Origin of the sequence: Pseudomonas kermanshahensis, from assembly GCF_014269205.2 — a bacterium.
GTDB classification, from domain to species: Bacteria; Pseudomonadota; Gammaproteobacteria; order Pseudomonadales; family Pseudomonadaceae; genus Aquipseudomonas; species Aquipseudomonas kermanshahensis.
In genome coordinates this window covers 1-57671 of record NZ_JABWRY020000004.1, presented here as the reverse complement: position 1 = coordinate 57671, position 57671 = coordinate 1, and the positions used below count along the sequence as shown (strand labels likewise).

At 63.0% G+C, this 57671-nt stretch carries 42 protein-coding genes and 1 pseudogene (1 of these 43 running past the window's edge); 20 read left to right on the top strand and 23 right to left on the bottom strand.

The features are described 5' to 3' along the window. Positions 1-2169 carry the 5' portion of a DUF1588 domain-containing protein gene (locus tag HU764_RS27330; RefSeq protein ID WP_186703177.1) on the bottom strand. 1935 nt of this gene lie to the left of the window's left edge, so 2169 of the gene's 4104 nt are visible here — the first part of the coding sequence; its start codon is at positions 2167-2169; the stop codon falls past the left edge of the window. Positions 2170-2478: 309 nt separating this feature from the next. On the opposite strand from HU764_RS27330, the gene HU764_RS27325 reads away from it, so the two are divergent. Together HU764_RS27325 and rarD are read left to right on the top strand one after the other, a co-directional pair. Continuing rightward, entirely contained in the window at positions 2479-3453 is a 975-nt protein-coding gene (locus HU764_RS27325; protein WP_186703176.1) for a serine/threonine protein kinase, read from the top strand. 64 nt (positions 3454-3517) lie between these two features. After that, complete coding sequence (gene rarD / locus HU764_RS27320) at positions 3518-4405, top strand: EamA family transporter RarD (protein WP_186681305.1); 888 nt, start codon at positions 3518-3520, stop codon at positions 4403-4405. Between the two features lie 333 nt (positions 4406-4738). On the opposite strand, the gene HU764_RS27315 is transcribed toward rarD, so the two are convergent. Continuing rightward, on the bottom strand, positions 4739-5257 hold the full coding sequence (locus HU764_RS27315; protein WP_027594342.1) for a glycine cleavage system transcriptional repressor: 519 nt from the start codon (positions 5255-5257) through the stop codon (positions 4739-4741). Positions 5258-5710: 453 nt separating this feature from the next. Between HU764_RS27315 and HU764_RS27310 the strand changes: the two genes are divergently transcribed. After that, positions 5711-7888 (top strand): malate synthase G, encoded by a 2178-nt coding sequence (locus HU764_RS27310; RefSeq protein WP_186703175.1) that lies wholly within the window; start codon positions 5711-5713, stop codon positions 7886-7888. A 130-nt stretch (positions 7889-8018) separates the two neighbouring features. Here HU764_RS27310 and HU764_RS27305 read toward each other — a convergent pair whose 3' ends face one another. Beyond that, a complete protein-coding gene (locus HU764_RS27305) occupies positions 8019-8468 on the bottom strand; it encodes a response regulator (protein WP_225874407.1) in 450 nt (149 codons plus the stop codon). Positions 8469-8647: 179 nt separating this feature from the next. Between HU764_RS27305 and HU764_RS27300 the strand changes: the two genes are divergently transcribed. The 8 genes from HU764_RS27300 (at position 8648) to HU764_RS27265 (ending at position 20138) form a co-directional block, all read left to right on the top strand. Further along, on the top strand, positions 8648-10585 hold the full coding sequence (locus HU764_RS27300) for a DUF294 nucleotidyltransferase-like domain-containing protein (RefSeq protein WP_186703174.1): 1938 nt from the start codon (positions 8648-8650) through the stop codon (positions 10583-10585). Then, on the top strand, positions 10582-11292 hold the full coding sequence (locus HU764_RS27295; RefSeq protein WP_027594338.1) for a 3'-5' exonuclease: 711 nt from the start codon (positions 10582-10584) through the stop codon (positions 11290-11292). The genes HU764_RS27300 and HU764_RS27295 overlap by 4 nt, the downstream gene beginning before the upstream one ends. A gap of 236 nt (positions 11293-11528) precedes the next feature. After that, positions 11529-12047 carry an RNA polymerase sigma factor gene (locus tag HU764_RS27290; protein WP_099428143.1) on the top strand — a complete coding sequence of 173 codons (519 nt, stop codon included), beginning with the start codon at positions 11529-11531 and terminating at the stop codon, positions 12045-12047. Next, on the top strand, positions 12044-13000 hold the full coding sequence (locus HU764_RS27285) for a FecR domain-containing protein (RefSeq protein ID WP_085274052.1): 957 nt from the start codon (positions 12044-12046) through the stop codon (positions 12998-13000). Before HU764_RS27290 ends, HU764_RS27285 begins: the two co-directional genes overlap by 4 nt. Positions 13001-13252: 252 nt before the next feature. Further along, positions 13253-15685 (top strand): TonB-dependent siderophore receptor, encoded by a 2433-nt coding sequence (locus HU764_RS27280; protein ID WP_186681298.1) that lies wholly within the window; start codon positions 13253-13255, stop codon positions 15683-15685. Positions 15686-15768: 83 nt separating this feature from the next. Then, on the top strand, positions 15769-16881 hold the full coding sequence (locus HU764_RS27275; RefSeq protein WP_186703173.1) for a PepSY-associated TM helix domain-containing protein: 1113 nt from the start codon (positions 15769-15771) through the stop codon (positions 16879-16881). Then, entirely contained in the window at positions 16878-17054 is a 177-nt protein-coding gene (locus HU764_RS27270) for a hypothetical protein (protein ID WP_172960334.1), read from the top strand. The genes HU764_RS27275 and HU764_RS27270 overlap by 4 nt, the downstream gene beginning before the upstream one ends. A 69-nt stretch (positions 17055-17123) precedes the next feature. Next, complete coding sequence (locus tag HU764_RS27265) at positions 17124-20138, top strand: dermonecrotic toxin domain-containing protein (protein WP_186703172.1); 3015 nt, start codon at positions 17124-17126, stop codon at positions 20136-20138. Here HU764_RS27265 and HU764_RS27260 read toward each other — a convergent pair. The 8 genes from HU764_RS27260 to glnE all read right to left on the bottom strand — a co-directional run bounded on the left by HU764_RS27260 (position 20099) and on the right by glnE (position 30165). Then, on the bottom strand, positions 20099-21541 hold the full coding sequence (locus tag HU764_RS27260; RefSeq protein ID WP_186703171.1) for a lipopolysaccharide kinase InaA family protein: 1443 nt from the start codon (positions 21539-21541) through the stop codon (positions 20099-20101). The genes HU764_RS27265 and HU764_RS27260 overlap by 40 nt on opposite strands. Continuing rightward, positions 21541-22293, bottom strand: a complete 753-nt coding sequence (locus HU764_RS27255; RefSeq protein WP_085274048.1) for a lipopolysaccharide kinase InaA family protein — start codon at positions 22291-22293, stop codon at positions 21541-21543. The genes HU764_RS27260 and HU764_RS27255 overlap by 1 nt, the downstream gene beginning before the upstream one ends. Then, the gene (locus tag HU764_RS27250) at positions 22290-23024 is read right to left on the bottom strand and encodes a lipopolysaccharide kinase InaA family protein (protein WP_186703170.1); all 735 of its coding nucleotides are present in this window, start codon (positions 23022-23024) and stop codon (positions 22290-22292) included. The genes HU764_RS27255 and HU764_RS27250 overlap by 4 nt, the downstream gene beginning before the upstream one ends. Then, positions 23024-23830 (bottom strand): lipopolysaccharide core heptose(I) kinase RfaP, encoded by an 807-nt coding sequence (rfaP, locus tag HU764_RS27245; RefSeq protein WP_085274046.1) that lies wholly within the window; start codon positions 23828-23830, stop codon positions 23024-23026. Before rfaP ends, HU764_RS27250 begins: the two co-directional genes overlap by 1 nt. Next, positions 23827-24951, bottom strand: a complete 1125-nt coding sequence (locus HU764_RS27240; RefSeq protein WP_186681284.1) for a glycosyltransferase family 4 protein — start codon at positions 24949-24951, stop codon at positions 23827-23829. Before HU764_RS27240 ends, rfaP begins: the two co-directional genes overlap by 4 nt. Further along, positions 24951-26009, bottom strand: coding sequence for a lipopolysaccharide heptosyltransferase I (gene waaC / locus HU764_RS27235; protein WP_186703169.1), 1059 nt, complete (start codon positions 26007-26009; stop codon positions 24951-24953). Before waaC ends, HU764_RS27240 begins: the two co-directional genes overlap by 1 nt. Then, positions 26010-27059: a lipopolysaccharide heptosyltransferase II gene (gene waaF / locus HU764_RS27230; protein ID WP_027594326.1), complete on the bottom strand. Its 1050-nt coding sequence runs from the start codon at positions 27057-27059 to the stop codon at positions 26010-26012. Positions 27060-27231: 172 nt separating this feature from the next. Further along, the gene (gene glnE, locus HU764_RS27225; protein WP_186681280.1) at positions 27232-30165 is read right to left on the bottom strand and encodes a bifunctional [glutamate--ammonia ligase]-adenylyl-L-tyrosine phosphorylase/[glutamate--ammonia-ligase] adenylyltransferase; all 2934 of its coding nucleotides are present in this window, start codon (positions 30163-30165) and stop codon (positions 27232-27234) included. A 383-nt stretch (positions 30166-30548) separates the two neighbouring features. Between glnE and aceE the strand changes: the two genes are divergently transcribed. From aceE to HU764_RS27200, 5 genes are all read left to right on the top strand, one after another. Beyond that, the gene (gene aceE / locus HU764_RS27220) at positions 30549-33194 is read left to right on the top strand and encodes a pyruvate dehydrogenase (acetyl-transferring), homodimeric type (protein ID WP_027594324.1); all 2646 of its coding nucleotides are present in this window, start codon (positions 30549-30551) and stop codon (positions 33192-33194) included. Positions 33195-33207: 13 nt separating this feature from the next. Continuing rightward, the gene (aceF, locus tag HU764_RS27215; protein WP_027594323.1) at positions 33208-34854 is read left to right on the top strand and encodes a dihydrolipoyllysine-residue acetyltransferase; all 1647 of its coding nucleotides are present in this window, start codon (positions 33208-33210) and stop codon (positions 34852-34854) included. 361 nt (positions 34855-35215) lie between these two features. Next, complete coding sequence (locus HU764_RS27210) at positions 35216-37906, top strand: putative bifunctional diguanylate cyclase/phosphodiesterase (RefSeq protein ID WP_186703168.1); 2691 nt, start codon at positions 35216-35218, stop codon at positions 37904-37906. A 165-nt stretch (positions 37907-38071) separates the two neighbouring features. After that, a complete protein-coding gene (msrA, locus tag HU764_RS27205; RefSeq protein WP_085274042.1) occupies positions 38072-38740 on the top strand; it encodes a peptide-methionine (S)-S-oxide reductase MsrA in 669 nt (222 codons plus the stop codon). Between the two features lie 3 nt (positions 38741-38743). After that, on the top strand, positions 38744-39367 hold the full coding sequence (locus HU764_RS27200; protein WP_186703167.1) for a glutathione S-transferase: 624 nt from the start codon (positions 38744-38746) through the stop codon (positions 39365-39367). 219 nt (positions 39368-39586) lie between these two features. Here the strand turns inward: HU764_RS27200 and creD are convergent, their stop codons facing one another. From creD to rloA2, 4 genes are all read right to left on the bottom strand, one after another. Continuing rightward, positions 39587-40915 (bottom strand): cell envelope integrity protein CreD, encoded by a 1329-nt coding sequence (creD, locus tag HU764_RS27195; RefSeq protein ID WP_186703166.1) that lies wholly within the window; start codon positions 40913-40915, stop codon positions 39587-39589. A gap of 198 nt (positions 40916-41113) precedes the next feature. Continuing rightward, positions 41114-42547, bottom strand: a complete 1434-nt coding sequence (gene creC / locus HU764_RS27190) for a two-component system sensor histidine kinase CreC (protein ID WP_186703165.1) — start codon at positions 42545-42547, stop codon at positions 41114-41116. After that, entirely contained in the window at positions 42547-43227 is a 681-nt protein-coding gene (creB, locus tag HU764_RS27185; RefSeq protein ID WP_186681264.1) for a two-component system response regulator CreB, read from the bottom strand. The genes creC and creB overlap by 1 nt, the downstream gene beginning before the upstream one ends. A gap of 151 nt (positions 43228-43378) precedes the next feature. Beyond that, positions 43379-43879, bottom strand: a complete 501-nt coding sequence (rloA2, locus tag HU764_RS27180; RefSeq protein WP_099428126.1) for a retropepsin-like aspartic peptidase RloA2 — start codon at positions 43877-43879, stop codon at positions 43379-43381. Positions 43880-44061: 182 nt separating this feature from the next. On the opposite strand from rloA2, the gene HU764_RS27175 reads away from it, so the two are divergent. Together HU764_RS27175 and HU764_RS27170 are read left to right on the top strand one after the other, a co-directional pair. Then, a complete protein-coding gene (locus HU764_RS27175; RefSeq protein ID WP_186703164.1) occupies positions 44062-44949 on the top strand; it encodes an acyltransferase in 888 nt (295 codons plus the stop codon). A gap of 245 nt (positions 44950-45194) precedes the next feature. Further along, the gene (locus HU764_RS27170; protein ID WP_186703163.1) at positions 45195-46544 is read left to right on the top strand and encodes an APC family permease; all 1350 of its coding nucleotides are present in this window, start codon (positions 45195-45197) and stop codon (positions 46542-46544) included. Between the two features lie 151 nt (positions 46545-46695). On the opposite strand, the gene HU764_RS27165 is transcribed toward HU764_RS27170, so the two are convergent. Beyond that, positions 46696-47271 carry a DUF2780 domain-containing protein gene (locus HU764_RS27165; protein ID WP_186703162.1) on the bottom strand — a complete coding sequence of 192 codons (576 nt, stop codon included), beginning with the start codon at positions 47269-47271 and terminating at the stop codon, positions 46696-46698. Between the two features lie 328 nt (positions 47272-47599). Here HU764_RS27165 and HU764_RS27160 point away from each other — a divergent pair, with 328 nt between their 5' ends. Together HU764_RS27160 and HU764_RS27155 are read left to right on the top strand one after the other, a co-directional pair. Then, positions 47600-48526, top strand: a complete 927-nt coding sequence (locus tag HU764_RS27160) for an RHS repeat-associated core domain-containing protein (RefSeq protein ID WP_186703161.1) — start codon at positions 47600-47602, stop codon at positions 48524-48526. Between the two features lie 302 nt (positions 48527-48828). Further along, on the top strand, positions 48829-49020 hold the full coding sequence (locus HU764_RS27155; protein WP_186703160.1) for a hypothetical protein: 192 nt from the start codon (positions 48829-48831) through the stop codon (positions 49018-49020). 485 nt (positions 49021-49505) lie between these two features. Here HU764_RS27155 and fdhA read toward each other — a convergent pair whose 3' ends face one another. The 7 genes and pseudogenes from fdhA to glyA form a co-directional block, all read right to left on the bottom strand. Next, positions 49506-50705, bottom strand: coding sequence for a formaldehyde dehydrogenase, glutathione-independent (fdhA, locus tag HU764_RS27150; protein ID WP_186681250.1), 1200 nt, complete (start codon positions 50703-50705; stop codon positions 49506-49508). Positions 50706-50975: 270 nt separating this feature from the next. Continuing rightward, positions 50976-51833 (bottom strand): formyltetrahydrofolate deformylase, encoded by an 858-nt coding sequence (purU, locus tag HU764_RS27145; protein WP_027594310.1) that lies wholly within the window; start codon positions 51831-51833, stop codon positions 50976-50978. Positions 51834-51845: 12 nt separating this feature from the next. After that, positions 51846-52478: a sarcosine oxidase subunit gamma gene (locus HU764_RS27140; RefSeq protein ID WP_186703159.1), complete on the bottom strand. Its 633-nt coding sequence runs from the start codon at positions 52476-52478 to the stop codon at positions 51846-51848. A gap of 181 nt (positions 52479-52659) precedes the next feature. Beyond that, positions 52660-55677 carry a sarcosine oxidase subunit alpha gene (locus HU764_RS27135; protein ID WP_186703158.1) on the bottom strand — a complete coding sequence of 1006 codons (3018 nt, stop codon included), beginning with the start codon at positions 55675-55677 and terminating at the stop codon, positions 52660-52662. Continuing rightward, on the bottom strand, positions 55674-56009 hold the full coding sequence (locus HU764_RS27130) for a sarcosine oxidase subunit delta (protein WP_027594307.1): 336 nt from the start codon (positions 56007-56009) through the stop codon (positions 55674-55676). Before HU764_RS27130 ends, HU764_RS27135 begins: the two co-directional genes overlap by 4 nt. Before the next feature lie 14 nt (positions 56010-56023). Further along, positions 56024-57274, bottom strand: a complete 1251-nt coding sequence (locus HU764_RS27125) for a sarcosine oxidase subunit beta family protein (RefSeq protein ID WP_008089646.1) — start codon at positions 57272-57274, stop codon at positions 56024-56026. 15 nt (positions 57275-57289) lie between these two features. Then, positions 57290-57671, bottom strand: a pseudogene (gene glyA, locus HU764_RS27120) (serine hydroxymethyltransferase); the annotation flags it as partial.

Sequence of the window (57671 nt, the reverse complement as noted above, 5' to 3'; positions counted from 1 at the left end):
CGGTGCAACCACGGTGGCCTTGACGGGTTGGAACGGTGGCCGTTCGATGTAGGCGAGTTGCACGACCTGCGCGTTCGGCGAGTCACTCAGCGTCACCTGCTGCTGGCGCTGGCTGGGTATCAGCTCACCGACGTTGTCCAGCGTGACCGTATACGTGCCGGCAGCCAGGCCCTTGATGCTCAGTGGCGACTCACCCCAGGCGACATCGAAACGCCGGCTGCGTCCATCGCTGCCCTTGAGCGTGCCACTGATCATCAGTGGCCGTACCTCGGGGCTTGGCGCCGCAGTGGGTTGCAGTTTGAGCAGGCTCTTGCCTATCACTTGCGTGGAGTCGAAGGTGATCCGGTAGATCACCCCGGCCAAGTCGTCGGACACCAGCAGCGAGTTGTCGCTCAATGGCAACATGTCGACTGGGCGGCCCAGGCACGAATCGTCCAGGCAATACACATTGAAGTGTTCTGTCGAGCCTCCCCAACCCGTTACCAGCGGGATCTGGTTGATAACCTCACGTCCGTCCTTGACTGTGAGCATGCGCAGCTCCATGCCTGGGCTGGCCTTGATCCCTGTGCCATGCACGGCCACCAGCAGGCGCTGGAGATTGGCGGCGTCGTTGTAGAACCCGTTCCAGAATTCGATGCCCAGCGGTGCGGTGTTGCTGCCCAGTTCATAGGCGGGCGCCTGATAATCTTCAGGCTTGAGCAGGTGCAATGGCTTGTCCGAAACGATCGCCCCATCGGCCAATGGCGGCACGATAGAGCCTGGCTCCTGGTATTCCTCCTGGGTAAACCCAGGCACATCGCGGCCGTAGAAATATGGCACGCCGAAATGCTGCCCTTCCTGGCTGATCAAGTTGACTTCGTCGGAGTTCAGGTAGCCCTGCCGGTTGTTATCGGTGAACCAGATCTTGCCGTCCGGGTGCCAGGTGAAGCCGACCGCGTTGCGCACGCCTCTGGCCAGCACCCGCGAGGTGGCGTTTTCGATGTCATAGCGCAAGACGGTGCCGTAACGCCCATCTGGCGGAATGATGCAGGTATTGCAGGGAATACCGACGGCGGTATAAAGACCCTTGTCCAATGGATCAATCGGGTTGAAGTGCAACGGATGCTTCTGGTGCCAGATACGCTGACCAGGCCGGGCAAGCGGGAAGGCGGTGTCGTCGGCGGGGAAGTTCATCACCACTTCAGGCTTAGCATCACGATAGTGCTCATCGACATTGCGCACCCGATACAACTTGCCGGAGGTCGAGAAATACAGGTCGCCATCGCGGTACACCACGCCATGCGGCTCTTCCAGCCCTGAGGCCAGCAAATACACCCCTGTTGGCTTACCGGCCTCGTCCAGCGGGATCGCATAGATGAACCCGGCCGTGCGCGCTTCATAGGTGTAGACGGGGATGGCACTGGAGCCGACGTAAAGCACCCGGTTGCCCATCGCCATTTGCCGCGGTTGATACAAGCCGCTGGCGAACAGTTCCACCTTCACACCTGGCAGCGTTACTAGCCTGCTCAGGTCCAGTGGCTGGCGAAACTTGACCTCGAAGCTGATCTTTTCTGGCGTGTCAGGTTTGAATTCGACCTGGGTAGGCGTGGTCAGCGGCAGGTAACCCTGCGCTTCGTTCATGATCAGGTCGTACTTGCAGGCAGGAAGGTCAGGCAAAGTCAGCACTTCATCAGAACGCCCCGAGAACGGAATCGTCTCTTTTTTGCAGCGCAGCACGCCACTGACCTCAAGGTTGCGCCGCCCTGCCGGCCCGACCCCTTGCGCCGATGCCGTGAACGGTACCTTGCCCGCCACTGTGGTGAATGACAGTTCCAGGGTGTTGGTCTGGGGCTGAGCATTACAAGCACCAAGGTCGTTCCACGCATCGCGCCAGAGGTCGCTACCGTTGAATGCCTCACCGGGGGAGTAAGGTGGCTGATTACACCACTGCCAGGCACCGACAGTACCCTCTCTGTCGTTTTTGCATTGGAAGGCCCTGCCAACATTGGTCACCAAACTGTCCTGGCTGTAGGGGGTTTCTCCAGCAGCGGGCTTTTCATAGGCAGGCGCTTGGCACTGTTCAGGCGTTGCCTGTCGTGTTTTCGAGCGCTCCTGCGAAGGTGCGAGGCTCATGTATCCCACCAGGCTTATCAGCAGTGCAGCAAGACCGAACGCAGCAAGACGGCGCATGAATCTTCTCCTTGTCGAAGCCACTCCGCGCACATGCGCAGGTGACAACCGCCCCGGTGCTCCAGTGGCCGATATGACCAAGCGAACCCGGGATCTATGAACCGTTCGTGCGCAACTGCCGATATGCGAGAGCGATGAGCAGGACAGTAAGCCAGCATCCTTTTTGTGGGTACTGGCAGAAATGCTAGGTACCCGGCGGGTCAGCGTGCCTATTCGATCGCTTGCGCCTGCGAACCGATTGGGGGACGCTGGGCGCTCAGAGCGTCATTACAATGCGGGCGCTATGCCCCATGCCCCTGCGGAGCCTTCATGTCTCACCCTTTCGTTACCCTCACCCCCGACCTGGTCCTGGACGCCGTGGAAAGCATTGGCTTTCTCAGCGACGCCCGGATCCTGTCGCTGAACAGCTACGAGAACCGCGTCTATCAGGTGGGCATCGAAGACTCGCAGCCGCTGATCGCCAAGTTCTACCGCCCAGGCCGCTGGAGCGATGAGGCCATCCTCGAAGAGCACCGCTTCACCGCTGAGCTTGCCGATTGTGAAGTGCCGGTGGTCGCGCCTCTCCAGCACGACGGCCGCACGCTGTTCGAGCACCAGGGTTTTCGCTTCACCCTGTTCCCCCGCCGCGGCGGCCATGCCCCGGAGCCCGGCAACCTCGACCAGCTGTATCGCCTCGGCCAGTTGCTCGGCCGCCTGCACGCCGTGGCCGCGACACGCCCGTTCGAGCACCGCGAAGCATTGGCTGTGGACAACTTTGGCCACGCGTCACTGCAAACCCTGCTTGAGGGCAACTTCGTACCGCGGGAATTGCTACCTGCCTTTGAGTCCGTCGCCCGCGACCTGCTGAAGCGGGTCGAGGACATCTACGCGCGCACCCCGCACAAGGTGATGCGCCTGCACGGCGACCTGCACCCCGGCAACCTGATGCATCGCGACGAGGTGTATCACGTCGTCGACCTCGACGACTGCCGCATGGGCCCAGCGGTGCAAGACCTGTGGATGATGCTCGCTGGTAGCCGCGAGGAACGCCTCGGCCAACTGGCAGAGCTGATCGACGGCTACAACGAGTTCCACGACTTCGACCCACGCGAGCTGCCCCTGATCGAGCCCTTGCGAGCCTTGCGCCAATTGCACCACAGCGCCTGGCTGGCCCGTCGCTGGGACGACCCGGCCTTCCCGCGCAGCTTCCCCTGGTTTGGCCAACCGCGCTACTGGGGCGACCAAATTCTGGCACTGCGCGAGCAGATGGCGGCCCTCGATGAACAACCGCTGAAATTGTTCTAGATGTGTGCTGACCTCTGTCTACAATAGGCGTCGCTTTATTTAGCTACCTAAGCAAGGATTCTGCATGCACGCCGCAAACCCGCAACGCGGGTACATCCTGGGCCTCAGCGCCTACATCATTTGGGGCCTGTTCCCCCTGTACTTCAAGGCCATCCAGAGCGTCCCCGCCGTGGAGATCATCGTCCACCGGGTGCTCTGGTCGGCGTTGTTCGGTTCGTTGCTGCTATTGGTATGGAAGCACCCTGGCTGGTGGCGCGAATTACGCAACAACCCGCGCAGGCTGGCCATCCTCGCCCTGAGCGGCGCGCTGATCGCGGGTAACTGGCTGACGTATGTGTGGTCCGTGAACAACGGCCGCATGCTCGAAGCCAGCCTGGGCTACTACATCAACCCGCTGATCAACGTGTTGCTGGGCATGCTCATCCTCGGCGAGCGCCTGCGCCGCCTGCAATGGCTGGCGGTGGCCATGGCGACCGTGGGGGTGGCCCAGCAGGTGTGGCAAGTGGGCAGCCTGCCCTGGGTGTCGCTGGTGCTGGCGCTGAGCTTCGGCTTTTATGGGTTGATCCGCAAACAGGCGCCGGTGGCAGCGCTGCCGGGCCTGGTGGTGGAAACCTGGATGTTGGTGCCGCTGGCCCTTGGCTGGATGTTGCTGCACCCCGCTGCCCTGAGCGCACAGGGCGCGTTCTACACCAGCAGTGAAGCGTTGTGGTTGATGGCGGCAGGGCCAGTGACCCTAGTACCGCTGGTGTGCTTCAACGCCGCCGCACGCCACCTGCCGTATACCACCTTGGGCTTCCTGCAGTACCTGGCGCCGACGCTGGTGTTGCTGCAGGCAGTGTTGCTGTTTGACGAGCATTTGTCGTCGAGCACCCTGGTGGCGTTCATGTTCATCTGGGCGGGTTTGGCGATTTATAGCGTCGATGCCTGGTTGAATTTGCGCAAACGCGCTTGATCAAAAAATAATCAAAACTCTGCAGCCCATGTAGTTCGTGGCCTGCAGAGACATCTCCAGAGGTTATCCACACCCTCGTCCCCGTGCTTTGTGCACAAGCTGCTGATATTTGGGTGTTTTTTGATCAAAACCTTGCAAGGCGCATGTTACCTGGGCTGGAGAGGTGCGCCCCCAGGTTATCCACAGGGCCGTACCTGTGAAATGGGGGATAACCCTGGGGTCCGCTTCGCGGCCCATTCGCAGCACAAGGCTGCTCCTACAGAGGTTGCGCGGTACCTGTAGGAGCAGCCTTGTGCTGCGAATGGGCCGCAAAGCGGACCCGGCAATCTCAAATCAATCCTCCGCCCGCAACTCCAACTCCACCATCAAATCATCCGCCAAACTCTCCAACCGTTGCCGCAGCTCATCCAGCGACAACGTCAACGGCAAGGCCAACAGCGCATTGGCATGAAACAGCGGCTCGCTGCTCATCGGTGCAGGCCGCACTTCGGTGGTAAAGCGCTCCAGGTTCACCCCAAGCTCGGCCAGCAGCCGGGTGATATCACGCACGATCCCCGGCCGGTCATTGCCCACCAGCTCCATGGCGATCGGCTTCCAGGTGCACGAGGGCTCGATGCCGCTCTCGGCAATCAGCACGCGAATGTCATACCGCGCCAAGCCCTGCAGCGACGCCACCAGCTCTGTGTAATTTTCTGCCGGCACCGCCACCCGCAAGATGCCAGCAAACTGCCCGGCCATGCGTGACATGCGGCTTTCCAGCCAGTTGCCGCTGTGGTCCGCGATGCATTGGGCAATGCGTTCGACCTGCCCGGCCTTGTCAGGGGCAATCACAGTGAGTACAAGATGATCCACAAGCCCTTCCTCTGCGTCGAACCGCGCTGGGCGGCGATAAACCGGGGGATCGATTGAGTATAGGCAAGGCGCGGCAACCTGCCGCAGGGCAATCGACATAACGAATCGTGTACTGTTTCAAGATTTATCTGGAACAATCCACCTGTTTTTTGCGAACATACCCACTCCCAGCGTGACCATACGCGACCAACGGGTCGCACAACGACGCTTTTAGTCTGATTTTGCCCCGCCTACTGCTTCATGTAGTATCCCGTGGCGCGGACTACAAAACGTCGTTTGGATGTCTGCCAAGGCGCCTGTGAAAATACGCACACTGCCCGCCAGCCCGTCTGGCAGGCCGCACCCAGCCGCCCTAGGGTTCATTCACCCAGGGCACGCACTGGTGCCGTGTTTAGAGAAGCGCTACAGGCTTAATACAGAAGAGCGAAATAGCTGAGCAGAGTGAGGCAAGCAATGACTGGATACGTTCAAGTCGGTGGCCTTCAGGTCGCCAAGGTCCTGTACGACTTCGTGAACAACGAAGCCATCCCAGGGACCGGCATCGTCGCCGAGCAGTTCTGGGCAGGTGCAGAGAAGATCATCAATGACCTCGCTCCAAAGAACAAAGCCCTGCTCGCCAAGCGCGACGAGCTGCAAGCCAAGATCGACGCCTGGCACCAGGCACGCAAAGGCCAGGCCCATGACGCCGTAGCCTACAAAAGCTTCCTCCAGGAAATCGGCTATCTGCTGCCACAAGCCGACGATTTCCAGGCCACCACACAAAACGTGGACGAAGAAATCGCCCGCATGGCCGGCCCGCAGTTGGTCGTGCCGGTGATGAACGCCCGTTTCGCCCTGAACGCCGCCAACGCCCGCTGGGGCTCGCTCTACGACGCCCTGTATGGCACCGATGCCATCAGCGATGAAGGCGGCGCCGAGAAAGGCCAGGGTTACAACAAAGCGCGTGGCGACAAGGTCATCGCCTTCGCTCGCGCCTTCCTCGACGAAGCCGCGCCACTGGCTGCGGGCTCGCATGTCGACTCCACCGCCTACAGCATCCAGGGCGGCAAGCTGGTGGTCGCCCTCAAGGGGGGCAGCAACAGCGGCCTGCGTGACGACGCACAACTGATCGGCTTCGTCGGTGACGCCGCCGCGCCGACCGCCGTGCTGCTCAAGCACAACGGCCTGCACTTCGAAATCCAGGTCGATGCCAGCACCCCGGTCGGCAGCACCGATGCCGCCGGCGTCAAAGACATCCTGATGGAATCGGCACTGACCACCATCATGGACTGCGAAGACTCGGTTGCGGCTGTAGACGCCGATGACAAGGTCATCGTCTACCGCAACTGGCTGGGCCTGATGAAAGGCGACCTGGCTGAAAGCGTGAGCAAGGGTGGCAAGACCTTCACCCGTACCATGAACCCAGACCGCGAGTACGCCGCGCCTAACGGTGGCAGCGTCACCCTGCACGGTCGTTCGCTGTTGTTCGTGCGCAACGTGGGTCACCTGATGACCAACCCGGCGATCCTCGATGCCCAGGGCAACGAAATCCCGGAAGGCATCCAGGACGGGCTGTTCACCAACCTGATCGCCCTGCACAACCTCAACGGCAACACCACCCGCAAGAACACCCGCACCGGCAGCGTGTACATCGTCAAGCCGAAGATGCACGGCCCTGAAGAAGTGGCCTTTGCCGCCGAAATCTTCAGCCAGGTCGAAGAACTGCTGGGCATGCCGCGCAACACCGTCAAGGTCGGCATCATGGACGAGGAGCGCCGCACCACGGTCAACCTCAAGTCCTGCATCAAGGCCGCCGCCGAGCGCGTAGCGTTCATCAACACCGGCTTCCTCGACCGCACCGGTGACGAAATCCACACCTCCATGGAAGCCGGCGCTGTCGTGCGCAAAGGCGCCATGAAGAACGAGAAGTGGATCGGCGCTTACGAGAACAACAACGTCGACGTGGGCCTGGCCACCGGCCTGCAAGGCCGTGCGCAGATCGGCAAAGGCATGTGGGCCATGCCCGACCTGATGGCCGCCATGCTTGAGCAGAAGATCGCTCACCCGCTGGCCGGCGCCAACACCGCCTGGGTACCTTCGCCGACTGCCGCGACCCTGCATGCCCTGCACTACCACAAGGTCGATGTGCAGGCACGTCAGCGCGAGCTGGCTACGCGCACCCCGGCGTCGGTCGACGACATCCTGGCCATCCCGCTGGCCGCCGACACCAACTGGTCGGACGAAGAGATCCGCAACGAGCTGGACAACAACGCCCAAGGCATCCTCGGTTACGTGGTGCGCTGGATCGATCAGGGCGTGGGTTGCTCGAAAGTGCCGGACATCAACAACGTCGGCCTGATGGAAGACCGCGCCACCCTGCGCATCTCGGCCCAGTTGCTGGCCAACTGGCTGCGCCATGGCGTGGTCAGCGAGGCGCAGGTGCTGGAAAGCCTCAAGCGCATGGCGGTGGTGGTTGACCAGCAGAACGCCAGCGATGCCCTGTACCGCCCGATGGCGCCGAACTTCGACGATAACGTCGCGTTCCAGGCGGCTGTGGAGCTGGTGATCGAAGGTGGCAAGCAGCCGAACGGTTATACCGAGCCGGTACTGCACCGCCGTCGTCGCGAGTTCAAGGCGCGTAACGGGCTGTAAATCGCAAGGGGCCGCTGCGCGGCCCATTCGCGGGCAAGCCCGCTCCCACAGGTACCCCACTCAGCTCGAATGCAGTGGGGTACTTGTGGGAGCGGGCTTGCCCGCGAATGCTATGGCACAAGCAACCGACCTACTTGAGCCCTAACTCCTGCTTCACTAACCTCAGCAGTTTCTCCAGATCCACAGGTTTGAGCAGAAAATCCACCACCCCAAGGTGCATCACATCCACCGCCTCTTTCACATCGGTGTCACCCGACACCACGATGATCGACAACGCCGCCCACCTCGACTCACGAATCTGCCGGATCAACGCCATTCCATCCTTGGGTTCCATGCGCAGATCAGTAATCATCAGGGCAATTCTGGGTTCCCAGTGCAGCTTCCACAGCGCTTCCAGAGCACCGTCGGCCGTCATGCAATCGATGCCTCTGCTTTTCAGATAGTAGCTCAGCGCCTTCCTGTTCACGGCATTGTCATCGACCACCAGCACCACCGGTCGGGGCGCAACAGGCGCACTTACCACGGCCAGTGCCTCGCGTTCGGCGTCACTCAGGAGGTCGTCATGCTCAACCATGGTCATCTCGTCAAAAAGTCGTGCTCACGGTAAGACCGCATCTTGCGATATTGATCACACGCCGCTCATAGACTTACGTCCAATGGGCACCACAGCGCAGCCAGCCGACCATGGGGACCGAGAACAACAAGGCCGGCACCTATATATAGATATATATAGTTCGGCGTAGCGATACGGTCAGCTTCATGAGTAAAAAGGACGCCTACAGCCAGGCGGGCAGGACGGCTGTGCTACAGAACATACAAGGCACGTTGCAGTTTCTGCAGCGCTTCCCCCCGTTCAACCAGATGGAGCACGGCCACCTGGCGTATCTGGTCGAGCAGTGCCAGCTGCGCTTCTATGCCAGCGGCGAAAGCATCGTCAAACCCGCCGATGGCCCGGTCGAACACTTCTACATCGTCAAGCAGGGGCGCGTCGTGGGCGAGCGCCAGCACCTGGTCAAACCCGGGGTGGAAACCACCTTCGAGATCACCAGCGGCGAGTGCTTCCCCCTGGCCGCGCTGCTGGGCGAGCGTGCCACCCGCACCGAGCACCTGGCCGGTGAGGACACCTTCTGCCTGCAACTGAACAAGGCCGCGTTCATCCGCGTGTTCTCCTTGTCAGAAGCCTTTCGCGACTTCGCCCTGCGCGGGGTCAGCAGCCTGCTCGACCAGGTCAACCAGCAAGTGCGCCAACGTGCCGTGGAAACCCTCGGCACCCAGTACTCGTTGAATACCCCCTTGGGCGAACTGGCCATGCGTCACCCGGTGGTCTGCAGCCCCGACATGCCGCTGCGCGACGCCGTGCGGTTGATGCACGAGCAGCAGGTCGGCAGCATTGTCGTGGTCGACCCCGCACGCTACCCGATCGGCATCTTCACCCTGCGCGACCTGCGCCAGGTGGTAGCCGCCGCGGATGCCCACCTGGGTGCGCCGATCGAGCAGCACATGACCGCCAAACCGTTCTACCTCAGCCCGCAGGCCAGCGCCTTCGACGCCGCCATGGCCATGACCGAGCGGCACATCGCCCATGTTTGCCTGGTGGACAACCAGCGCCTGTGCGGGGTGGTCTCCGAACGTGACCTGTTCTCCCTGCAACGGGTCGACCTGGTGCACCTGGCGCGTACCATTCGTCATGCACCACGCCTGGAAACCCTGGTTTCCCTGCGCGGTGAAATCAGCCAACTGGTCGAGCGCATGCTCGCCCACGGCGCCTCGTCGACGCAGATCACCCAGATCATCACGCTGCTGAACGACCACACCGTCTGCCGGGTCATCGAACTGGCCCTGGCCGAGCGCGGCGACCCAGGCGTGCCCTTCAGCTGGCTGTGTTTCGGCAGCGAAGGGCGGCGCGAGCAGACCCTGCACACCGACCAGGACAACGGCATCCTGTTCGAAGCCCGCGACAGCGCCGAAGCCGACGCGGTCCGCGCCCGCCTACTGCCACTGGCGCAGTACATCAACCAATGCCTGGCCCAGTGCGGTTTTACCCTGTGCAAGGGCAATGTCATGGCCGGCAACCCCGAGCTGTGCCTGTCACGCAGCGAATGGGCACAGCGCTTTGCCGGCTTCGTCCGCGAGGCCAGCCCGGAAAACCTGCTGGCTTCGAGCATCTATTTCGACCTGCGTGTGGTCTGGGGCGACGAGCAAGGCTGCGAACAACTGCGCCAAAGCCTGCTGGCGCAGGTGGCCGACAACCGCCTCTTCCAGCGCATGATGGCCGACAACGCCCTGCGCCAGCGCCCACCCGTGGGCCGCCTGCGTGAATTCGTGCTGACCCGCCAAGGCAATGACAAGGCCGCCACCCTCGACCTCAAGGTGCAGGGCCTGACGCCCTTCGTCGATGGCGCGCGGTTGCTGGCCCTGGCCAATGGCATCGGTGCCTGCAACACCCTCGAGCGCTTGCGCCAACTGGTGACGAAAGGCGTCATCGAGCCACTCGACGGCGCAGCGTATGAAGAGGCTTACCACTTCATCCAGCAAACCCGCATGCAGCAGCACCAGCGCCAGACCCGCGATAACCTGCCCTACTCCAACCGCGTCGACCCAGACAGCCTCAACCACCTGGACCGGCGCATTCTGCGGGAGTCGCTGCGCCAGGCGCAGCGCCTGCAAAGCAGCCTGGCCTTGCGGTACCAGCTATGAGCCTGTTCGCCTGGCTACGCCCCAGCATGCCCGACCTGGACGACGCCTCGCGCCAGCGCCTGGCGCAGTTGCCCAAGCCGTCGGCGCTGGGGGTGTGCACGTTGCGTGAACAGCGCTGGGTGGTGCTGGACCTGGAAACCAGCGGCCTCAACCCAAACCGTGACCAGGTGTTGTCGATTGGCGCCGTGGCCATCGAAGACGGCGCCATCGACTTTGCCCAGCAGTTTGAACGCACCCTGTACCGCCCGACCCAAAAGACCAACGCCAGCGTGTTGATCCACGGGCTGGGGCCCAGTGCCCTGGCGGCCGGCTGCGACCCGGTCGAGGCCTTGCTCGACCTGCTCGACTTCATTGGCGATAGCCCAGTGCTGGCGTTCCATGCGCCCTTCGACCAGCGCATGCTCGCGCGTGCGCTGAAAGAAAGCCTGGGCTATCGCCTGCAGTTGCCGTTTCTCGATGTTGCCGAACTGGCGCCGATGCTCAACCCCGACACGGTGCTGCGCGAAGCCGGGCTGGATGACTGGGTTGCGCGTTTTGGCCTGCAGGTGGAAGAGCGCCACCATGCCAGTGCCGATGCCCAGGTGACTGCTGAGCTGGCTTTGATCCTGTTCAGCCAGGCCCGCCGCCAGCAGTTGGACAGCCCGTTGCAGCTGGAGCAGCGGTTGCGGGGGTGGCGTCGGCGTAAGGTGCATAGTCACGGCCTGTGAATTTTATGATGGCCCCACTGGCCCTTTCGCGGGGCAAGCCCGCTCCCACAGGGAATGCGCTGCCCTTGAAGCCAGTGAGATCCTGTGGGAGCGGGCTTGCCCGCGAAGGGGCCGGCATAGGAAACACAGCACCATAGTGGCAATCCGATAAGCGTCCATTGCGCCCCGCCCCCTGCCTCTGCAACAATCGCGAATAATTATCGTTAGTTAATGCATTCGTTCCGGGGGGACGCTGCTTGTCTTCTGCACACAGCCCACACGCCGAGCTGGTCGGTGCGCTTTACCGCGACCATCGCAGTTGGCTGCTCGCCTGGCTGCAACGCAGCATGGCCTGCCGTCAGCGTGCCGAAGACCTGAGCCAGGACACCTTCGTGCGCCTGCTCGGCCGTGATCGGCTGGAAACGCCCCGCGAGCCACGCGCCTTTCTGGCCGCCGTGGCCAAAGGGCTGATGTTCGACCATTTCCGCCGCACCGCGCTGGAGCAGGCCTACCTGGCCGAACTCGCCCTGCTGCCCGAAGCCGAACACCCCTCCCCGGAAACCCAGCACCTGATTCTCGAAGACCTCAAAGCCATCGACCGTCTGCTGGGCAAACTGTCGAGCAAAGCGCGGGCGGCCTTCCTGTACAACCGCCTGGACGGCATGGGCCATGCCGAAATCGCCGAGCGCCTTGGCGTTTCGGTATCGCGGGTACGCCAGTACATCGCCCAAGGCCTGCGCCAGTGCTATGTGGCCTTGTACGGGGAGCCGACGTGAACGGCTCACCGGTATCGTCCCGCGTCCTGGAAGCGGCCATCGCCTGGAAGCTGAGCCTGGATGAAGGCAGCGGCACGCCTGATGAGCGCAACGCGTTCATGCGCTGGCACGCCGCCAGCGAAGAGCATGCCCGCGCCTGGCGCCAACTGGGCAGCCTCGACCAGCGCGTGAGCGCCGCTGCCGGGCCTGCGCGCCAGGCACTGCTGCAGTCGCGGGCCGGGCTGCGGCGGCGCATCGGCAAGGTTGGCAGCGGCCTGGCCGGGATGTTGCTGCTGGGCTCACTGCTGGCCTGGGTCGGCGCCCCCTCGCTGTCACCGAACTATTGGCTGGCCGACCAACGCACCGCCACCGGCGAGCTGCGCACCCTGCGCCTGGAAGACGGCACCCTGCTGAGCCTGAACACCCATACCGCGGTGGATATCGACTACCAAGGCGAGCAACGGGTGATCGTGCTGCACCAGGGCGAAATCTCGGTCGAGACTGGCCACCAAGACCCACGCCCGTTGCTGGTACGCACCGACGACGGTCGCCTGCGCCCGCTGGGCACACGCTTCCTGGTACGCCGTGAGGCACAGGGCACACGCCTGGAAGTGCTGCAGGCCTCGGTCGCGGCCATGCCGCTGAACAGTGGCGACGAGCAGGTGTTGCGCGAAGGCCAGCAGGTGCTCATGGATGCCAACGGGCTTGGCCAGGTCGGCACAGTCGCCGTCGGCGCCGATGCCTGGACCCGCGGCATGCTGGTGGTGGACAACGTGCGCTTGGCTGACTTGCTGGCCGCGCTTGGGCATTACCGCAGCGGCCATCTCGGGGTGGCTGACGAAGTTGCCGACCTGCGTGTCACCGGCAGCTTCCCGCTGACCGACACCGACCTAGCCCTGGCGTCGCTGGAGCCGGCACTGCCGGTGCAGATCGAGCGGCATACGCCGTGGTGGGTGACCGTCAAGGCCAAATAGTGATCTGTTGTTCTGGCGCGAATGCACTGTAGGAGCAGCCTTGCGCTGCGAAGAGGCCCGCGACAACACAGTGGATCTTCGCTGCTTTCACTGGCCTCTTCGCAGCACAAGGCTGCTTCTACAGCGGATGGCGTTTGAACGGGCATCGCCGGTTCTTGAAGTCTTTTTACTTTTTTTTCGACAAGCCCTGTCACTTTTGAAATCTCGCTCGGCAAGGAAGCAGTTAGCACTTATCCGTCTTGGAGCCGCTGCATGTCCCGTACTGTCGATCGTATCCTGCGCCCCAGCCTGATGGCCCTGGCCATTGGCCTGGCCGCGCCGCTGGCCAGCCCTGCCCTGTTCGCCGCCGAGCAATCCGCCCAGCGCGCCTACGACCTGCCTAGCGCGCCCTTGGCCAGCACCCTCAACCAGATCGCCAGCCAATCAGGCATCGCCCTGGCCATCGACCCGGCCCTGGTCAGCGGCCGCACCTCGGCCCCGGTCAACGGCCAGTACGACGGCATCGGCGCCTTGCAGGCCGCCCTGCGCGGCACTGGGTTGCAGCTGCAGCAGAGCAGCGTTGGCAGCTACAGCCTGGTGGCCGTCCCGGACGGCACCCTGGCACTGCCGGAAACCACCGTGAACGCCGACAGCGTCAGCGAAAGCGCCTGGGGCCCGGTAGAGGGCTACCTCGCCCAGCGCACCGCCGCCGGCACCAAGACCGATACCGCGCTGGTCGAAGTCCCCCGCTCCATCTCTGTTGCCACACGCCAGCAAATGGCCGACCGCGGCGTGCACAGCCTGGATGATGCCGTGCGCTACATGCCCGGCATCGTGTCTGCCAGCTTCGGCAGCGACACACGCTATGACTGGATGCGCGTGCGTGGCTTCGAGCCGACCCAGTTCCTCGATGGCCTGCCGCTGCCCCGTGGCGTGTACGCCAACCCGAAAGCTGAAACCTGGAACCTCGACCGCCTCGCACTGCTGCGCGGCCCGGCTTCCTCGATCTATGGGCAAACCCCACCGGGCGGCCTGCTGGACATGGTCAGCCGTCGCCCACAAGCTGAAAGCACCCACGAAATCGAACTGCAGTACGGCAGCGACAACCACCGCCAGATCAACTTCGCCAGCACCGGCAAAATCGACGACCAAGGTCAGTTCCTGTACAGCGTCAGTGGCGTGATCCGCGATGGCGGCACCCAGATCGACCATATCGACGACAAGCGCTACAACATCGCCCCGAGCCTGACCTGGAACATCGACGACGACACCTCGCTGACCTTGCTGACCCAGTTCACCCGCGACGATACCGGCGCCACCAGCCAGTTTCGGCCGATCCAGGGCACCAAGATCGACATGCCGTTCGGCAAGATCTCCCACCACAAAAACCTGGGCGATCCGGACTACGAGTTCTACGACCGCACCTACTACGCGCTGGGCTATGCCTTCGAGCATCGCATCAACGATGTCTGGCAGTTCCGCCAAAACCTGCGCTACACCAAGTCGGACCTGGCGTTCCAGACCATCACCCCCGGCAGCTACTACGAGGGCGGTGGGCCAGTACAAGACGATGGGACTGTCAGCCGCATGTCCACCAACGTCGACGAAGACATCAGCCAATTCGCCGTGGACAACAACTTCCAGGCTGACTTCGCCAGCGGGGACATTACCCACACCCTGCTGATCGGCCTGGACCACCAGCGCGTCAACACCAACTACCTATCGATCTACGGCTTCAACGTACCGAACAGCAACGTCAACAACCCGGTTTACGGGCTGCCGATCACCCGCCCGGATCGCTCCACGGCGTTCTATGACTACAACCAGAAAACCCGTCAGACGGGCCTGTATGTCCAGGACCAGATGGCACTGAACAACTGGCGCCTGACCCTGGGTGGCCGGGAAGACTGGGTGCACACCGGCACCAAGTACCTCAACCAGGGCGATGCCACCAACACCCAACGTGACAAGCAATTCAGCGGCAACGCGGCGATCAGCTATGTGTTCGACTCGGGCTTTGTACCGTATCTGTCGTATGCGGAGTCGTTCCAGCCGGTCAGCAATGCCGCCGTGTCTGCCACGGAGTCGTTCAAACCGACCGAAGGCAAGCAATGGGAGCTGGGTATCAAATACCAACCGCCAGGTTCCAACACGTTGCTGTCGGCAGCCGTGTATGACCTGACCCAGAAAAACGTCTCGGTCACCAACACCATCGGCAACGTGAGCGTCACCAGCCAGACTGGCGAAGTGAAAGTGCGCGGCCTGGAGCTGGAAGCGGTATCCGACGTCAGCGAAAACCTCAAGCTGACTGCTGCCTACACCTTGGCCAAGTCCGAAGTGCAAAAGGGCGACTACAAAGGCAACCGCCTGCAACTGATGCCCAACCAGCAAGCCTCGCTGTGGGCCGACTACACCTGGCACAGCGGCGTGCTTGACGGTTTCGGCATCGGCGGTGGCGCGCGCTACACGGGCAACACCTATGGCGACCAGGCCAACACCTACCTGGGCAAGGCCAATGCCTACACCGTGTTCGATGCCTCGGTGCACTACGACCTCGGCCGCCTGAACAACAGCCTCAAAGGCGCGTCGGTGGCGGTCAACGCGACCAACGTGTTCAACAAGGACTACCTCTCCACCTGTGACAGTTACTACTGCTACTACGGCGATGAGCGCAGCGTCGTTGCCAGCGCCACCTACAAATGGTGATGACCTGACAACCCACGCGCGCCGGCCAAGCCGTCCTTCAGGGGGCGGCTTTGGTCTTTCTGGACGTCGAGAAACAAAATGAAATGAAAAGCTCAACCATCCGCCGCTGGTCCTTCATCCACACCTGGAGCAGCCTGGTCTGCACCCTGTTCCTGATGGTGCTGGCCCTCACCGGCCTGCCGCTGATTTTCCACCACGAGCTGGAACACCTGCTCGGCGATGCACCGCAACTGCGCGAAATGCCCGCCGGCACCCCGCACCTCGACCTGCAACAGTTGGTGCTCAAGGCCGAGCAACACCGCCCAGGGGAGGTGATGCAGTACTTCGGCTACGACGAGGACGAGCGCAACGGCGTGGTGGCAATCACAGCCGCGACCGCCGGCACCGAACCCAATGCGTCGCACACCTTCATGCTCGATGCCCGCACCGGCGAAGCCGTCGCCATGCCGGCTGCGAACGGCGGGTTCATGATGGTCATGCTGCGCCTGCACGTGGACCTGTTCGCCGGCCTGCCTGGCAAGTTGCTGCTGGCGTTCATGGGCGTGCTGTTCGTCGTGGCGATCGTTTCTGGCACCGTGCTCTACGCGCCGTTCATGCGCCGCCTGGATTTCGCCACGGTGCGCCACGACAAGTCCCGCCGCTTGCGTTGGCTCGACCTGCACAACCTGATCGGCGTGGTGACCCTGGCCTGGGCGCTGACGGTTGGCGTCACCGGTGTGATCAGCGCACTCTCCGACCTGGTCATCGCCGCCTGGCGCAACGACAGCCTGGCCGCCATGGTCGCCCCCTACCGTGATGCCCCGCCGCTCACCGAACGCGCCCCGGCCAGTCGCCTGTTGGCCATCGCTGAGCACGCGGCGCCCGGCATGCGCCCGGATTTCATCGCCTTCCCCGGCACGCGCTTTTCCAGCGAGCACCACTACGCCGTGTTCATGAAAGGCGCTACGCACCTGACCTCGCACCTGCTCACCCCGGTGCTGATCGATGCGCAGACCCTGCAAGTAACCGCCGTCGGCGAACGGCCCTGGTACATGGACGCCATGGGCCTGTCGCAGCCGCTGCACTTCGGTGACTACGGCGGGCGCCCCATGCAGATCCTCTGGGCGGTGCTCGACGTGCTGACCCTCATCGTGCTCGGCAGCGGCCTGTACCTGTGGTGGGGCAAGCAGCGTAAACCACGGGAGGCCAAGGCATGAGCCACGCGTCGCGATCGACCACTAAGATTTTCGCCTGGCCGGCACTTATCGCCCTGCTCGGTGCCCTAGGCCTGTTCGCTGCACTGCTGGGCGACGGCGCGTGGGACGGCTTGTCCTGGGTCGGCCTGGGCCTGCCAGCGTACTTGGCCCTGCGCGGCTTCTGGCGGCGTTGAGGTAATGGGTTAACGCAGCCGCCCGGCCAACGCGGTGCAGCATGGTCCCCTTTCACCAGGAGATAGGCCATGACACCGCTGCTGCGCCTCCAGTCGCTGGACAGCCAACTCGACGCACTACTGCCCCCCTTGCCGGGTGTGGAACACAGCCTCGACCAAGCCCTGAGCACCCTGTTCCCCAACCCAGCGATCACCGCCCGGACCTTGTACTTCGGGCGCTTCCGCCTGCTGGACCTGGTCGGCTTCCACCTGTTCGACGGCGGCGCCTTCAAGCCACCGGCCGATACGCAAGCCCGACACGACGACCGCCCGCTCAACCTGCCAAGCGACTTCAACGCCCACATCGAACGCTTCTGCGCGACGCTTCGCCAAGGCCTGCATGCGCACCTGGCCAGCTATTGGCTGGCGCGTGACGAAAAAGGGTTGAGCCGGCAAGCACGCCTGGCCACCCTGCGCCGCGATCAACTGTTCACCGAGATGCGCTTGCGCAGCCACGACCAGACCTTGTCTGTGGAGCATGCCCGGCTGTTGACCACCTGCCTTGAATACCCACACCCCTGGCAACGTCGGCACCTGCCCGCCGCCAGCCGCCCGCAGCTGTACCGCCCGTTGCTGTCGGGCTCGGCGCCCAGCTGGCGCAGCCACTTGCCAGGCGTGCTGATCCTCACCGAGAACGGCCCGGAGGGCCGCTTGCTCGACGCACAGGAACCGGTCGGGCGGGCGCTTTTGTGCAGCATCGTGCATGGCATCGAAGCGTTCGACAGCCTAGCCGCCTTGCACGTGGAATTATGCGAACGCCTCGAAGACCCGGTGCAGAGCGAACCGCTGACCCGGCTGCTGGTGGTGAGCGCAGACCGCCAACATGCCCACCGGGCCGAACGCCTGCGCTACGACTGGTTCAGCGAGGACCTCGCCGAGGCGCAGGCCCTGGCCATTCGCGAGGCCCATGGCAAACGCCTGACCGCCGCCTGGCAGGCCGCCTGGGCGCAGGGCCTGCAACGCAGTATCGAACACCTCGACGCCCAACTGAGCAACGCACTGGACCTGCACCGCGAGCTCGGCAGCCAAGGTCCAGTAGCCACCCGCTATGGCCTGTTGCTGGAAAAGCACATGCCCGACTGGTTGCGCTCGACCTCGCAGCAAGGCGTTGCCCACATCATGCAAGCCATGCAAGAGCAGGTGGCGGCCATCAACGCCGCAGCCGCGCCAGGCATCCTCACGTTGGAGCAGTTCAACCAACGCCACACCCTGCTGGCCTGGGTGCGCCAGCGGCTGCGCGAGTTTCTGCAGCAAGACCCCGGTATCGACACCGCACCGGAGCAGATCTCGATCAGCGTGACCCTGGCCCGCCAGGTTGGCCCCATCAGCAACCCACTCGACACCAGCGCCTACATCCCCGTGGCCAGCCGCCCGCACGCGGGCGGGACGATCGAACTGGTCAACCAAAGCTACCGGTTGGATGAACTGGCACTGCTCAATATCGCCTGGTTCGACGTCGATTACTGGCTGACCGCCCGCGTGCACCTCGACGCGGATCAGCCGCTGCCAGCCCTGACGCCACTGCGGGTCAAGCAGATCGTACGGCGCCTGAATGCCGGCAGCGGCTACCAAGCCTACCTGCGCACCCAACTGCTCGATTCGCCCCATGGCCGCTGGCGCCAGCAAGCCTACGCGCAACTGTGCCGCACGCGCATGCACGCCGAAGCGGTCAAGGCGCGTTATGCCGGGCATTTTCAGCCGAGCACGATCGAGCAGGGGTATGGTTGGGCCGACTGCGTCATTCACTCACCCGACAGCCACAATCGGCCGCACCGCAACGAACAACAGGTGATCGCCCGGCAGATGCTGATCCAGGGGCAAACCCTGCAAGGTGTCGTGCTGCTGGTCTCGCCAGAGCACGCTTACCGCATCGTGGTCTACAGCCCCGACGCGCCAGACCGCCGCCCCTGGCGTGAATACAACAACGCTCGGGCGCTGATCCGCGCCGTGCGCAGCGATGCGCAGTTGCGCCACTATGTGTTGCAACGCTTGCCGCTGGGCAACCGAAGAAGCCTGGAGGCACTGCTGGTACAGGGCCGCCTGGGCTCACACATCAGCTTGCAGACCATCACCGGCAACCTGTACGACGCCCTCTACCGCGCCGAGGTCAACACCCTGATGGCCCAAGCCAATGCCGTGACCCGCAGCAATCAAGAACTGCTGGGGGAGTTTTCGGTCAATGTGCTCAGGCTGGTGCTGGATATCCTCACCCTGGTGCTGCCGCAGGCGGGCTCGACCGCACTGGCGTTCGGGCGCATGGGCATTTCCATCTGGGACGGTTTCGAAGCGCTCGACCGGGCCGACCATAACGGCGCGCTCCATCACGCAGTCGCCGCTCTTGGCCACGCCACCGCGGGGATCAACGACATGGCAGGCTCTGGGCTGATGCGCCGGGTCATGCGCGGCCTGCCCAAGCCGCCACCGGTGCCGCTGCCCCGGCATTACGAAGCGACTCCTGACGTAGCCAGGCTGCGCTACCGCATCGATGCACTGCACGACGAGGCCGTGTACGAACAGCAGTCGGCGAGCCCCGGCCTGTCGCAGTACTACGTGAGGGATAACCTGGGACGCTACTTCAATGTCACCTTCGACGGCACACGCTGGCGCGCCACCGACCCGAACCAGCCGAACACGTACCTGAAGCTGCCGATCAAGCGCTGCCTGGACGGCAGTTGGGTGGTCGACTCCCCAGTGCTCTGGTACGACGGGTTGCCGAATATCCAGCAACTGTTGGAGGACTGCCGCCTGACCACCCCGTTACACGGCACCGCGACCGAAGACGATGCCCAGCTGCTTCAGGACAACACCACGCTGTACCTGCAACTGGGCAGCCACCAGTTACCTGTGCGCCGCCATCTGCTCGCCGCTCACTACCACCTGGTATTGCCTGAGACGCTGCGCGGCACCGTGCCCGCGTGGGCAGTGCTGCGCTGGCAGGATGCGCAATGGCGCATCCGCGTGCGCCAGACCGGCCGCAGCAGCAACTGGCTGGCGCTGCCAGCAGCTTATTCGGACAACCGCGGCAGCAACCGGTCCAGCCGCTGATGCAAGGCACTGTCACGCGGCCAGTTGCGCAGCAGCCGCGCCCGGTCACGGGCATAGGCCGGGGCGAAGCTGAGCTGGGTGGCGTGCTGGCACATGGCATCGAGGTCGATCAGCGACCACTGGCCGTTGTCCCAGAACAGGTTGTGGCCCTTGAAGTCGCCATGGCTGATGCGCTCGCGGATCAGTTGCTGCATGACCTTCACCAGCGCGTCGACCTGCTCTTCAGGTGCCTCGCCGTTTTCCACATAGGGCGCAAAGCACGCGGTCAGGTCCGGGCCATCGACATAATCGGTGACCAAGTAGGCACGGCTGCGCAGGCCCATGACACGCTCCTCTAGCACTGCCAGAGGGCGTGGCGTGGCGATGTCGAGAAATTCCAGGCGGTGGCCTTCGATCCACGAGTGCCAGGCGCGGCTCGGGCGCCAGAAGCGCTTGAACCAGTGCGCGGTGTTCTTGATGTTGTAGCGTTTGAGCACCAGTTGCCGGCCATCGACCTCGATGCGGGCCACACTGGCGGCGCCACCGGTCTTGTACAAGTGGCCCTTGTCGATCAGCTCATCGGCATGCTCCAGCACCGGCAGCATGGCCTGCACCTCAGCGCGGCGAATCGCCCGCAGGCCCGAAAGGCTGCGCTTGACGCTGAACAGCGAGCACTCGCGGCCGGCCTTTTCCAGGTAGTCCTTCTGGCGCCAGCTGCGCACCTTGTCCACCTGCTTCTGCAGCGCTTCGAGTGGCAGCGGGTGCTCGGCATTGGCCAACAGGTAATGTACCAGCAGCTCTTCGATGAACGGCTCAAGGCGCTTGGGCAATTGGGCGAAGAACACGCCGAGGTTTTCCAGCACACGCGGGCGCGACAACTGCTGGCCCGGGGTCTCGGCCTTGATGCCCGCGCCGTCGATCAGGTACAGCTTGCCGCCATGGCGCAGCAGGTTGTCCAGGTGCAGGTCTTCCTGCCACAAGCCCTTGGCGTGCATCTGCGCCACCGCAGTCAGCGCCTCACCCAACACCGCGTGTTGCTCGTCTGCCAGTACGGGCAGGTGCTCCACGGCGGCCCAGGCATCGGCCAGGCTTTCGGCGCCATCCAGAAACTCGAACAGCAGCCAGCCGCCCTCGCCTTCCTTCAAACCATCAGCCAGCAGTTTCGGCGTGGCCAGGCCCTGCTCGGCCAGCCACTTGACGCCTTGCAGCTCGCGCTGGAAGTGCCGGGCAGCATTGCTGCCCACCAGCAGCTTGGCCAGCACCGGCGTGCCACGCCAGACACCAGCGCCCACATAACGCTGGCCGGGTAGCACACGCAGCAGGCTCAGCAGTTGCAGCTCGGCGCTGCCGGCGGCATCGGCCAGGTTCACGTTCAGGGGCAACGCCGGGGCGCGCCCGGCCTCTTTCAGTTCAGACAAACGCATCAGCGGGCCTCTTTTTCACGACGGCGTTGCGTCAGGCGTTGCAGCCAGGTGCCGACCAGCGTGCTGTCCGCCGGCTGCACCAGGTAGGCTGCCAGCAGGTGACGCACATCCGCCTCGCTCCAGGCCCGCGCACGGCGCAACAGGGGCTCCAGGTCCTTGAGCCGGTCACGCATGCCGAACAGCAGGGGCCGGGTTTTTTCCAGGTCGATCAGCTGGGCATCCCAGCCTTCGCGGCGTTGCCGTAGGAAGATGTGCTTGGGGTAGAAGCAGCCGTGCACCTGGCCAGCGCTGTGCAGCGTGCGCGCCAACTGGCCGCAGGCCTCGAGGATGCCGTTGCGTTCGGCATCGCCCAACTGCGGCCACTGAGCCAGCAGGCTGTCCAGGTCGGCCCACTCGTCCAGGGCACGGGTCATGAGGATCGCCCGGTGCTCGCCGGCCTGCTTGCGCTCGCCATAGAACACCGCTTGCAAGGCCGGAATGTGCAGCTTCTGGTAGCGGCTGATGTTGCGGAATTCGCGGGCGAAGGTCGGCTCGCCGAATGGCCGGTGCAAGGTTCGGGTGAGGTAGTCGCTCTGGCGCTTGAGGTAGTAGCCCTTGCCTTCGAGTTCCAGGCGGAACACGCTGCTCCAGCCCCCGCGGCCGGTGTTGGGCTCGTCCACGGCATCGAGTTGCAGCGCCCACAGCGCGTCGAAATCATTCAAGCCGTGGCGTTTGAGCAGCGCGAGGTCTGCGCTGGCCAGGTAATCGGTCATTCCCTTCCCTCGAAAAAGCTCAGCACTTGGCGAATCCGCTGCTTGTCGCGGGCGTTGAGCCTGTCGCGACCACGGTATTGCAGGTAGAAACGCAGGCGCTGGGTCGCCGACAGGTGGTATTTGGCGACCTTGTCCAGGCACGCCAGGTCTTTGATCATCCGGTGCCGCCACATGAAACCGCGCCAGAAGTCGCCGGTCGGGCAGTCGATGAAGAACAACGTGCCCTGGTCGTCGACCAGCAGGTTGCGCCACTTCAAGTCGTTGTGGGCAAAACGGTGCTCGTGCATGACCCGAGTATGGCGCGCCAGCTGGCGGCTGACGTGGTCGACCCAAGCGGGGTCTGACAGGCGCGGGTCTTTGCGTTCGGCCAAGGCCGACAGGTCTTCGGTGCGCGGCAGCTCGCGGGTGATCATCGCCCCGCGGCCAAACGCCAGGCCTTTGCGCTCCAGGCCCCAGGCGACCACTTCGGCGGTGGGAATGCCCCACTTGGCGAACTGCTTGAGGTTTTGCCATTCGGCCTTGATGCGCGGCCGGCCGAGGTAGCGGCGCATGTGCTTGCCCGCCCCAGTGTAACGCTTGACGTAGTAATTGACGCCCTCGCGCTCGATGCGCACCACTTCGCTGAGCGGGTCGCGGGTCAGGCGTTCACCCTGCAGGGCGAAGACTGCGTCAAGGCTGCCGAAATCCGCCGCCAGGTGTTCGTAGCCTGGCGCCAGTGTCCAACCCGCCATCAGAGTGCATCCCCATAGCGTTGTTTGCGGTCATAGAGTTTCTGCGCCTTGCGTTCCAGCCAGGCGAGCAGCGCGGCCTCGTCGGCAAGCACTTGGCGCAGCGGGCGCTGGAAGTAGCCACGCAAAAAGCGCAGTTTGTCGCGCCGGGTCAGGCCGATGTCCAGCGCCGAGAAGTACAGCGCGGCCAGGTCTTTGTCACGCCAGCGGCGGCTGATTGTCGCCCGGGTCTGGGCACGGTGCAGGTCGATGACCGACAGTTTGAAGTCTTCTGGCGTCACCGGGCGATCGGTGTGCAGCAGGAAGTGGCAGATGTAGCAGTCGCGGTGGTTGACCCCGGCGCGGTGCATGCCGCCGGTCATCTTCGCCACTTCGGCGATCAGCGCACGCTTGAGGCGTGGCGCGGGCGGCTGCTTGACCCAGTCGATACTGAAGTCTTCCAGGCTGATAGTCGGCGCCAGTTCTTCGGTCACGATGAACGAATGCTGAGTGGCCGGGTTGCTGCCGCGCTCTCCATAGGCGACGGCGGTCATGGTCGGCACGCCGACCTCGTGCAGGCGCTGGATGGCTCGCCATTCCTGGCCGGCACCGAGCACCGGCAGCTTGGCGCTGAACAGGTTCTTGAAGATCTCCCCCCAGCCGATGCCGCGGTGAATCTTGACGAAAAAACCCTCGCCCTCAACGACGGTGCGCAGCGTGCGGCGCCCTTCCAGCTCGCGGTACACCTCGCCTTGCAGCGCTTCCACGGCCTCGAAGGCATCACGCCCGGCCCACAAGCGCTTGAAGGGTTCGGCCAGTATCAGCTTCATGCGGTCTCCTGCCCCAGGATCACATCAGCAGCATGCTGCGGCATGCTGTACAGGTCGGCCGTATCGGCAAAGGCCAGGCCGTTGCGCGACCAGTCGGCACGGGCCTGCGGGTCTTCGAGCATGCGTTGCAGGTAGCCGTTGAGCTGTTCCTGTTCGAACGGCTCATCCAGCACCAGGCCGCTGTCGGCTTCGGCGATGTAATGGGCATAGCCACACACCTTGGAGACCAGCACCGGCAGGCCTGCCACCAGCGCTTCGAGCAGCACGGTGCCGGTGTTTTCGTTGTAGGCCGGGTGGATCAGCAGGTCAGCGCCCAGCAGGAAGCGTGGGATATCGCTACGCCCCTTGAGGAACTGCACCTGGTCGCCCAGGCCGAGGGTCGCGCCCTGCAGTTGGAAGACCTTGGGGTCGTCCTGGCCGATGACCATCAACCGGGTGCGCTTGCGCAAGGCCGACGGCAGCGCGGCCAAGGCCTTGAGGCTGCGGTCGACGCCCTTGGTCTTGAAGCCCGAACCGATCTGCACCAGCAGCAGGTCATCGTCGCCCAGGTTGAATTCCTGGCGGAACTCGGCGCGGATCTGGGCGGCGTTGGCCGGCGCCCGACGGTCCTGGGAAATGCCCGGCGGCAGCAGGTGGAAGCGTTCAGCCGGGGTGCCGTAGTGTTTGACGAACAGCGGCTGCTGCACCTCCGAGATCATCAGCACCTCGGTTTTCGAGTCTTTGGCGAACACCGCGCGCTCGTACTCGGCAAAGTGCCGGTAGCGGCCCCAGCGCTTATAGAGGCCGCCACGCAGGGTCTGGGCCTTGTCCTCGAAGCAGCCGTCGGCGGCGTAGTACACGTCCAGCCCCGGCATCTTGTTGAAGCCGATCAGGCGGTCGACCGGGCGCTTGGCCAGGTCGGCTTCCATCCAGGCGCTGAGCTTCTCGTTGCGGCGGTGGTTGAACAGCGCCTTGACCGGCGCCACCAGCACTTCGAAGCCAGGCGGAATGTCACCTTCCCAGATCAGCGTGTACACACGGATCTGGTGGCCCCGCTTCTGGCATTCCAGGGCAATGCGCATGAAATCGCGCTGCAGCCCGCCGAAGGGGAAATATTTGTAAAGCACGAAAGCCAGTTGCATCAACGAACATCCTCAGCCAGCAGCAGCGCGCTCAAGCGGCTCGCCACATGCTCGGGATTCAGGCGAGTGAAGCACAGCGGCCACTCGCGTTTGAGATCGACCCGGCGCAGGTCATCGGCGCTCGGCTTGTAGGTGCACTTTTTCTGCAGGCACGGCGCACAGGGGAAATCGCTGGCCTGGTGAACCTGGGCGCGGCCATAGGCGCCGGTCAGGCCCGGGTTGGTCGGGCCGAACAGTGAAATAGTCGGCACATCCAGCGCCGCAGCCAAATGGCCCAGGCCGGTGTCCACCGCCACGCAGGCCTTGGCCGCCGCCAGCACGCGGGCAACGCCGACAAGGTTCAACTTGGGCAGTACCTGGCAGTTATTCAAGCCCTGGGCGATACGTTCGGCGCGTGCCTTCTCGGCCGGGTTGCCCCACGGCAGGCGCACTTGCAGCTTGCGCCGGCCCATGCGCTCGGCCAGCTCGCGCCAGTATGCCTCGGGCCAATGCTTGGTGGCCCAGGTGGTGCCGTGCAGGAACACCACGTAGGGCGCGGCGGGCGGCAATTGCAGGCGATCGAGGTCGAGGCCGTAGTTGCCGATGCCTTCCGGCAAGTCGTAGGCCAGGGCCAGGGCGAACAGCTGGCGCACACGCTCGACCGCGTGTTGGCCCGTGGCGACCGACAGGCGCCGGTCATAAAAACGGCTGGCCAGGCCTTCGCGCGCCGAGTAACGGTCCAACCCGGCCACGGGTGCCTTGACGTAGCGGGTCAGCCAGGCCGACTTGACCAGGCCCTGGGCATCGATCACCAGGTCGTACTTGCGCGCGCGAACGCGCTGCTTGAACGCCTTCCACTCGCCGCTCTTGAGGGTCTGCCAGATGTTCTTGCGCCAGCGACGGATCGCCACCGGGATCACCTGGTCGACCGCCGGGTGCCAGCTGGGGATCTCGGCAAAGCCTTCTTCCACCACCCAGTCGAAACGAATGCCCGGTATCGCGTGGGCGGCATCGGTGATCGCCGGCAGGGTGTGGATCACATCCCCCAGCGACGATGTCTTGATGATCAGTACCCGCACTTAGTCGACCTCGGCCACGGTATCGATCAGGTTCGGACCGCCCAGGCTGTGCAAGGCGGCGATGACTTGCTGCGGGTCGAGCAGGCGCAGGCAGTTGTAGTGGCCGAAGCGGCAGGTACGGTCGAAGCACGGGCTGCATTCGATGCCGGTGCGCACCACTTCCACCTGTTCGGCCAGCGGCGGCGTGAAGCCCGGCGAGGTCGAACCATACACGGCGACCAGCGGGCGATTCAGCGCGGCAGCCACGTGCATCAGCCCGGAGTCGTTGGACACCACGGAATCGGCGCAAGACATCAGGTCGATGGCCTCGGCCAGCGAGGTTTCGCCGGCCAAGTTGTAGGATTCTTCGCGCAAGCCCGGGATCAGCCGGTCGCGGATCTGCTCGCCGACGGGGTGATCGCTTTTCGAACCGAACAACCACACCTGCCAGCCCTGGCGGATCATCGCCTCGGCCACGGCGGCGTAGTGCTCGGCCGGCCAGCGTTTGGCCTCGCCAAACTCGGCACCGGGGCACAGCGCCAGCACCGGGCGGTCGAGTGCCAGGCCGAACTTGGCCAGGGCGGCATCACGGCTCTGCGGTTCGATCTGCAGGCTGGGGCGCGGGTAAGGCTGTGGCAGCTCGGTGCCCGGCGCGTAGGCCAGGGCCATGAAGCGCTCGATCATCAGCGGGTAACGTGCCTTGTCCAGCTTGCGCACGTCGTTAAGCAGGCCGAAGCGCATCTCGCCGCGCCAACCGGTGCGTTTGGGAATACCGGCAAAGAACGGCACCAACGCCGATTTCATCGAGTTGGGCAGCAGAATTGCCTGGTCGTACTGGCCGGCCAGGGACTTGCCGATGCGACGTCGGGTGGCCAGTTCCAGCGCACCGTGGCCAAGCGGGAAGCTCAACGCTTGGCGCACCTCGGGCATGCGTTCGAGGATCGGCCGGCTCCACTCGGGCGCCAGCACGTCGATCACGCAGTCGGGGTGCTGCTGTTTCAGGCACTGGAACAAGGTCTGCGCCATTACCATGTCGCCGACCCAGCTGGGGCCAATGATCAGTATTCTCATGCTTAGTCCAGAAACGCTCGGGGAGGCTACAGGCTGCGGTACAGCCTGGCCTCCCCTCTTTATATTCAGGCTATGTGGCGGACAGTGTAACACCGGTGGTGGGGCATGGACCTTTGGGGCTGCTTTGCAGCCCTTCGCGGCACAAGGCCGCTCCTACAGGGCCCCAGCGGTATCAAGTCAAACCCAGCTCGCCCCAGATCCGCCGCACCTCGCGGCGTTCATCGGCAAACTGCGCCGCATCGATCACCCCGGCCTGCTTCTGCAGGGCCTGGCGGTGCGAGGCAGAACGGAACGCCTTGTACACTTCACGCAACAGCACCGCGTCACTGGCCGGCATCAAACCTGCCTGCTCCAGCTCTTCCAGAATGCGGATGTTATCGGTCCATCGGAGTATGGCCGGGTGGTCGTGAGACCAGGCCAAAGCCGCGTATTGCACCATAAATTCGATATCGACGATACCGCCGGCATCCTGCTTGATATCGAAGGGTACACCGGCCTCGAAGGCATTGGCTGCGGTGCCGGCAGCCGTGGCCTTGGTGCCGAGATTGCCGCGCATCTTGGCGCGCATCTCACTGACTTCGGTGCGCAACGTTTCAAGGTCACGGGGTTGGCCCAGGACGTTGGCGCGCACGCCTTCGAACGCCGCGCCCACCTGTTTGCAGCCGACCAGCACACGCGCACGCACCAAGGCCTGGTGCTCCCAGGTCCAGGCCTCATTCTGTTGATAGCGCTCGAAGGCACCCAGCGAGCTGACCAACAGCCCCGAAGCGCCGGACGGGCGCAGGCGCATGTCCACGTCATACAGCTGGCCAGAGTTGGTCTGGGTGGTCAGCAAGTGGATGATGCGCTGGCCCAGGCGGGTAAAGAACTGCGCGCTGTCGATCGGCTTGGCGCCATCGGTTTCGGCCTGGGGGTCGCCATCGTGAATGAACACCAGGTCCAGGTCCGAGCCATGGCCCAGTTCAAGCCCACCGACCTTGCCATAACCAATGATGATGAAGCCCGGGTCGCACAGGCTGCCGTCGCTGCGCTTGGGCTGGCCGTGGCGGGCTACGGTCTGGCGCCAGGCCAGGGCCAGCACCTGGTCGAGGATGGCTTCGGCCAGCCAGGTCAGGTAATCGCTGACTTTCATCAACGGCAGGTTGCCACTGATTTCCGAGGCCGCCACACGCAGGCTGTGGGCCAGCTTGAAGTGGCGCAGCGCCTCCATCTGCTGTTCCAGGTCGTCTTCGGGGATGCGCGTTAAACGCTCGCGCAGTTCGCTGGCCAGCTCCGGCGCCAGTGGCGGGCTGAACAGCCGGCCTTCGTTGAGCAGCTCGTCGAGCAGCAACGGGTAGCGGGCAATCTGCTCGGCGATCCAGGGGCTGGCCGCGCACAGGGTCAACAGGCGGCGCAAGGCACCCGGGTTTTCGGTGAGCAGCACCAAGTAGGCCGACCGCCGCGCAACCGCTTCGACCAGCGGCAGCACGCGTTCAAGCACCAGGTCAGGGTCTTGGTGCTCCACGGCCTGGGCCAGGAGCCTTGGAATAAAGGCGTCCAAACGTTCGCGCCCAATGCGCTGCATGGAGCGCAATTGCGGGCTGCCCCGCAACCCGGCGAGGCGACGCAATGCATCGGCGGGTTGTTTGAACCCAGCTTCTTCAAGCTGACGACAGGCGGCGTCTTCATCCTGCGCCTGCTCCCACAGCGGCGACCATTCGCCACCGACCACCAGTTCGCCCTCGCCGTCCTCATCATCCGGGTCGGCGATCACTTGGCGGAAGTGCCAATCGACCCGGCCGCGCCAGTACATCAATTGGTCATGGAAGCCCTGCCAGTCGGCGAAGCCGAGGATGTAGGCGACCCGCGCCTGGTCAATTTCGTTGTCCGGCAGCATCTGCGTCTGGCGGTCGGCGATGGCCTGGATAGCGTGCTCGGTATAACGCAGGAATTCGTAGCCTTCGCGCAACTCGGCCACCACCGCAGGTGGCAGGTAACCTTGCCCTTCGAGGGTCGCCAGCACCTTGAGCAAGGGCCGTTGCTGCAGGCTCAGGTCTCGCCCGCCATGAATCAGCTGGAAGGCCTGGGCGATGAACTCCACCTCGCGGATGCCGCCAGCACCCAGCTTGATGTTCTCGGACATGCCCTTGCGCCGTACCTCCTGCTGGATCAGCTGCTTCATGGTGCGCAGGGCTTCGATGGCCGAGAAGTCCAGGTAACGGCGGTAGACGAACGGGCGCAGCATCTCTTGCAACTGAGCGCCTGCCGCCTGGTCACCGGCCACCACCCGCGCCTTGATCATGGCGTAGCGTTCCCAGTCGCGGCCTTGGTCCTGGTAGTACTGCTCCAGGGCATTGAAGCTCAGCACCAGCGAACCGGCCGAACCGTATGGGCGCAGGCGCATGTCGACGCGGAACACGAAACCGTCGACGGTGACCGGGTCCAGGGCCTTGATCAGGCGCTGACCCAGGCGGGTGAAGAACTCCTGGTTGTCCAGCGAGCGCTTGACCCCTTCAGTCTCGCCGCCCTCGGGGAAGGCGAAGATCAGGTCGATGTCCGACGACAGGTTCAGCTCCACCGCCCCCAGCTTGCCCATGCCCAGCACCACCATGTGCTGCGCCAGGCCGCTGCGGTGGCCGATGGGCGTGCCGAACTGCTGGCAATGGCGTGGGTACAGCCATTGATACGCTTCGTCGATGGCGGCGTCGGCAAGGTCGGACAGGTCACGGCAGGTTTCGCCCAGCTCGGCCTGGCGCGTAATGTCGCGCCAGATGATGCGCAACTGCTGGCGATTGCGCTCGCGCCGCAGGTTACGCGCCAGCTCGTCTTCGCTTTGCGCTGCCTGGGCCACCGCCCCGATCTGCCCGCGCAACTCGCCGGGCGCATAGCGGCGGTCCAGTTCACCACTGGCCATCAGGGCGAGCAGCATGGCCGGTTCGCGCTGGGCCAGGCCAAGGACGAAGTCGCTGGCGGCAGCAACTTGGTCAAACTGTTGCCGATGGGCCGGGCTGCAACCGTTCAGGTCGAGTTCGGGGTGGCCAGCCACAGCTTCGCTGAGGAACTGCTGATTACGAGCGACCAGCGGTTGCAGGGTGGCGGGCAGATCGAGCGGCAAAGGCAGGCGCATGGACTATCCTTGATCGGCGTGAAAGAGAGGGGTAAAGGCGGCCAAATGGAAGGCGGACCACGGTTGGACTGTCATACAAAAGTTGGAAATAGCTGAAAAAAAGCAATCACTGGCAAAAAACATCAAGAATCACCCGTTCGCGACACATCGCCAACCAACATGAACGTTTTTCCCCACAAGCCGGGGTGCGACCAAAAGCCGCATTTGTGTAGTTTTACTACTACCCCGACTGTCTAAAAGCATGAAATGCGAATGCATTTGTAGTAAAACTACACGGCGCCGGATCACACTCCGGTAATCCAAGAATTCACGACGTCTGCCCATAAGGCCAGTCGCAAACTCAGGCAATCGATTCTGGTTGCCTTTCCGCCCTGGAGCAAGCCATGCAAGACCTCGATCCAATCGAAACCCAGGAATGGCTGGATGCCCTGGAGTCGGTCCTCGACAAAGAAGGCGAAGACCGCGCTCATTACCTGATGACCCGTATGGGCGAGCTGGCCACCCGCAGTGGCTCCCAGCTGCCGTATGCGATCACCACGCCATACCGCAACACCATCCCTGTCACCCACGAAGCACGCATGCCTGGCGACCTGTTCATGGAACGCCGCATTCGCTCGTTGGTGCGTTGGAACGCGCTGGCCATGGTGATGCGCACCAACCTGAAGGACTCGGACCTGGGCGGCCACATCTCCAGCTTCGCCTCCAGTGCCACCCTGTACGACATCGGCTTCAACTACTTCTTCCAGGCCCCGACCGAAGAACACGGCGGCGACCTGGTGTTCTTCCAGGGCCACGCTTCGCCAGGCGTTTACGCCCGTGCCTTCATGGAAGGCCGCATCAGCGAAGACCAGATGAACAACTTCCGTCAGGAAGTGGACGGCAACGGCCTGTCTTCGTACCCGCACCCATGGCTGATGCCTGACTTCTGGCAGTTCCCGACCGTTTCTATGGGTCTGGGCCCGATCCAGGCGATCTACCAAGCGCGCTTCATGAAGTACCTGGAAGCCCGTGGCTTCATCCCGGCCGGCAAGCAGAAGGTCTGGTGCTTCATGGGCGACGGCGAGTGCGACGAGCCGGAATCCCTGGGCGCAATCGCCCTGGCTGGCCGCGAGAAGCTGGACAACCTGATCTTCGTCATCAACTGCAACCTGCAGCGCCTCGACGGCCCGGTTCGCGGCAACGGCAAGATCATCCAGGAACTCGAAGGCGTATTCCGTGGCGGTGGCTGGAACGTCAACAAAGTCGTCTGGGGCCGCTTCTGGGACCCACTGCTGGCCAAGGACACCAATGGTGCCCTGCAGCGCCGCATGGACGAAGTCATCGACGGCGAGTACCAGAACTACAAAGCCAAAGACGGCGCGTACGTGCGTGAGAACTTCTTCAACACCCCAGAGCTCAAGGCCATGGTCGAAGACCTGTCCGACGAAGAGATCTGGAAGCTCAACCGTGGCGGCCACGACCCGTACAAGGTCTACGCGGCTTATCACCAGGCGGTGAACCACAAAGAGCAGCCGACTGTCATCCTGGCCAAGACCATCAAGGGTTACGGCACCGGTGCAGGCGAAGCCAAGAACACCGCGCACAACACCAAGAAGGTCGACGTCGACAGCCTGCGTCACTTCCGTGACCGCTTCGACATCCCGGTCAAGGATGCCGACCTTGAGAACCTGCCGTTCTTCAAGCCGGAAGAAGGTTCTGCCGAAGCCAAGTACCTGGCCGAGCGCCGCGCTGCCCTGGGTGGCTTCGTGCCGCAACGTCGCGCCAAGAGCTTCAGCGTGCCGACCCCATCCCTGGAAACGCTGAAAGCGATACTGGACGGCTCGGGCGACCGCGAAATCTCCACCACCATGGCCTTCGTGCGCATCCTGGCGCAACTGGTCAAGGACAAGGAAATCGGCCAGCGCATCGTCCCGATCATCCCGGACGAAGCCCGTACCTTCGGTATGGAAGGCATGTTCCGCCAGCTGGGCATCTACTCGTCCGTCGGCCAACTCTACGAGCCAGTCGATAAAGACCAGGTGATGTTCTACCGCGAAGACAAGAAGGGCCAGATTCTCGAGGAAGGCATCAACGAAGCCGGCGCCATGTCGTCGTTCATCGCTGCCGGTACCTCGTACAGCTGCCACAACCAGCCAATGCTGCCGTTCTACATCTTCTACTCGATGTTCGGCTTCCAGCGTATCGGCGACCTGGCCTGGGCCGCTGGCGACAGCCGCACCCGTGGCTTCCTGATCGGCGGTACCGCCGGCCGTACCACCCTCAACGGTGAAGGCCTGCAGCACGAAGACGGTCACAGCCACATGATGGCGGGCACCATCCCGAACTGCCGCACCTACGATCCGACCTACGGCTACGAGCTGGCGGTGATCATCCAGGACGGCATGAAGAAGATGACCGAAGAGCAACAGGACATCTTCTACTACATCACCGTGATGAACGAATCCTACCAGCAGCCAGCCATGCCGGCCGGTGTCGAGGAAGGCATCATCAAGGGTATGTACCTGCTCGAAGAAGACACCCGCGAAGCCGCGCACCACGTTCAGCTGATGGGCTCCGGCACCATCCTGCGCGAAGTCCGCGAAGCAGCGAAGATCCTGCGTGAAGAGTTCAACGTCGGTGCCGACGTGTGGAGCGTCACCAGCTTCAACGAACTGCGTCGCGACGGCCTGGCCGTGGAACGCGCCAACCGCCTCAAGCCTGGCCAGAAGCCTCAGCTGACTTACGTCGAAGAGTGCCTGAACGGTCGCAAAGGCCCGGTCATCGCCTCCACCGACTACATGAAGCTGTTCGCCGAACAGATTCGCCAGTGGGTGCCGAGCAAAGAGTTCAAAGTCCTGGGTACCGACGGTTACGGTCGCAGCGACAGCCGCAAGAAGCTGCGTCACTTCTTCGAAGTTGACCGCCACTTCGTGGTGCTGGCTGCCCTGGAAGCCTTGGCTGACCGTGGCGAGATCGAACCGAAAGTGGTGGCTGACGCTATCGTCAAGTTCGGCATCGATCCGGACAAGCGCAACCCACTGGACTGCTGAGGAGTATTTTTAAGTGAGCGAACTCATTCGCGTACCTGACATCGGCAGCGGTGAAGGTGAAATCATCGAGCTGTTCGTCAAGGTCGGTGACCGTATCGAGGCTGACCAGAGCCTGCTGACCCTGGAGTCCGACAAGGCCTCCATGGAGATCCCGGCCCCTAAGGCCGGCGTGATCAAAGAGCTGAAGGTCAAGCTGGGCGATCGCCTGAAAGAAGGCGACGAGCTGCTGGTGCTGGAAGCCGAGGGCGCTGCGGCGTCCGAGGCGCCAGCCGCCGCACCTGCCCCTGCCGCTGCGCCGGCCGCCGCTGAAAAGCCGGCCGCCGAAGCCGCGCCTGCGCCTGCTGCAGCCCCGGCTGCCGCCAGCGTGCAAGACATCCACGTGCCGGACATCGGCTCGTCGGGCAAGGCCAAGATCATCGAAGTGCTGGTCAAGGTCGGCGACACCGTCGAAGCCGACCAGTCGCTGATCACTCTGGAGTCCGACAAGGCCTCCATGGAGATCCCATCGCCTGCTGCTGGCGTGGTCGAAGAAGTGCTGTGCAAGCTGGAAGATGAAGTCGGCACTGGCGACCTGATCTTCAAGCTGAAGGTTGCTGGCGCAGCGCCGGCTGCCGCACCGGCTCCGGCCGCTGCTGCACCGGCCAAGGCTGAGGCTGAGGCTGCGCCTGCTGCCGCACCTGCCGCTGCCGCCCCGGCTGCTGCCCCTGCTCCGGTCGCTACCGCGCCGGCTGCTGGCAACAACGCCAAGGTTCACGCTGGCCCAGCCGTTCGTCAGCTGGCCCGTGAATTCGGTGTCGAGCTGGGCGCTGTCGCGGCCACCGGCCCGCATGGCCGCATCCTGAAAGAAGACGTGCAGGTTTACGTCAAAGCGATGATGCAGAAGGCCAAGGAAGCCCCGGCAGCCGCCGGCGCCACCGGCGGCGCTGGCATCCCGCCAATCCCTGCCGTGGACTTCAGCAAGTTCGGTGAAGTGGAAGAAGTGGCCCTGACCCGCCTGATGCAGGTCGGTGCCGCCAACCTGCACCGCAGCTGGCTGAACGTGCCGCACGTGACTCAGTTCGACTCCGCCGACATCACCGAGCTGGAAGCCTTCCGCGTTGCGCAGAAGGCCGTGGCCGAGAAGGCTGGCGTCAAGCTGACCGTGCTGCCACTGTTGCTCAAGGCCAGCGCATTCCTGCTCAAGGAAATGCCGGACTTCAACAGCTCGCTGGCGCCAAGCGGCAAAGCGATCATCCGCAAGAAATACGTGAACATCGGCTTTGCCGTGGACACCCCGGATGGCCTGCTGGTCCCTGTGATCAAGAACGTCGACCAGAAGAGCCTGCTGCAACTGGCTGCCGAAGCCGCTGCACTGGCCGAGAAAGCGCGCACCAAAAAGCTGTCGGCCGACGACATGCAAGGCGCCTGCTTCACCATCTCCAGCCTCGGCCACATTGGCGGCACCGGCTTCACGCCGATCGTCAACGCGCCTGAGGTGGCGATCCTGGGCGTTTCGAAGGCAACCATGCAGCCAGTCTGGGATGGCAAAGCCTTCCAGCCGAAGCTGATGCTGCCGCTGTCGCTGTCCTACGATCACCGTGTGATCAACGGCGCTGCCGCCGCGCGCTTCACCAAGCGCCTGGGCGACGTGCTGGCGGATATCCGCACCCTGCTGCTGTAAAGCGGCACGCTGCCCCTCGCAAGAGGGGCAGTACCCTTTTCGAGCTGCCACGCTCGTACCTCAACCCCGTCATTTGGCGGGGCTTTTTTTTGCCTGCAGCTCACACCGCACCCGTTTATTTCTAGGAGCAGCCTTGTGCTGCGAAAGGGCCGGTACCACCGCCAATATTTCCAGCGTTTGGCAGGGCCTCTTCGCAGCACAAGGCTGCTCCTACAAGGGGCGCGCCTATAGTTTGTGGTACCTCTGCCGATAACCCGTACACAGCATCACGCATGGCCGCTTGCCAGCCTTCGGGACATGATGCAACCTTGCCAGATACGCCGCCGACCAGGCCGTGTTTCCCTCTTCAAGCGAGTCTTCGATGAAAAGCCAACCCGATGCCGCCAGCCGTGTGGCGGCCGAGGTCGTCACGCAGCTACCCGTGCCCTCGCGGCTCGGCATGCTGCGCTTCGAAAGGCTCAACGAAGCCACCTGGGCCATGCTCTACCTCGACCCCACCTGCGAACGCCAGTTCGGCCTGCAGGCGGGCGAGCTGTGCGCCTTGGTCGATTCGCCCTATGCCAGCCTGATGGAGCCTGAAGCCCGTTACAGGCTGCACGACGAAATCCAGTCGCAGCTTGCCCGCCGTGGCTACTACCGCGTGCGCTACACCCTGCATGCCCCTGGCGCGTCACTGCGCCTGCTGGAGGCCGGGGAAGCCTACAGGCAACACAACCGGCAACTGCTGCGCGGCTACCTGAGCGTACTCGACGACCCGCCCGCAGACGCCGCCGACCCCGACGCCAGTGAGCTGGAGTCGCGCAACAACCGCCTGCAACTGGCCCTGCAGCTCAACCAGCGCGCCCAGCAAGAACAGCTTGAACACCTGGAGCGTGTGCGTGGCCAGCAAGACCTGATCCTGCGCCTGGCCCGCCAGCGTTACAGCGCAGAGAACTCGCTGCTCGAAGCCGCCGAACTGATCACCCAGAGCGCCTGCGAAATCTACAAGGTCGACAGCGCCAGCATCTGGCATCTGGAAGACCAGCGCCTGGAGCCGATCAGTGCCTGGTACCGCCACGAGCAGGAGCATCGTCTGCCCGAAGCCATCGATGCCAGCCACTTTCCCGACTACCTCGACGCCCTGCACGCCAGCCGCGCCATCGACGCCCACAACGCCAACCACGACCCGCGCACCCGCGCCCTGACCCAGAGCCTGCGCCCCGACAACAAAGCCATGCTCGATGCCAGCGTGCGCGTCGATGGCCAGGTAATCGGGGTGTTGTGCCTGGAGCAGAGCGGCCAGCCGCGGGCCTGGCAGTCCGATGAAATCGCCTTTGCCGGTGAGCTGGCCGACCAGTTCGCCCAGGTCATCACCAACCACAACCGACGCACTGCGGCCAGCGCCCTGCACCTGTTCCAGCGCGCCGTGGAACAAAGCGCGAGTGCCTTTTTGCTGGTCAACCGCGACGGCGTGGTGGAATACGTCAACCCAAGCTTCACGGCGATCACCCAGTACAGCACCGATGAAGTGCAGGGGCGCCAACTGGCCGAGCTGCCAGCCCTGGAAAACCTCAGCGAGTTGCTGTTCGATTCGCCGTCGAGCCTGGCCATGGGCAACAGCTGGCAAGGCGAATTCAAGAGCCGGCGCAAAAACCTCGAGCCCTACTGGGGCCAACTGTCGATATCCAAGGTGTATGGCGACAACCGTGAGCTGACCCACTACATCGGCATCTACGAAGACGTCACCCAGACCAAGCTGGCCCAACAGCGCATCGAGCGCCTGGCCTACACCGACAACCTGACCAACCTGGGCAACCGCCCGGCGTTCATCCGCAGCCTCGACGAGCGCTTTGCCCGTAACAGCGAGAGCTCGATGTGCCTGCTGCTGGTGGACATCGACAACTTCAAGCGCATCAACGACAGCCTCGGCCACCAGACCGGCGACAAGCTGTTGGTGAGCCTGGCTCGCCGCCTGCGCAACAGCCTCAGCGCCGGTGGCATCCTGGCGCGTTTCGCCAGCAACGAGTTCGCTGTGCTGCTCGACGACACCCGCCTGGAAGACGGCCAGGACGTCGCCCAGCAGTTGCTGCACACCCTCGACAAGCCGATGTTCGTCGACAACCAGCTGATCAACGTCACCGCCTCGGTGGGCCTTGCCTGTGCGCCGCTGCATGGCATCGACCCGGCGAGCCTGATGAAAAACGCAGGCCTGGCGCTGCACAAGGCCAAGGCCAACGGCAAGCACCAGGTGCAGGTGTTCACCGAAGTGCTCAATGCCGAGGCCAGTTACAAGCTGTTCGTCGAGAACAACCTGCGCCGCGCCCTGACCCAGAACGAACTGGAAGTGTTCTACCAGCCCAAGCTGTGCCTGCGCAGCGGCCGCCTGCTGGGGTTGGAAGCACTGCTGCGCTGGAACCACCCCGAGCGCGGCATGATCCGCCCGGACCAGTTCATCAGCGTGGCCGAGGAAACCGGCCTGATCATCCCCATCGGCAAGTGGGTGGTGCGCCAGTCGTGCCGCATGAGCCAGCAACTGCGCGAGGCCGGCCTGGGCAACTTGCACGTGGCCATCAACCTGTCGCCCAAGCAATTCTCCGACCCGGACCTAGTAGCCTCGATCAGTTCGATCCTCAAGGAAGAAGCGCTGCCCTCGCACCTGCTGGAGCTGGAGCTGACCGAAGGCCTGCTGCTGGAAGCGACCGAAGACACCCACCGCCAGCTCGACGAGCTCAAGGCCCTGGGCCTGACCCTGGCAATGGACGATTTCGGCACGGGCTATTCGTCGTTGAGCTATTTGAAGAAGTTTCCGATCGACATCATCAAGATCGACCGCAGCTTCATCAACGAAATCCCGGATAACCAGGACGACATGGAAATCACCTCGGCGGTGGTGGCCATGGCCCACAACCTCAAGCTCAAGGTGGTTGCCGAAGGGATCGAGACCCCGGCGCAGCTGGCGTTCCTGCGCAGGCACCGGTGCGACGTGGGCCAGGGGTACCTGTTCGATCGGCCGATTCCGGGGCGTGAGCTGGCCGAGCGACTGAAGCGCTATCCGCGCGGTCCAATGGCCTGACAGCAGCGTTAACCTCGGGCACTATAGAGTCCATTCGGGCCCCTTCGCGGGGCAAGCCCGCTCCCACAGGGTTATACAACTTTGTAACCTGTGCTGTACCTGTGAGAGCGGGCTTGCCCCGCGAAGAGGCCAGCACCTATCTACCTGACATACAGAGGAACGGTCATGGTCCTGCGTTCGGAAATCCTGGTGAACAAAAACGTCATGCCAACCGCGGAGCAGGCCCTGCCTGGCCGTGAAACGCCAATGTCGCTGCCCGAGTTCCACTATGTGTTCGAAGGCACCCCGCTGCTGGGCCCCTTCTTCGAAGGTGCCATCGACTTCGCCATCTTCGGCCTGGGCTGCTTCTGGGGCGCCGAGCGCCGCTTCTGGCAACGTGAAGGCGTGGTCAGCACGGTGGTCGGCTATGCCGGCGGCTTCACCCCCAACCCCACGTACGAAGAAGTCTGTTCCGGCCTGACCGGCCACACCGAAGTGGTGCTGGTGGTGTTCGACAAGGACAAGGTCAGCTACCGCGAGCTGCTGGCCATGTTCTGGGAACTGCACAACCCAACCCAGGGCATGCGCCAGGGCAACGACGTCGGCACCCAGTACCGCTCGGCCATCTACTGCACCTCGCCGCAGCAGCTCGAAGAAGCCAAGGCCAGCCGCGATGCCTTCCAGGCCGAGCTGAACAAGGCCGGTTTCGGTGAGATCACCACCGAGATCGACCAGGCCCCGACCGTGTACTTCGCCGAGGCCTACCACCAGCAGTACCTGGCCAAGAACCCGGACGGCTACTGCGGTATTGGCGGTACCGGTGTGTGCCTGCCACCCAGCCTGCAGGGCAACTGAACCATGGCCACGATGACCCTGTTCCACTCGCCGCTGTCGCCCTTCGTGCGCAAGGTCATGGTGGTGCTGCACGAGACCGGCCAGCTTGACCGCGTCACCCTGCAGCCGGTGAACATCAGCCCCGTGAGTGGTGATGACCAGCTCAACCAGGGCAACCCGATCGGCAAGATCCCGGCCCTGCGCCTGGACGACGGCACGGTGCTGCACGACAGCCGGGTGATTTGCGAGTACCTCGACCTGCAGCACGTCGGCCTGCCCTTGCTGCCGCGTGAGGGCTCGGCGCGCTGGCGGCGCATGACCTTGGCGTCGCAGGCCGATGCGATCATGGATGCGGCGGTGTCGAGCCGCTATGAGAGCTTCCTGCGGCCTGAGGACAAGCGCTGGGATGGCTGGCTCGAGGCGCTGGGCGACAAGATCCGCCGCAGCCTGGCCAACCTGGAACAGGAACATCTGGCGGAGCTGATCTCGGGCTTTGATCTGGCTGCGATTGGCGTGGCCTGTGCGCTGGGTTATCTGGATTTGCGTCAGCCTGATTTTGGTTGGCGTGAGCGCCAGCCTGGGCTGGCGGCGTGGTATGCCGAGGTGATCAAGCGGCCGTCGATGGTTGCCACATCTCCGGTGGCCTGACGGGCCTCTTCGCGGGGCAAGCCCGCTCCCACAAATCCATCCCTGGACTGCCCCCAAGGGTTGGATTGGTGTCCAAATTCTTGGGGGCAGTCCATCCCTGTGGGAGCGGGCTTGCCCCGCGAATGGGCTGCACCGCAGCCCCAAGGCTTCACCTCGGAATCACAGGAAACAACTCCCCAATCCTGCGCGCCAACCACCGCCCAAGCTCTCTGTCCTCCCTCATGCCGCCCTCCCCACCCGCGCCCAGTCCAGCCGCCGGGTCAGCACCATGAACACGCCCAACAAACCAAAGCACAGCAACGACCCCATCAACAGCGCGTAGTCCTCGGCGCTGAGCAGCCCATAAAGCATCCCGTACAACGCCGCTAACCCCGCCGCAAACCCAACCCCACGCCCCAGGCTGCGCAGCACGTGGCTCAGGTAGAAGCCAATCAGCAACACACAGGCTGAAGCCGACAGCCCATACGCCGGGCCAAAGCCGATGTGTTCGGACATCGACAGCAACAGCAGGTAGAAAAACGCCAAGGCCACACCCACCAGGATGTACTGCACCGGGTGCACGCTGAGGTTCTTCAGCACCTCGAACAGGAAGAAGCCGGCAAAGGTCAGGGCAATGAACAGCAGCGCGTATTTGATCGCCCGCTCGCTCTTCAGGTACTGATCAACCGGGTCGACAAAGCTGACGCCAAAGGTGCGCTCGCTGAAATCCTCACAATGCCCGGCCGTGGCGCACTGGCGCAGGGCATCTTCAAGGTTGGTGGCGAAGAACGACGTCTGCCAATGGGCAGTGAAGCCTTGGGCATCGATGTCGCGACGGCTGGGCAGGTAACTGCCGATGAAGCTTGGGTGCGGCCAGTTGGCGCGCATATCGACACTGCTGGTACGGCCAACCGGCAACACCTGCAACTGGCCAGTGCCTTGCAGCGCCAGGTCGAAGCCGTAGCTGAGCTCCCGCGCTTGCAGGCCATCCAGCCCTGGCACGCTGGCATGCACGCCACCGCGCATCCAGTCGAGCCCGGTCCCCGCTTCAAAGGGCAACTTGCGCTCGTCGAGCGTCAGCTCCAGGCCATTCTCGATGCCACGAATGTCGCTGATGCCCACCACCAAAAAGGGCTTGTCGAACCGGTAGTCTTCAAAATCCTTGTCGATGCCCCAGCGTTCGGGGAGCTTGAAGCGGCCAGTGATACGGCCCTTGGCGTGAAACAGCCGCGCCTGGTAGATGCCGCGTGAGCGCAGCTCGGTGTCGACACCCAAGTCGGCGTCGAAGGTTTCCGGCAGGAAGTACAGGTGGCCGGCGATGCTGCTGGTCTCCTGGATACGCTCGCCGTCCTTGTCGATCCAGCGGCGTTGGTACTTGCGGTAAGGCACCACCAGCACCGGGCCACTGAGCTGCTGGTCGAAACTGGCGCTGTGGGCGATGTCACGCACCACACTGTCACGCAGGGTCTGGCGCTCGTCGATGAGGCCGTTGATCATCAGCAGCGGGATCAGCAACAGCACCATCAGCAGGGCAATCATGCCGAGCTTGAATCCAAGGGTCTTGTTCATAGGGCCTCCTTTGGCAATGGGCGCAGTGTCTGCGCCTTGCGTGGAGGCCTTGCGGAGCTTGTGTGGAGATTGTGTGTACTTTCAAGGGCCCTATCGCCGGCAAGCCAGCTCCCACAGGTACAACATAAGGTCCCAAGCTGTGGAGTACCTGTGGGAGCTGGCTTGCCGGCGATGGGCCGCGCAGCGGACCCGGCAATCTCAGCTGATACGCCGCACCGGCAGCCACAACCGCACCCGCACCCCGCCATCGACGTTATCCACCGCCAACGCCCCGCCATGCAGCTGCATCACCTCGGCTACAAAATTCAGCCCCAGCCCGGTACTCTTGCGCCCACTCCCCGGCCGCGGCAGCGAGTAAAACCGCTCACTCACCCGCCCAATGGCATACGCCGGTATCGCCTGCCCCTGGTTGAACAGGCTCAACGCCACCCGCCCACCATCGCGCTCAAGCTCGAACAACAACGCCCCACCGGCCGGGGTAAAGTCCAGCGCATTGTCGAGCAGGTTGGCCAACGCCTGGCGCATCAGAAACGGATCGCACAACAACCGCAAACCGGCCGGCACCCGCTGCCGCACCTGCAGGCCCGCCGCTTCGATGCGCGCCGCATGGGCCAACAGCAATTCGTCGACCAGTGCCGCCAGCGCCACCTGCTGTTCATCCTCCAGCGCCTGCATCTGCTCCACGCGGGCGAGGTTGAGCAGGCGTTCGATCATCTGCTGCAGGCGCTCGCTTTCGCGCTCGATGTTGCCGGCAAACCGCGCCCGCTGCTCGGCCGGCATATCGCCCTGCAGCAGCTCGGAGGCACCGCGGATGGCCGCCAGCGGGCTTTTCAGTTCGTGGGTCAGGGTGTGCACATAGCGCTCGACGTAGGCCTTGCCTTCCAGCTGCGTGCGCATGCGCTCCACTGCATTGGCCAGGTTCGCCAGCTCACCGCCCTTGTAATGCGGCAGCGCCGCCCGCTCACCTTCGCTGACCGCCTGGGCGTAACGGGCCAGCCTGCGCAGCGAGCGCGCCAGCCACCACGACAGCGCTGCGCCAATCAACAAGCCCAGGCCGATCAAGCCCAGGCCCAACGTGAGCAAACGCTGCTCGGAGCGGTCGATGTAGGGTTGCAGCGAACTGTTGGGCTTGGCCACAGTAACCACGCCGATGATCTGGCCGTCATCGATGATCGGCGCAGCCACATGCATCACCGATGTGCTTTCGTCATCGGCGACACTGCGCGTGGAGCGGGCGCCGTACTCGCCGCGCAGGGTGAGGTAAACGTCATTCCACTTCGAGTAATCCTTGCCCAGGTCCTCACCGCTGGAGTCGAGCAGCACGATGCCTTTGGCGTCGGTCACGTAGATGCGGTGGCTGACCTGGTTCTTCGCCAAGCCCCAGATCTGCGCGCCCGGGCTGCGCGAACCGTAAGCCTTGAGGACTTCGGGCAAGCGGCTTTGCCCGAGGGTGCCGGCCTTGACGTCATCGTGCAGGATCTCCGCCAGCAGGTTGGCGGTGTCGACCAGGGTTTCTTCGGACGATTGGCGCACCACCGGGCGGATCTGTTCGCGCACCGTGTTAAGCAGGAAGTACCCCGCCAGCCCGACGAACAGGAAGTACACCAGGAAGATCCGGATGCCCAGGCGCATCAGGCGTGATCCGGGCTGTAGCTGTAGCCGAGGCCGCGGTGGGTCTGTATCGGTTCTGCCTCGCTGGCGACCAGGCGCAACTTGGCGCGCAGGCTCTTGATGTGGCTGTCGATGGTGCGCTCGTAGCCCACGTCAGACGCCACGCCCAGGGCATCGAGCAGTTGCTCGCGGCTGAACACCCGCTGGGGCTGTTCCAGCAGGCACTGCAGCAAACGAAACTCGTGGCGGGTCAGGCTCAGCGGCTGGTTACGGTAGCTGATCTGCATGCGCAGGGTATCGAGCTGGAACAGCGTTGCCGCGGCGGCGGGCTCAACACGTGGTGCCATGCGTTTAAGGATGGCCCGCACCCGTGCCGCCACCTCGCGGGGGCTGAAGGGTTTGACCACGTAGTCGTCGGCGCCGATCTCCAGGCCCACCACCCGGTCGATTTCGCCATCACGGGCGCTGAGGAACATCACCGGCACCTCGCTGAAGCGGCGCAGTTGGCGGCAGGTTTCGAAACCACTGATATCGGGCAGGCCGATGTCGAGGATGATCAGGTCGGCCGGGCGCTGGCGCTGCTGGTCGAGGGCGGCGCTGCCCAGGGTCACCCACTCGGTGCTGTGGCCGTCGGCCTGCAGGGCGTAGACCAGGGTGTCGGCGATGGCGGCTTCGTCTTCGACGATGAGGATATGGGGCATGGTGTCCGGCCTGGCTGGGGGCGTAGCTGGACATTGTAGGAGCAGCCTTGTGCTGCGAAAAGGCCGGTATCGTCAGCACTTGCGCTGCGTCTGGCATGGACTCTTCGCAGCACAAGGCTGCTCCTACACGGAGGAACGGGTGAAATTTTGGTCAGCAGTCCGGCTTGCCGGCGGTGAACTTCTTGGCCGGGTTGACCGCTGCCTTGAACTCACGCAACGCTTTGGAACCGATCAACAGCGGGTAGTTGAAACTGCTGCGGTCCACCAGGTTCACTTCGACCGTGCGCTTCACGTCACCCAGGCACAGCTCCAGGTCGACCACCGGGCGCTTGGAGATTTCCGGCGCATCGCCCTCTTCCTCTTCGTCGGCACGGCCCTTGATCTTGCTGATGCGCGAGACCTTGTGCTCGTAGACCTTGCCGTCGGACTCTTTGGTCGCCAGGCGGAAGCGTACCCACTCATCGCCATCGCGGGTGAACAGCTCGATGTCTTTGGCCGACAGCGATGCGGTGAAGGCACCGGTGTCCATCTTGGCCTTCAAGGTCTCGCCAATCTCCGGCAAGGCGATGTTTTCGTAACGGCCATAAATCGTCGGCTCGGCGGCCATGACCGGCAAGGCGAACAGTGACAACAGGGCAAGCAGTGATTTCACGGGTTACGCTTCCTTGAGTGCAGACAGTGCTTAGACTGCATGAGTTGAATAGGTTCGTCTGTACACGGTAATCAACACAATGTGAAACATTTGTCCTCGCCGCTGGGCATTGGGCATTTGGCGTAGGCCGCATCGCTGCTTATCATTGCCGGCTGTTTTTATCTCACTACAAGAGTTCCTTTATGCGTCGCCTGCTGACCGGCATTCTCACAACCCTCCTGCTGCTGCTCAACACCGTGGTGTTGATCTGCCCGCTGCTGGTCTTTGCCCTGCTCAAGCTGGTGCTGCCGGGCCGTGGCCGTGACTATGCCTCTGCGGCGGTGATGTGGGTCGCCGAAACCTGGTCAGAGATCGACAAGGCGATTTTCGCCCTGTGCATCCCCACCCAGTGGGATATCCGCGGCGTCGACCGCCTGCGCAAGGACACCTCGTACCTGGCCGTGAGCAACCACCAGACCTGGGTCGACATCCCCGCGCTGATCGAAAGCCTCAACCGCCGCACACCGTTCTTCAAGTTCTTCCTCAAGAAGGAGCTGATTTGGGTGCCACTGCTGGGCCTGGCCTGGTGGGGGCTGGATTACCCGTTCATGAAGCGCTACAGCAAGGCGTTTCTGGACAAGCACCCCGAGCTCAAGGGCAAGGACCTGGAGATCACCAAGGCCGCCTGTGAGCTGTTCAAGCGCCAGCCGGTAACCGTGGTCAACTACCTGGAAGGCACGCGCTTCACCGAGGCCAAGCGCCAGGAGCAGCAATCGCCTTACCGCTACCTGCTCAAGCCCAAGGCCGGCGGCGTGGCATTCGTGCTGGCGGCGCTGGGCGAGCAGCTGGATGCGCTGCTGGACGTGACCATCGTTTACCCGGGCAACCAGGCGCCGGGGTTCTGGGACTTGCTCAATGGCAGCATTAGCCGGGTGATTATCGACATTCAGGTGCGTGAGCTGGACCCGGCGTTGTGGGATGGGGATTATGAAAATGACCCGGCCTTCCGGCAGACCGTGCAGGCTTGGGTGAACCAGCTGTGGTTGGAAAAAGACCAGCGTATCGAGGAGTTGCGCGCAGAATTGCGCTAGGCCATGTTGGCTGGTCCGGCCTCTTCGCGGGGCAAGCCCGCTCCCACAGTTCTACCACCGCTCTCAAGACCTGTAGTGAACCTGTGGGAGCGGGCTTGCCCGCGAAGAGGCCAGCACAGGCACAGCACAAATCCGATTAAAACCCAGGCTAATAATCAACATAAGGATTACTTCTTTGTCACCCTCCACCTAAGTGGATAAAAATCGATCAAAGCACAACTACAAAAAATTGCCTGGATCGATCGATGGCCAACCAACCTTGCTCCACCCCCGCCCAACTTCGTCGCGTCCTGGGCCTGCCCGCCCTGGTCTTCTTCGGCCTGGTGTACATGGTCCCGCTGACCATCTTCACCACCTACGGCATCGTCACCGAACTCACCGGTGGCCGCACCGCTGGCGCCTACCTGGTTACGCTGGTGGCCATGCTGTTTACCGCCGCGTCCTACAGTTTCATGGTCAAACGCTTCCCGGTCGCGGGTTCGGCGTACTCCTACACCAACATGGCCTTCGGCCAGAACGTTGGTTTCCTGGCGGGTTGGTCGCTGCTGCTCGATTACTTGTTCCTGCCGATGATCAACTACCTGCTGATCGGCCTGTTCCTCAACATCGCCTTCCCGGCTGTGCCCGCCTGGGCCTTCGTGCTCGCCTCCATCGCCCTGGTGACCGTGCTCAACGTGGTCGGCATTAACTCGGTGGCTCAAACCAGCAACCTGATCGTCGGTGCGCAGATCGTGTTTATCGGGGTATTCGTGGCCTTGTCCTGCCAGACCCTGGCCGGCCAACCGCTAGACCTGCTCTCGCCGCTGATGGGTGACGGCACACAACCTGGCTTCGGCCCGCTGATGGCGGGCGCCGCAGTACTGTGCCTGTCGTTCCTCGGCTTCGATGCCGTCTCCACCCTGGCCGAAGAATGCCGCGATGCCCGCCGCGACGTGCCACGGGCGATCATCCTCACCACGCTCTTCGCCGGCGTACTGTTCACCGCGCTGGCCTACGTCAGCCAGCTGGTGCTGCCGGGCAGCACGTTTGCAAACGCCGATGCGGCGGCTAATGAAGTGATGTTCAAGGCAGGCGGGCAATTCCTGGCCAACTTCTTTACCGCCGCCTTCGTCGCCGGCAGCCTGGGTTCGGCACTGGCCTCGCAGGCCGCGGTGTCGCGAATCCTGTTCACCATGGGCCGTGACAAGGTGCTGCCGCAGCGCACGTTCGGTTACCTGTCGCCGCGTTTTGGCACGCCGGTGTTCGCCATTTTGCTGGTGTCGGCGTTTTCGCTGTTGGCGCTGGTGATCGACCTGTCCACCCTCGCCTCGCTGATCAGCTTTGGCGCGCTGGTGGCGTTCTCGGCGGTGAACCTGGCGGTGGTGAAGACCCACCTGATGGGTGACAGCGCACAGCGCAACCTCAAAGGCCTGCTGTGCTATGGCGTGGTGCCGCTGGTGGGATTGGGCCTGACGCTGTGGCTATGGACCAGCCTGTCGGCGCTGACGCTAGTGATTGGGCTGTGCTGGTTTGCGCTGGGCCTTGCGTACCTGGCCGTACTGACTAGCGGCTTCCGCCGCCCGGTCAGCCTGGTGGACTTCACAGAAGCCGCCTGATCTACGCAATTGTGCTTTGTGGGAGCGGCCTTGTGTCGCGAAAGGGTCGCGTAGCGGCCCCAGCAATCTTGACTGTGATGCTTAAATCCTGGGGCCGCTGCGCGCCCCTTTCGCTACACAAGGCCGCTCCCACAGAAATGGTGTTAGGCCTTCAGACCGAAGGCTGAGCCAACGGCGCGGGGGTTGTCCACAGGCTACCCAGGTTCTGCAGCAACGAGCCTGCAATCCCCTGCTGCCCCAGGTACTGCAGAATCAACGGTGCAAACTGCCCGATCATCCCGGTATCCATGCCCAGCGCCTTGAACGCGCTGTCCAGGTCGCTGCGGTTCTCCACGTTGTTGCCCAGCGCATTGTTCAACGCCGACTGGCTTTCGCTGTTCTTGCCGAGCAGCTCACCCAACCCACTCAACCCGCCCAGCGCATTGGCACCGGACAGCAAGTCCAGCCCAGGCACAGCTTTGGTCAGCTGACCGTAGTCGTCGGAACTCAGGTTATTGCGCGCCAAACCCAGCATCGCCCCCGCCCCGCCCACGGCCTGTTCCGGGGTGATCTTCAGTTCACTGCCCAAGGTATTGAGCAAATTGGCCTGCGCCTCGGGCGCCTGCACCTGGCCCTGTTGTTTTTGGTTCTGCATGGCCGACACGGCATTGGCGGCATCGCTGAGGTTGAAGGCGAACACCGGGCTTGCGGCCAGGGTCATCAGGGTTGCCAGGGTGAATGCTTTCATCGGGAGGGACCTCGTGGGCCGGGATGGCCGGGGAAACGAGGCATTCGACTGAAGGATTGGTGGTTTGTTCCAGGCCGCGTATCGGGGTATGTCGCGTACCCTCTGTTGTGTGCGGGCTTGCCCGCGAAGGGCGCACAGCGGCCCCGCTAACTGACAGGCCCAACCCTCACTGTCAGCACCCTCTCATTCCGGGACCGTACACCTAGCTCCCAGCCTAGTGGTGATCGCTCGACCTAAGCACCTATCATTTTTGCTAGTTGTTAAACCAATAACGCATAGCTACATTTATCAAAGCATTACATTTCTGACAAATTATTATGGATATCCCATGAAACGCGAAGGCACTGTCCATTACTTCTACCAAAGCGGCAAGCTCTCCAGCGTACAGCAAGGTGGCCAGATATCCAGGAGCATACAAACTCCTGACATTCCACTTGCACAACGAAATACCGATACAATATTGGGTACTGGACTGTTGGCAGTAGAAAATGGCGGCTCGGTGCTCAGGTTGAATGCCCCCCAAAAAACAGAAGTCCATACATTCACTACTTACGGTTACGATCCAACTCTCCCCTCGTCAAGCACTGTCTTAGGTTTTAATGCAGAACGGCTCGACACAGGGTCTGAAAGCTATGTACTGGGCAATGGCTACCGGGTGTTTAGCCCCATACTGATGCGATTTTTATCTCCTGATTCGCTAAGCCCCTTCGATGACGGAGGCATTAACGCATATGCCTATTGCTCCGGAGACCCAATTAATCACTTAGACCCCTCAGGTCATGCCCCCCCAGGGAAAAAAAACAATTCGGCAGGCGCTACCACCCACAAAGTAACCTCCGCACCTTCGCCGTCAGAAAGCCCTATGACGCTTCGGCTAAATCAATTAAAACAAGAGCGCGCCAAGCTGGAGCTGGATAACCCTAGCCTAAAAGAAGACAAACAAAAGGTTTTGAATTATTCATTCAACAACCCAGGCAAGCTTAAAGAAATGCATGACCTTATACACACCACTCAATCTAAAAATGAAAGAACAGCGCGCGGTCACTGGAACTCTGATGCCGCCTTCGCGCAAATCGTCGACGCACAAGTAGCTGAAACCAATTTAACAAGCTTTTACAACTCAAATCCTGGAATTCAGGAGATGTACAAACTCCACTACACCACCCATAAACTTGATCAAAAAATTACATCTCTAGATCGTAAAATAAATAGTTTGGAGAATATGATTTATGTCATCAGAGGGAGTAACACATAGATTCGGCGATGCTGACCACAAAAACCCTTCGACGGTCAGGGTCCCGCTGGCGTGGAAACTATGCGCTTCGACCCAGTTCAAGACGAAGCGGAAGCTCAGCGTACCGATCTGATGCCGAGCAGGGGATGATGCGCTGAGTCATGGATTGGCAGGGCTGGCCTCTTCGCGAGCAAACCCCACAGGTTATGAGGCAGTGCTGGGGAAGCTGAAAAAACTGTTATTTCTGCCAGTATCGAAATTCTTGCTGTTCAGAATGGGCTTCAGGCACACCCCATACATCCAGAGCAGCAGAGACCTGAATCATGAGCAAAGGATCGAACCGTTTGCTTTTCTTCTACCAGGGTAACAAGCTGATTACCGTCAACCAAGGCGACCACCACCGCGCCATTTTTCGTAGTGCGGATATCCCACTGGGCGAGCAGAAAAAATCCCCTCTATTCAAATCGAGATTTATCACCCAAGAAAGCCATCAGAGCCAGCAGTTAATCTGCTAGAAAAACCCGGAAACACCAGAAATTATAAGCTGGAACCAAAAACACACAATTCGACATTCCACCGTGAAACGCTGTATATCATCGAAACAGCAGATACCAAAGAATATATTGCACAGTACAATTTATCCGAGTATGTGGCTAATGACATCGAGATCAGGCAGCTGAATGCGCATCTGAGTGCCAATGGACATAATCCGCCATTATCTCCTAGCGTGAGTAAATACCTCCGCACGGAAATCAAGAGCCGAACGGAACGACTTCATCGTTAAATTAGGTGAAAGTCTTTTCGCTAAAGCCCAAGCCCCCACAATTGAAGGTATATACATTCGTGGAAGCTACAGAAGTTCAAGGGGCATGACGCCTTAATAAGGCGTACCCCGCAGCAGCGGTAGAGAGTTGGGCCTTCTGGTTCATCAGCTCAAGCCTTGTAGGTTGTAGTCTAGAAAAAAGCCCCTCATTCGAAGGGCTTTTATCTCAATTTTAAATTACGCCGCACCCCACATCTTGTGCGGGTCAATCACAAACTTCTTCGGCACGCCCGCATCGAACTCGCCATACCCTTCCGGCGCCTGGTCCAGGTTGATCACCTGCACGCCAACCACCTCAGCAATGTTGATACGGTCCCACATGATCGCCTGCATCAGCTGGCGGTTGTACTTCATGGTCGGTGTCTGGCCGGTGTGGAAGCTGTGCGACTTGGCCCAACCCAGGCCGAAGCGGATGCTCAGGGCGCCGATCTTGGCAGCGGCATCCACGGCACCTGGGTCTTCGGTCACGTACAGGCCCGGGATACCGATGTTGCCGGCAACGCGGGTCACTTGCATCAGCGAGTTCAGCACGGTGGCCGGGGCTTCATGCTTGGCGCCTTCATGGCCGTGGCCGCGGGCCTCGAAGCCAACGGCGTCGACGGCACAGTCCACTTCCGGCTCACCGAGAATGTCGATGATCTGCTCGTGCAGCGGGGTGTCCTTGGACAGGTCGACCACTTCGAAGCCCTGCGACTTGGCGTGCGCCAGACGGGCTTGGTTGAGGTCGCCGACGATCACGCAGGCAGCGCCCAGCAGGCGGGCAGACGCAGCAGCGGCCAGGCCGACCGGGCCGGCGCCCGCGACGTAAACGGTGCTGCCTGGGCCTACGCCCGCCGTCACTGCGCCGTGGTAGCCGGTGGGCAGAATGTCGGACAGGCAGGTCAGGTCACGGATTTTTTCCATGGCCTTGTCGCGGTCCGGTAGTTTCAGCAGGTTGAAGTCGGCATAAGGCACCAGCACGTACTCGGCCTGGCCACCGGTCCAGTCGCCCATGTCGACGTAGCCGTAGGCACCGCCGGCGCGGGCCGGGTTTACAGTGAGGCAGACGCCGGTGTGCATTTCTTTGCAGGAGCGGCAGCGGCCGCAGGCGACGTTGAACGGTACCGACACCAGGTCGCCTTTTTTAAGGCGTTCGACATCACGCCCCAACTCGACAATTTCACCGGTGATTTCGTGGCCCAGAACCAGGCCGACCTGGGCAGTGGTGCGGCCGCGGACCATGTGCTGGTCGGAGCCGCAGATGTTGGTGGAGACCACCTTGAGAATGACGCCGTGTTCGATCTTCTTGCCGCGCGGGTCCTGCATTTTCGGGTAGTCGATCTTCTGCACCTCGACCTTGCCGGCGCCGAGATACACCACTCCACGATTGCCAGACATGCTCTTACCTCGCTTGATTTTTATTTATGCAGCGTTGGTTGAAGCGCCGCCATCCATGGGCGGCATGTGTTACTGGGATGAGGGGAATTGTGGGCCTGATACGGCGGTTTGCACTGACTGGAAACGACAGGGAGATGCCTTTTAACGGCAGGGAAAATTTGCTGAGCCCATTCGCGGGACAAGCCCGCTCCCACAGGTACAGCGCCGCCTTTGAAAGCGGCGCTGTACCTGTGGGAGCGGGCTTGTCCCGCGAAGAGGCCCTTACAGGCGTCAGAGAACGACAGTCCTGTTGGCGTTAAGGAACACCCGCCGCTCAATGTGATACCCCACAGCGCGCGCCAGGGTCAGGCATTCGATATCCCGCCCCTTGGCAATCAGGTCTTCCGGGTAATGGCTGTGGTCCACCACCTCGACCCCCTGCGCAATGATCGGCCCTTCATCGAGATCGTTGTTGATGTAGTGCGCGGTCGCGCCCACCATCTTTACGCCCTTGTTGTACGCCTGGTGATAAGGCTTGGCGCCTTTGAACCCCGGCAACAACGAGTGGTGAATGTTGATCGCCCAGCCGTCCAGGCGCCGACACAGCTCGGGCGACAGCACCTGCATGTAGCGGGCAAGGATGACCAGTTCCGCGCCAGTCTCTTCGATCACCTGCAGCACCTTGCGCTCTTGCCCCGCCTTGTCGTTGGGGTCGAGTGCAAAGTGGTAGTAAGGAATCTTGTGCCAATGCGCCAGCGGTTCGAGGTCTGGGTGGTTGGACACCACTGCGACCACGTCCATGCCCAGTTGGCCAATACGCTGGCGATACAACAGGTCGTTCAGGCAGTGGTCAGCCTTGGACACCATGATCACCACCTTGGGGCGGTGATTAGGCGCGGTCAGCTCGAAGGCCATGCCGAACGCTTCGCTACGTTCAGCGAGGCCGGCACGGAAGCCCGCCTCGTCAAAATCGTCCGGCTGGCGGAATTCGACGCGAATGAAGAAGCGCCCCGACTGCCGGTCATCGAAGGAGTGGTGCTCCGTGACGTAGCAGCGCTGCTCGTAGAGGAAACGCGTCACCACGTCGACGGTACCGAGCATGCTCGGGCAGTCGGCGGTGAGAATCCAGGTATCCGGTGCCCGACTCATGTGCGGCTCTCCTTAGGCTTCGATGCTCAGGCCGTATTCGGCCGATGCGTCTTGCAGCCACAGCCACCAGTAATCGGCGAAGCTGCGGCGAATCACCAGTTCCCAGGTGTCTTCGGCGGTGCGGCGGATCACCAGTTGCGACTTGGCGAACACCGTACCGACGGCCTTGCCCACCGGGAAGTTGTTTGGGTGAACATCATAGCTGGTGGACTTCATCAGCACTTCGCGCACGTGCGGGCCGCGCAGTTCCAGCAGGCTCTGCCCGCCGCTGACGTTGACCACCTGGATGTGCAGCTCGTCGAGGGCCGCGCGCAGTTTTTGCTCGATGGCAAACTCCTGGCCGCCCGGGACGATCAGCAGCCACTCGTCGGGGCCCATCCACTGCAGCGACATGTCGCTGTTGGCGACCACGGTCAGGGCCACCGGCAGCTCCAGGCCCAGGGCCTTGTGCACGCCTGCGGCAAAGGCCGGGTCATGGCCGTCGCCACGCAGGGTCAGGTGGCCGAGGAATTTTTTCTCACGCAGGGTCACGCCTGCGTTCTTGCGGCCCTTGCCAACCAGGCTGGCCAGGTCGGCATGGTGCAGCGGCGACTGGGCCTTGGCGTCGGCGCCGGGGTTTTGCTGGAAGACGTTGATAGCGCTCATTTCTTACCTGCCTTGAATTCTGTTGTCCGTAAGACCGAAGGTCAGACGCAATGCCCGAATGCGAGTGGTGGTCTGTGGGAGCGGGCTTGTCCCGCGAAGTGGGCGGCATGGCCACCATTGCATTCGCGGGGCAAGCCCGCTCCCACAGGGCTTGCATTTCAAGCGGAGCTATCCATGGGCCTTAAACGTTCTGCCGCTCACCCTTCGGATCGAAGAACACCGAAGACACGATTTCCGCCTCGATCACGCTGCCGTCAGCCTGCGGCGAGTACACCCGCTCGCCCATGCGCTTAAGGCCGCCTTTGACCACACCCATGGCGAACGAATACCCCAGGGAGTTGGCCGCGTAGCTGGAGGTGACGTGGCCAACCATGTCCATCGGGATCGGTTGCTTGGGGTCGAACACCAGTTGCGCGCCTTCTGGCAGCCACTGGGTCGGGTCCACCGGCTTGAGGCCGACCAGCTGCTTGCGGTTGTCGCGCAGGCAGTCTTCGCGGTTCATGCCACGCAGGCCGATCCACGAGAATGGCTTGTTGCGGCCCACGCACCAGCTCATGTTCAGGTCGTCTGGGTTCATCGAGCCGTCAGTGTCCTGGCCGACGATGATGAAGCCCTTCTCGGCACGCAGCACGTGCATGGTCTCGGTGCCATACGGGGTCAGGTTGTATTGCTTGCCCGCCTCGATGATCTTTTCCAGCACGCCCATGGCGTAGTTGGCCTGCACGTTCACTTCGTACGACAGCTCACCGGTGAACGAGATGCGGAACACGCGGGCCGGTACGCCGGCGACAGTGCCTTCCTTCCAGGTCATGAACGGGAAGGCGTCCTTGTCCAGGTCGATGTCGTCGGTCAGCGCGCTCAGCAGCTTGCGGCTGTTGGGGCCGGACAGGGTCATGGTCGCCCAGTGGTCGGTGACCGAGGTGAAGTACACCTTCATCTCTGGCCATTCGGTCTGGTGGTACAGCTCCAGCCACTGCAGCACGCGTGCGGCGCCGCCGGTGGTGGTGGTCATGTAGAAGTGGTTGTCGCCAACGCAGGCGGTCACGCCGTCGTCGAAGACCATGCCGTCTTCTTTGCACATCAGGCCGTAGCGAGCCTTGCCCACGTCGAGCTTGGTCCAGGCGTTGCTGTAGATGCGGTTGAGGAACTCACGTGCGTCCGGGCCCTGGATGTCGATCTTGCCCAGGGTCGAGGCGTCGAGCAGGCCGACGCTGTCACGCACGGCCTTGCACTCGCGGGCCACGGCGGCGTGGATGTCTTCACCGGCTTTGGGGAAGTACCACGGGCGTTTCCACTGGCCAACGTCTTCGAACTCGGCGCCGTTCTTCACGTGCCAGCCATGCAGGGCGGTGAAGCGTACAGGTTCGAACAGGTGGCCACAGTGACGGCCCGCTACCGCACCGAAGGTGACCGGCGTGTAGTTGGGGCGGAACATGGTGGTGCCCATTTCCGGGATGGTGATGCCGATCGAACGGGCGGCGATGGCCAGGCCGTTGATGTTGCCCAGTTTGCCCTGGTCGGTACCGAAGCCCAGCGCGGTGTAGCGCTTGACGTGTTCGACCGACTCGAAGCCTTCACGGGTGGCCAGCTCGATACCGGCAGCGGTCACGTCGTTCTGTTGGTCGACGAACTGCTTAGGCCCTTTGCTGCCCTTGTCGTGCGGCACCTGGAACAGGGCCACGGTGGCCTCCTCCTTGCGTGCCACGGTTTTCGGCAAGGTGCCGGTGGTGGCCTTGAAGCCGGCTTCGGTGGCTGCGCGAGCGCCGCCTTCAAAGCCGTCGGCAATCACATCGCCCAGGGCGTAGACACCATGGATGCCGCCGACGCAAACGCGTTTTTGCGGTGCATCGCCCGGCACGAAGCCGAGGATGTCATCGCGCCAGACCGGGCGACCGCCCAGGTGCGACGCCAGGTGGACGATCGGGCTGTAACCGCCGGAGCTGGCGATCAGGTCGCACTCGAGGGTTTCGCCTGGGCTGGTGACTTTGTGGGCCTGCACGTCGATGGCGGCCACGCGGGCGCCGGTCACGTGCTTGCTGCCTTTGGCCTCGACCACGGCGCTGGAAGTGAGGATGCGGATGCCTTTTGCACGCGCTTCTTCAACCAGCGAGCCGCGTGGGTTGTGGCGGGCGTCGGCGATGGCGACCACTTGCAGGCCAGCGTCGTGCCAGTCCAGCGCGGCGCGGTAGGCGTGGTCGTTGTTGGTCGACAGCACCAGCTTGCGGCCCGGGGCCACACCGTAGCGGCGTACGTAGGTGGACACAGCGCCGGCCAGCATGTTGCCCGGCACGTCATTGTTGCCGTACACCAGCGGGCGCTCGTGGGCGCCAGCGGCCAGTACCACACGGCCGGCACGCACACGGTGCACGCGGTGACGCACCTGGCCGATCGGGGCGCGGTCGCCGAGGTGGTCGGTGAGGCGCTCGTGGATGGTCAGGAAGTTGTGGTCGTGGTAGCCGTTGACCGTGGCACGTGGCAGCAGGGTCACTTCCGGCAGGCTTTCCAGCTCTTTGACCACCGCATTGACCCACTCAGCGGCAGGCTTGCCGTCGAGGGTTTCGCGGGTGTCGAGCAGGCTGCCGCCGAACTCTTCCTGTTCATCGGCGAGGATCACGCGGGCGCCACTGCGGGCAGCAGCCAGGGCGGCGGCCAGGCCAGCAGGGCCGGCACCGACGATCAGCACGTCGCAGTGCTGGTTCATGTAGTCGTAGCTGTCCGGGTCGTTCTGCAGCGGTGCACGGCCAAGGCCGGCCGCTTTACGGATGTACTTCTCGTACGTCATCCAGAACGATTTCGGGTACATGAAGGTTTTGTAGTAGAAGCCCGGCGGCATCATGCTGCCGCCCACCTTGCCAAGGATGCCCATGACGTCGTTGTTGACGTTAGGCCAGCCGTTGGTGCTGGTGGCGACCAGGCCGGCGTACAGCGCCTGCTGGGTGGCACGCACGTTAGGGATCTGGGTGGCTTCGCTGGAGCCGATCTGCAGGATGGCGTTCGGCTCTTCGGTACCGGCGGCGATGATGCCGCGCGGGCGCGAGTACTTGAAGCTGCGGCCGACGATGTCAACGCCGTTGGCCAGCAACGCAGCGGCCAGGCTGTCACCGGCATAACCCTGGTAGGTCTTGCCGTTGAAGGTGAAGTTCAGGACCTTGCTGCGATCGATACGGCCGCCGCTGGCGAGGCGATAGGTCTGGCTCATACTTTTTCCCCTTGGCCTTTGACGGTCGACGGTGCGCTGTTTTGCTTGCCGTTGGCGGTCACCTGCGGCTTCTCGCCAATCTTGTAGGTTTCCAGAATCTCGTAGGTCACGGTGTCGCGGGTGACGTTGAAGTACTGACGGCAGCCGGCAACGTGGTCCCACAGTTCGTGGTGAATACCGCGCGGGTTGTCACGGAAGAACATGTAGGTACCCCACTCCTCGTCGGAGCAGGCGGCAGGGTCCAGCGGGCGGGCGATGTGCGCCTGGCCAGAGGCGTGGAACTCTTCTTCGGAGCGCAGCTCGCCGCAGTGGGGACAGAAAATATGCAACATGACGGTGTCTCCGGTTAGTGGGCGACGGCGGCGGCGCCGTGTTCGTCGATCAGTGCGCCGTTGTAGAAACGGTCCATGGAGAACGGCGCGGCCAGTGGGTGCATCTCGCCTTTGGCCAGGCTGGCAGCGAAGACGTTGCCCGAACCCGGGGTCGCCTTGAAGCCACCGGTACCCCAACCGCAGTTGAAGAACATGTTCTTGACCGGGGTTTTGGAGATGATCGGGCAGGCGTCCGGCGAGGTGTCGACGATGCCGCCCCATTGGCGGTTCATGCGCACGCGCGAGAGGTTGGGGAACATCTCGACGATCGCTTGCAGGGTGTGCTCGATCACCGGGTACGAACCGCGCTGGCCGTAGCCGACCCAACCGTCGATACCGGCGCCGATCACCAGGTCGCCCTTGTCGGACTGGCTGATGTAGCCGTGCACGGCGTTGGACATGATCACGCTGTCGATGATTGGCTTGATCGGCTCGGACACCAGGGCTTGCAGCGGGTGCGATTCCAGCGGCAGGCGGAAGCCGGCCAGTTTGGCCATGTGCCCGGAGTTACCCGCAGTGACCACGCCGACACGCTTGGCGCCGATGAAGCCTTTGTTGGTTTCGACACCGATGACCGCGCCGTTTTCCTTGCGGAAACCGATCACTTCGGTCTGCTGGATCAGGTCCACGCCCAGGGCGTCGGCGGCACGGGCGTAACCCCAGGCCACGGCGTCGTGACGGGCAACGCCACCACGGCGCTGAACGGTCGCGCCGAGGATCGGGTAACGGGTGTTCTTCGAGCAGTCCAGGTACGGGATTTCGGCCGCGACCTGGGCGGTGTTCAGCAGTTCGCCATCGACACCGTTGAGGCGGTTGGCGCTGACGCGGCGCTCGGAGTCACGAATGTCCTGCAAGGTGTGGCACAGGTTGTAGACACCGCGCTGGGAGAACATCACGTTGTAGTTGATGTCCTGGGACAGGCCCTCCCACAGCTTCATGGCGTGCTCGTACAATTGCGCCGATTCGTCCCACAGGTAGTTGGAACGCACGATGGTGGTGTTACGGGCGGTGTTGCCGCCGCCCAGGTAACCCTTCTCGATCACTGCGACGTTGGTGATGCCGTGTTCCTTGGCCAGGTAGTAGGCCGTGGCCAGGCCATGGCCGCCACCGCCAACGATGACCACGTCGTAGACCTTTTTAGGGGTCGGCGTGCGCCACATGCGCTGCCAGTTTTCGTGGTGGCTGAGGGAGTGTTTGAAGAGGCCGAAGCCCGAGTAGCGTTGCATGGTGGTTTACTCCACTCAGCGGTAAACAGGGAAGTCTGCGCACAGCGCCGCGACGTTCTTCGCCACATCGGCTTCGACGTCAGCGTCACCGAGGTTGTCGAGGATGTCGCAGATCCAGCCGGCCAGGGCCACACACTGAGCGACCTTGAAGCCGCGGGTGGTGACGGCCGGGGTGCCGATGCGCAGGCCCGAGGTGACGAACGGCGACTGCGGGTCGTTCGGTACGGCGTTCTTGTTGACGGTGATGTGCGCGCGGCCCAGGGCGGCGTCGGCATCTTTACCAGTGAGGCCCTGGCGGATCAGGCTGACCAGGAACAGGTGGTTGTCAGTGCCGCCGGAAACCACGTCGTAGCCGCGGTCGATGAACACTTGGGCCATGGCCTGGGCGTTTTCGATG

Excerpts from the sequence above, each read along its gene's own strand:
- HU764_RS27325 (WP_186703176.1), top strand. The coding sequence starts at position 2,479 with ATGTCTCACCCTTTCGTTACCCTCACCCCCGACCTGGTCCTGGACGCC.
- rarD (WP_186681305.1), top strand. The coding sequence starts at position 3,518 with ATGCACGCCGCAAACCCGCAACGCGGGTACATCCTGGGCCTCAGCGCC.
- HU764_RS27310 (WP_186703175.1), top strand. The coding sequence starts at position 5,711 with ATGACTGGATACGTTCAAGTCGGTGGCCTTCAGGTCGCCAAGGTCCTG.
- HU764_RS27305 (WP_225874407.1), bottom strand. The coding sequence starts at position 8,468 with ATGACCATGGTTGAGCATGACGACCTCCTGAGTGACGCCGAACGCGAG.
- HU764_RS27300 (WP_186703174.1), top strand. The coding sequence starts at position 8,648 with ATGAGTAAAAAGGACGCCTACAGCCAGGCGGGCAGGACGGCTGTGCTA.
- HU764_RS27295 (WP_027594338.1), top strand. The coding sequence starts at position 10,582 with ATGAGCCTGTTCGCCTGGCTACGCCCCAGCATGCCCGACCTGGACGAC.
- HU764_RS27280 (WP_186681298.1), top strand. The coding sequence starts at position 13,253 with ATGTCCCGTACTGTCGATCGTATCCTGCGCCCCAGCCTGATGGCCCTG.
- HU764_RS27275 (WP_186703173.1), top strand. The coding sequence starts at position 15,769 with ATGAAAAGCTCAACCATCCGCCGCTGGTCCTTCATCCACACCTGGAGC.
- HU764_RS27270 (WP_172960334.1), top strand. The coding sequence starts at position 16,878 with ATGAGCCACGCGTCGCGATCGACCACTAAGATTTTCGCCTGGCCGGCA.
- HU764_RS27265 (WP_186703172.1), top strand. The coding sequence starts at position 17,124 with ATGACACCGCTGCTGCGCCTCCAGTCGCTGGACAGCCAACTCGACGCA.
- HU764_RS27260 (WP_186703171.1), bottom strand. The coding sequence starts at position 21,541 with ATGCGTTTGTCTGAACTGAAAGAGGCCGGGCGCGCCCCGGCGTTGCCC.
- HU764_RS27255 (WP_085274048.1), bottom strand. The coding sequence starts at position 22,293 with ATGACCGATTACCTGGCCAGCGCAGACCTCGCGCTGCTCAAACGCCAC.
- HU764_RS27250 (WP_186703170.1), bottom strand. The coding sequence starts at position 23,024 with ATGGCGGGTTGGACACTGGCGCCAGGCTACGAACACCTGGCGGCGGAT.
- rfaP (WP_085274046.1), bottom strand. The coding sequence starts at position 23,830 with ATGAAGCTGATACTGGCCGAACCCTTCAAGCGCTTGTGGGCCGGGCGT.
- HU764_RS27240 (WP_186681284.1), bottom strand. The coding sequence starts at position 24,951 with ATGCAACTGGCTTTCGTGCTTTACAAATATTTCCCCTTCGGCGGGCTG.
- waaF (WP_027594326.1), bottom strand. The coding sequence starts at position 27,059 with ATGAGAATACTGATCATTGGCCCCAGCTGGGTCGGCGACATGGTAATG.
- glnE (WP_186681280.1), bottom strand. The coding sequence starts at position 30,165 with ATGCGCCTGCCTTTGCCGCTCGATCTGCCCGCCACCCTGCAACCGCTG.
- aceE (WP_027594324.1), top strand. The coding sequence starts at position 30,549 with ATGCAAGACCTCGATCCAATCGAAACCCAGGAATGGCTGGATGCCCTG.
- HU764_RS27210 (WP_186703168.1), top strand. The coding sequence starts at position 35,216 with ATGAAAAGCCAACCCGATGCCGCCAGCCGTGTGGCGGCCGAGGTCGTC.
- msrA (WP_085274042.1), top strand. The coding sequence starts at position 38,072 with ATGGTCCTGCGTTCGGAAATCCTGGTGAACAAAAACGTCATGCCAACC.
- HU764_RS27200 (WP_186703167.1), top strand. The coding sequence starts at position 38,744 with ATGGCCACGATGACCCTGTTCCACTCGCCGCTGTCGCCCTTCGTGCGC.
- creD (WP_186703166.1), bottom strand. The coding sequence starts at position 40,915 with ATGAACAAGACCCTTGGATTCAAGCTCGGCATGATTGCCCTGCTGATG.
- creC (WP_186703165.1), bottom strand. The coding sequence starts at position 42,547 with ATGCGCCTGGGCATCCGGATCTTCCTGGTGTACTTCCTGTTCGTCGGG.
- creB (WP_186681264.1), bottom strand. The coding sequence starts at position 43,227 with ATGCCCCATATCCTCATCGTCGAAGACGAAGCCGCCATCGCCGACACC.
- HU764_RS27175 (WP_186703164.1), top strand. The coding sequence starts at position 44,062 with ATGCGTCGCCTGCTGACCGGCATTCTCACAACCCTCCTGCTGCTGCTC.
- HU764_RS27170 (WP_186703163.1), top strand. The coding sequence starts at position 45,195 with ATGGCCAACCAACCTTGCTCCACCCCCGCCCAACTTCGTCGCGTCCTG.
- HU764_RS27165 (WP_186703162.1), bottom strand. The coding sequence starts at position 47,271 with ATGAAAGCATTCACCCTGGCAACCCTGATGACCCTGGCCGCAAGCCCG.
- HU764_RS27160 (WP_186703161.1), top strand. The coding sequence starts at position 47,600 with ATGAAACGCGAAGGCACTGTCCATTACTTCTACCAAAGCGGCAAGCTC.
- HU764_RS27155 (WP_186703160.1), top strand. The coding sequence starts at position 48,829 with ATGAGCAAAGGATCGAACCGTTTGCTTTTCTTCTACCAGGGTAACAAG.
- fdhA (WP_186681250.1), bottom strand. The coding sequence starts at position 50,705 with ATGTCTGGCAATCGTGGAGTGGTGTATCTCGGCGCCGGCAAGGTCGAG.
- purU (WP_027594310.1), bottom strand. The coding sequence starts at position 51,833 with ATGAGTCGGGCACCGGATACCTGGATTCTCACCGCCGACTGCCCGAGC.
- HU764_RS27140 (WP_186703159.1), bottom strand. The coding sequence starts at position 52,478 with ATGAGCGCTATCAACGTCTTCCAGCAAAACCCCGGCGCCGACGCCAAG.
- HU764_RS27135 (WP_186703158.1), bottom strand. The coding sequence starts at position 55,677 with ATGAGCCAGACCTATCGCCTCGCCAGCGGCGGCCGTATCGATCGCAGC.
- HU764_RS27130 (WP_027594307.1), bottom strand. The coding sequence starts at position 56,009 with ATGTTGCATATTTTCTGTCCCCACTGCGGCGAGCTGCGCTCCGAAGAA.
- HU764_RS27125 (WP_008089646.1), bottom strand. The coding sequence starts at position 57,274 with ATGCAACGCTACTCGGGCTTCGGCCTCTTCAAACACTCCCTCAGCCAC.